52 protein-coding genes (1 of these 52 cut by a window edge) are annotated in these 56,014 nt (G+C 68.9%); 28 read left to right on the top strand and 24 right to left on the bottom strand.

Features of this window, described 5'->3' with window-relative positions:
* The 16 genes from QTI68_RS31665 to QTI68_RS31590 form a co-directional block, all read right to left on the bottom strand.
* On the bottom strand, window positions 1–2,690 hold the 5' portion of the coding sequence (locus QTI68_RS31665) for a putative baseplate assembly protein (RefSeq protein WP_286527262.1). It extends 97 nt beyond the left edge of the window; the window shows 2,690 of its 2,787 coding nt (coding positions 1–2,690); it begins with the start codon at window positions 2,688–2,690; its stop codon lies off the left edge, out of view.
* Window positions 2,687–5,155: a putative baseplate assembly protein gene (locus QTI68_RS31660; RefSeq protein ID WP_286527259.1), complete on the bottom strand. Its 2,469-nt coding sequence runs from the start codon at window positions 5,153–5,155 to the stop codon at window positions 2,687–2,689. The genes QTI68_RS31665 and QTI68_RS31660 overlap by 4 nt, the downstream gene beginning before the upstream one ends.
* 299 nt (window positions 5,156–5,454) lie before the next feature.
* Window positions 5,455–5,814, bottom strand: coding sequence for a GPW/gp25 family protein (locus QTI68_RS31655; protein WP_286527258.1), 360 nt, complete (start codon window positions 5,812–5,814; stop codon window positions 5,455–5,457).
* On the bottom strand, window positions 5,814–6,134 hold the full coding sequence (locus tag QTI68_RS31650; protein WP_286527256.1) for a hypothetical protein: 321 nt from the start codon (window positions 6,132–6,134) through the stop codon (window positions 5,814–5,816). Before QTI68_RS31650 ends, QTI68_RS31655 begins: the two co-directional genes overlap by 1 nt.
* Window positions 6,134–6,631 carry a phage baseplate assembly protein V gene (locus tag QTI68_RS31645; RefSeq protein WP_286527253.1) on the bottom strand — a complete coding sequence of 166 codons (498 nt, stop codon included), beginning with the start codon at window positions 6,629–6,631 and terminating at the stop codon, window positions 6,134–6,136. The genes QTI68_RS31650 and QTI68_RS31645 overlap by 1 nt, the downstream gene beginning before the upstream one ends.
* Window positions 6,628–7,764: a hypothetical protein gene (locus tag QTI68_RS31640; protein ID WP_286527252.1), complete on the bottom strand. Its 1,137-nt coding sequence runs from the start codon at window positions 7,762–7,764 to the stop codon at window positions 6,628–6,630. Before QTI68_RS31640 ends, QTI68_RS31645 begins: the two co-directional genes overlap by 4 nt.
* 3 nt (window positions 7,765–7,767) lie before the next feature.
* Window positions 7,768–8,055 (bottom strand): LysM peptidoglycan-binding domain-containing protein, encoded by a 288-nt coding sequence (locus QTI68_RS31635; protein ID WP_286527250.1) that lies wholly within the window; start codon window positions 8,053–8,055, stop codon window positions 7,768–7,770.
* Between the two features lie 3 nt (window positions 8,056–8,058).
* Window positions 8,059–8,730: a hypothetical protein gene (locus tag QTI68_RS31630; RefSeq protein WP_286527248.1), complete on the bottom strand. Its 672-nt coding sequence runs from the start codon at window positions 8,728–8,730 to the stop codon at window positions 8,059–8,061.
* Entirely contained in the window at window positions 8,727–8,963 is a 237-nt protein-coding gene (locus QTI68_RS31625; protein ID WP_286527246.1) for a hypothetical protein, read from the bottom strand. The genes QTI68_RS31630 and QTI68_RS31625 overlap by 4 nt, the downstream gene beginning before the upstream one ends.
* A complete protein-coding gene (locus QTI68_RS31620; RefSeq protein ID WP_286527244.1) occupies window positions 8,960–10,951 on the bottom strand; it encodes an ATP-binding protein in 1,992 nt (663 codons plus the stop codon). Before QTI68_RS31620 ends, QTI68_RS31625 begins: the two co-directional genes overlap by 4 nt.
* On the bottom strand, window positions 10,948–12,165 hold the full coding sequence (locus tag QTI68_RS31615; RefSeq protein ID WP_286527242.1) for a Pvc16 family protein: 1,218 nt from the start codon (window positions 12,163–12,165) through the stop codon (window positions 10,948–10,950). The genes QTI68_RS31620 and QTI68_RS31615 overlap by 4 nt, the downstream gene beginning before the upstream one ends.
* Entirely contained in the window at window positions 12,162–12,509 is a 348-nt protein-coding gene (locus tag QTI68_RS31610) for a hypothetical protein (protein ID WP_286527240.1), read from the bottom strand. The genes QTI68_RS31615 and QTI68_RS31610 overlap by 4 nt, the downstream gene beginning before the upstream one ends.
* Before the next feature lie 476 nt (window positions 12,510–12,985).
* The gene (locus QTI68_RS31605) at window positions 12,986–13,726 is read right to left on the bottom strand and encodes a T4 family baseplate hub assembly chaperone (protein WP_286527238.1); all 741 of its coding nucleotides are present in this window, start codon (window positions 13,724–13,726) and stop codon (window positions 12,986–12,988) included.
* A 26-nt stretch (window positions 13,727–13,752) separates the two neighbouring features.
* Entirely contained in the window at window positions 13,753–14,271 is a 519-nt protein-coding gene (locus tag QTI68_RS31600) for a phage tail protein (RefSeq protein WP_286527235.1), read from the bottom strand.
* A 10-nt stretch (window positions 14,272–14,281) separates the two neighbouring features.
* Window positions 14,282–15,835, bottom strand: coding sequence for a DUF2586 family protein (locus QTI68_RS31595; protein ID WP_286527234.1), 1,554 nt, complete (start codon window positions 15,833–15,835; stop codon window positions 14,282–14,284).
* Window positions 15,836–16,005: 170 nt separating this feature from the next.
* On the bottom strand, window positions 16,006–17,454 hold the full coding sequence (locus QTI68_RS31590) for an eCIS core domain-containing protein (RefSeq protein ID WP_286527232.1): 1,449 nt from the start codon (window positions 17,452–17,454) through the stop codon (window positions 16,006–16,008).
* 71 nt (window positions 17,455–17,525) lie between these two features.
* On the opposite strand from QTI68_RS31590, the gene QTI68_RS31585 reads away from it, so the two are divergent.
* Entirely contained in the window at window positions 17,526–19,412 is a 1,887-nt protein-coding gene (locus QTI68_RS31585) for an eCIS core domain-containing protein (RefSeq protein ID WP_286527230.1), read from the top strand.
* On the opposite strand, the gene QTI68_RS31580 is transcribed toward QTI68_RS31585, so the two are convergent.
* The 3 genes from QTI68_RS31580 to QTI68_RS31570 form a co-directional block, all read right to left on the bottom strand.
* Window positions 19,413–20,012 (bottom strand): DNA-3-methyladenine glycosylase, encoded by a 600-nt coding sequence (locus QTI68_RS31580; RefSeq protein WP_286527228.1) that lies wholly within the window; start codon window positions 20,010–20,012, stop codon window positions 19,413–19,415. It lies immediately after the preceding gene.
* Between the two features lie 24 nt (window positions 20,013–20,036).
* On the bottom strand, window positions 20,037–20,327 hold the full coding sequence (locus QTI68_RS31575) for a DUF1330 domain-containing protein (protein WP_286527226.1): 291 nt from the start codon (window positions 20,325–20,327) through the stop codon (window positions 20,037–20,039).
* A gap of 62 nt (window positions 20,328–20,389) precedes the next feature.
* The gene (locus tag QTI68_RS31570; RefSeq protein WP_286527224.1) at window positions 20,390–21,115 is read right to left on the bottom strand and encodes an IclR family transcriptional regulator; all 726 of its coding nucleotides are present in this window, start codon (window positions 21,113–21,115) and stop codon (window positions 20,390–20,392) included.
* A 245-nt stretch (window positions 21,116–21,360) separates the two neighbouring features.
* Here QTI68_RS31570 and QTI68_RS31565 point away from each other — a divergent pair, with 245 nt between their 5' ends.
* The 5 genes from QTI68_RS31565 (at window position 21,361) to QTI68_RS31545 (ending at window position 27,073) form a co-directional block, all read left to right on the top strand.
* On the top strand, window positions 21,361–22,920 hold the full coding sequence (locus QTI68_RS31565; protein ID WP_286527222.1) for an acetate--CoA ligase: 1,560 nt from the start codon (window positions 21,361–21,363) through the stop codon (window positions 22,918–22,920).
* A gap of 38 nt (window positions 22,921–22,958) precedes the next feature.
* The gene (locus QTI68_RS31560) at window positions 22,959–24,098 is read left to right on the top strand and encodes an FAS1-like dehydratase domain-containing protein (protein ID WP_286527219.1); all 1,140 of its coding nucleotides are present in this window, start codon (window positions 22,959–22,961) and stop codon (window positions 24,096–24,098) included.
* A gap of 78 nt (window positions 24,099–24,176) precedes the next feature.
* Window positions 24,177–25,337: a CaiB/BaiF CoA transferase family protein gene (locus QTI68_RS31555; RefSeq protein WP_286527218.1), complete on the top strand. Its 1,161-nt coding sequence runs from the start codon at window positions 24,177–24,179 to the stop codon at window positions 25,335–25,337.
* A gap of 42 nt (window positions 25,338–25,379) precedes the next feature.
* Window positions 25,380–26,342 (top strand): Bug family tripartite tricarboxylate transporter substrate binding protein, encoded by a 963-nt coding sequence (locus QTI68_RS31550; RefSeq protein WP_286527215.1) that lies wholly within the window; start codon window positions 25,380–25,382, stop codon window positions 26,340–26,342.
* Window positions 26,343–26,401: 59 nt separating this feature from the next.
* Window positions 26,402–27,073, top strand: coding sequence for a TetR/AcrR family transcriptional regulator (locus QTI68_RS31545; RefSeq protein WP_286527212.1), 672 nt, complete (start codon window positions 26,402–26,404; stop codon window positions 27,071–27,073).
* Between the two features lie 11 nt (window positions 27,074–27,084).
* On the opposite strand, the gene QTI68_RS31540 is transcribed toward QTI68_RS31545, so the two are convergent.
* The gene (locus tag QTI68_RS31540; RefSeq protein WP_286527211.1) at window positions 27,085–27,666 is read right to left on the bottom strand and encodes a nuclear transport factor 2 family protein; all 582 of its coding nucleotides are present in this window, start codon (window positions 27,664–27,666) and stop codon (window positions 27,085–27,087) included.
* An 83-nt stretch (window positions 27,667–27,749) separates the two neighbouring features.
* Between QTI68_RS31540 and QTI68_RS31535 the strand changes: the two genes are divergently transcribed.
* The 17 genes from QTI68_RS31535 (at window position 27,750) to QTI68_RS31455 (ending at window position 47,480) form a co-directional block, all read left to right on the top strand.
* The gene (locus QTI68_RS31535; protein WP_286527210.1) at window positions 27,750–28,508 is read left to right on the top strand and encodes an SDR family NAD(P)-dependent oxidoreductase; all 759 of its coding nucleotides are present in this window, start codon (window positions 27,750–27,752) and stop codon (window positions 28,506–28,508) included.
* A gap of 15 nt (window positions 28,509–28,523) precedes the next feature.
* Window positions 28,524–30,644: an acetate--CoA ligase family protein gene (locus tag QTI68_RS31530; RefSeq protein WP_286527208.1), complete on the top strand. Its 2,121-nt coding sequence runs from the start codon at window positions 28,524–28,526 to the stop codon at window positions 30,642–30,644.
* Window positions 30,644–31,417: an enoyl-CoA hydratase/isomerase family protein gene (locus QTI68_RS31525; protein ID WP_286527207.1), complete on the top strand. Its 774-nt coding sequence runs from the start codon at window positions 30,644–30,646 to the stop codon at window positions 31,415–31,417. The genes QTI68_RS31530 and QTI68_RS31525 overlap by 1 nt, the downstream gene beginning before the upstream one ends.
* A gap of 42 nt (window positions 31,418–31,459) precedes the next feature.
* The gene (locus tag QTI68_RS31520) at window positions 31,460–32,146 is read left to right on the top strand and encodes a TetR/AcrR family transcriptional regulator (protein ID WP_286527206.1); all 687 of its coding nucleotides are present in this window, start codon (window positions 31,460–31,462) and stop codon (window positions 32,144–32,146) included.
* A 12-nt stretch (window positions 32,147–32,158) separates the two neighbouring features.
* The gene (locus QTI68_RS31515) at window positions 32,159–33,184 is read left to right on the top strand and encodes a tripartite tricarboxylate transporter substrate binding protein (protein ID WP_286527204.1); all 1,026 of its coding nucleotides are present in this window, start codon (window positions 32,159–32,161) and stop codon (window positions 33,182–33,184) included.
* Window positions 33,185–33,188: 4 nt separating this feature from the next.
* Complete coding sequence (locus tag QTI68_RS31510) at window positions 33,189–33,953, top strand: SDR family NAD(P)-dependent oxidoreductase (RefSeq protein ID WP_286527203.1); 765 nt, start codon at window positions 33,189–33,191, stop codon at window positions 33,951–33,953.
* A 24-nt stretch (window positions 33,954–33,977) separates the two neighbouring features.
* Window positions 33,978–35,639, top strand: a complete 1,662-nt coding sequence (locus QTI68_RS31505) for a 3-(methylthio)propionyl-CoA ligase (protein ID WP_286527202.1) — start codon at window positions 33,978–33,980, stop codon at window positions 35,637–35,639.
* A 38-nt stretch (window positions 35,640–35,677) separates the two neighbouring features.
* Window positions 35,678–37,999: an acyl-CoA dehydrogenase family protein gene (locus QTI68_RS31500; RefSeq protein ID WP_286527200.1), complete on the top strand. Its 2,322-nt coding sequence runs from the start codon at window positions 35,678–35,680 to the stop codon at window positions 37,997–37,999.
* Window positions 38,000–38,041: 42 nt separating this feature from the next.
* Window positions 38,042–39,274 (top strand): ABC transporter substrate-binding protein, encoded by a 1,233-nt coding sequence (locus tag QTI68_RS31495; protein ID WP_286527198.1) that lies wholly within the window; start codon window positions 38,042–38,044, stop codon window positions 39,272–39,274.
* A gap of 19 nt (window positions 39,275–39,293) precedes the next feature.
* Window positions 39,294–40,175, top strand: coding sequence for an SMP-30/gluconolactonase/LRE family protein (locus tag QTI68_RS31490; protein WP_286527196.1), 882 nt, complete (start codon window positions 39,294–39,296; stop codon window positions 40,173–40,175).
* Window positions 40,172–40,942, top strand: coding sequence for an ABC transporter ATP-binding protein (locus QTI68_RS31485; RefSeq protein WP_286527194.1), 771 nt, complete (start codon window positions 40,172–40,174; stop codon window positions 40,940–40,942). Before QTI68_RS31490 ends, QTI68_RS31485 begins: the two co-directional genes overlap by 4 nt.
* Entirely contained in the window at window positions 40,935–41,648 is a 714-nt protein-coding gene (locus QTI68_RS31480; RefSeq protein ID WP_286527192.1) for an ABC transporter ATP-binding protein, read from the top strand. The genes QTI68_RS31485 and QTI68_RS31480 overlap by 8 nt, the downstream gene beginning before the upstream one ends.
* Before the next feature lie 29 nt (window positions 41,649–41,677).
* Window positions 41,678–42,562, top strand: a complete 885-nt coding sequence (locus QTI68_RS31475; RefSeq protein ID WP_286527190.1) for a branched-chain amino acid ABC transporter permease — start codon at window positions 41,678–41,680, stop codon at window positions 42,560–42,562.
* A gap of 20 nt (window positions 42,563–42,582) precedes the next feature.
* On the top strand, window positions 42,583–43,596 hold the full coding sequence (locus QTI68_RS31470) for a branched-chain amino acid ABC transporter permease (RefSeq protein ID WP_286527187.1): 1,014 nt from the start codon (window positions 42,583–42,585) through the stop codon (window positions 43,594–43,596).
* Window positions 43,589–44,359 carry an SDR family NAD(P)-dependent oxidoreductase gene (locus QTI68_RS31465; RefSeq protein ID WP_286527184.1) on the top strand — a complete coding sequence of 257 codons (771 nt, stop codon included), beginning with the start codon at window positions 43,589–43,591 and terminating at the stop codon, window positions 44,357–44,359. The genes QTI68_RS31470 and QTI68_RS31465 overlap by 8 nt, the downstream gene beginning before the upstream one ends.
* An 81-nt stretch (window positions 44,360–44,440) precedes the next feature.
* Entirely contained in the window at window positions 44,441–46,150 is a 1,710-nt protein-coding gene (locus QTI68_RS31460; protein WP_286527182.1) for a flavin-containing monooxygenase, read from the top strand.
* A gap of 103 nt (window positions 46,151–46,253) precedes the next feature.
* Window positions 46,254–47,480, top strand: coding sequence for an acyl-CoA dehydrogenase family protein (locus QTI68_RS31455; RefSeq protein WP_286527179.1), 1,227 nt, complete (start codon window positions 46,254–46,256; stop codon window positions 47,478–47,480).
* Between the two features lie 17 nt (window positions 47,481–47,497).
* On the opposite strand, the gene QTI68_RS31450 is transcribed toward QTI68_RS31455, so the two are convergent.
* Together QTI68_RS31450 and QTI68_RS31445 are read right to left on the bottom strand one after the other, a co-directional pair.
* Window positions 47,498–48,553, bottom strand: a complete 1,056-nt coding sequence (locus QTI68_RS31450) for an alpha/beta hydrolase family protein (protein ID WP_286527178.1) — start codon at window positions 48,551–48,553, stop codon at window positions 47,498–47,500.
* A gap of 113 nt (window positions 48,554–48,666) precedes the next feature.
* Window positions 48,667–49,578, bottom strand: coding sequence for a LysR family transcriptional regulator (locus QTI68_RS31445; RefSeq protein ID WP_286527176.1), 912 nt, complete (start codon window positions 49,576–49,578; stop codon window positions 48,667–48,669).
* Window positions 49,579–49,726: 148 nt separating this feature from the next.
* On the opposite strand from QTI68_RS31445, the gene QTI68_RS31440 reads away from it, so the two are divergent.
* Together QTI68_RS31440 and QTI68_RS31435 are read left to right on the top strand one after the other, a co-directional pair.
* Window positions 49,727–50,272, top strand: a complete 546-nt coding sequence (locus QTI68_RS31440; RefSeq protein WP_286527173.1) for a cupin domain-containing protein — start codon at window positions 49,727–49,729, stop codon at window positions 50,270–50,272.
* Entirely contained in the window at window positions 50,269–51,687 is a 1,419-nt protein-coding gene (locus QTI68_RS31435) for an MFS transporter (protein ID WP_286527171.1), read from the top strand. Before QTI68_RS31440 ends, QTI68_RS31435 begins: the two co-directional genes overlap by 4 nt.
* Here QTI68_RS31435 and QTI68_RS31430 read toward each other — a convergent pair.
* A complete protein-coding gene (locus tag QTI68_RS31430) occupies window positions 51,659–52,750 on the bottom strand; it encodes an adenylate/guanylate cyclase domain-containing protein (RefSeq protein ID WP_286527169.1) in 1,092 nt (363 codons plus the stop codon). The genes QTI68_RS31435 and QTI68_RS31430 overlap by 29 nt on opposite strands.
* Window positions 52,751–52,876: 126 nt before the next feature.
* Here QTI68_RS31430 and QTI68_RS31425 point away from each other — a divergent pair, with 126 nt between their 5' ends.
* Together QTI68_RS31425 and rbp are read left to right on the top strand one after the other, a co-directional pair.
* Window positions 52,877–53,713: an alpha/beta fold hydrolase gene (locus QTI68_RS31425; RefSeq protein ID WP_286527167.1), complete on the top strand. Its 837-nt coding sequence runs from the start codon at window positions 52,877–52,879 to the stop codon at window positions 53,711–53,713.
* A 360-nt stretch (window positions 53,714–54,073) separates the two neighbouring features.
* Window positions 54,074–54,424, top strand: a complete 351-nt coding sequence (gene rbp / locus QTI68_RS31420) for an RNA-binding regulator (RefSeq protein ID WP_286527165.1) — start codon at window positions 54,074–54,076, stop codon at window positions 54,422–54,424.
* A gap of 70 nt (window positions 54,425–54,494) precedes the next feature.
* Here rbp and QTI68_RS31415 read toward each other — a convergent pair whose 3' ends face one another.
* The gene (locus QTI68_RS31415) at window positions 54,495–55,421 is read right to left on the bottom strand and encodes a carbohydrate kinase family protein (RefSeq protein ID WP_286527164.1); all 927 of its coding nucleotides are present in this window, start codon (window positions 55,419–55,421) and stop codon (window positions 54,495–54,497) included.
* Window positions 55,422–55,582: 161 nt separating this feature from the next.
* On the opposite strand from QTI68_RS31415, the gene QTI68_RS31410 reads away from it, so the two are divergent.
* The coding region (locus QTI68_RS31410) for a substrate-binding domain-containing protein (RefSeq protein ID WP_286527162.1) at window positions 55,583–56,014 on the top strand (432 nt) is incomplete at its 3' end.

Here is a 56,014-nt window from a genome sequence, read left to right as displayed (position 1 = left end):
TGGGGCAGCGCCGCATCGATCTGCGCGTTCTCGCGCAGCACGGCCAGGCGCGCCGCCGGCACGAAGAGGGCCGTGTCGGTGCGCCGCAGCGCGCTCACCTGCACCGCCACCACGCCCGGCACGCCCTGCAGCAGGGCGATGACCTCGCTGCGCGCCACCGCCTGGCCGAAGCCGCGGCGCGCGAAGGAGAACGCATCGCGCGCCGCCTGCTGCGCGGCGGCCAGCACGGCGTCCATGTCGCGGGCCGGATCGATCATCAGGTTGGCGCTGAAGGTGAAGGCGCCGCGCCTGTAGCTGCTGAGCCTGACCGGCACGTTCGGCTCGGCCGCATCGCCGATCGCCGAGAGCAGGTGACCGAAGACCGCGCCTCCCGATTCCACGTCGGCGCCGTCGATGCCGGCGACCGTGAGGAAGACGCCGCGGGTCTGGCCGAACCAGGTCCAGGTGGCGAGCGCCTTGGCGATGCCGCCGAAGGCGCGGGCGAAGTCCTCGTAGTCCTGCAGCGAGACGATGCGCCCGAGCGTGCTCAGGCCGAGCGCGGCGTTGGCGCGGATGTCGTCCGCGGTCTCGGCGTCGGTGCCGCCGGTGGCGGGCGTGGGATTGGTGACGCCCTGCACGCCGAGCGGGCGCGTCTGCAGCAGCGTAAGCTGGCCGGCGCCGACATTGCCGACCGCGCCGATGCCCTTGCGGTAGCTGGCCACGATGTTCTCGGTGCCGGTCGGAGGCCGCGCGCCGTGGCTGCCGTCGCCGAAGCCGACGACAGTGCTGCCGTCGTCGTCGAGGCGGGCGACATAGACGCGGTCGCGGGGCCCGCTGCCGAAGAAGTCGTGGACCTCGCGCCACTGCACGCCGTTCACGCGCAGTGCCAGCGTCGATGCCACACCGCTGGGCGTTGCCGCGCTGACATGGGTGAGCGGCGACTGCCGCAAGGTGAAGCGCTGCGACGGCACGGCGGCATTGCCGCTGCCGAGCACCTCGCTCACCGCGCTGCCGTGCGTGGCGGCCGCCACGTTGCCGTTGATCGTGACGGTCTTGCGCACATAGGCCTGGGTCAGCGCGCTGACCAGGGTCAGGCTGGTGCCGCCGTCGGCGCCGATGGCGTGCGCCACCGCCTGGATCTGCACCATCTCGCTCGCCAGGTTGCCGGGCGAATCGGCGAGCTCGCCGCTGACGATCAGCCGCTGGCCGGCATGGAGGCCGTCGACCCAGGTGTCGAGGTCGATCTGGCTGTCGGCGGGCAGCGGGTCCTCGTTCGGCAGGCGGGCCAGGGGCAGGGCCTCGCTCTCGGCCTGCAGGGTGGCGCCGCGGTAGCTGCTGAAGGTCGGGTAGGCGATCGACACCGGCCCGCTGTCGCTCTGGCCGACCACCGACAGCCGGAGTTGGGTCACCTTGCCGGTCATCGTGTATTTCGCGATGCCGTGCTCGGCCACGCCGTCGACGTTGGCGACCACCCAGTGGTCGCCCTGGGCGTCGCTCCATCTCAGCGCGGCGAAGCTGGGGGCCGCATCGCCGCCCGGCGCGATGCGCGGATAGCTGGCGTCGAGCAGCGGGTCGAGCACGTCGGCGGGCGGCACCCAGTCGCCGCCCGTCACGTACTCGTCCGAATACTGGCCCGAGATGGCGGCCGGCAGGCTGCGCGGGTCGGGTGCGTTGTAGCCGAAGAGCGAAGCTTTGGTGCGCAGCGCATAGATGCTCGGTGCGACCGGCGGCGACCAGGCCGCGAGGGTCCGGAACAAGTGCCTGAGCTTGAGCCCGAAGCGCCAGCCGAAGACCTTCAGGTCGTCGGCGCGCGCGACGAAGGGCACATGGGCCGACAGCGCCTGCTGCGTCACGAAGGACCAGTTGCGCGGCGCGGCGAAGGTGGCCGCGATGTGCAGCGGCACGGTGTCGGTCCGCAGCGATTCGAAGGCGATCCGCGGGCGCCGCGGGCGCGGCGGAGGTGGCGCCGGTGCCGGCACCTGGGCCCCGGAGATCGCCGGGCGCAGCGTCACGCGGGTCTGCTGCTCGGCCGCCATCGGCGTCACGCCGGCCACCGTGCGCAGCACCGGGCGGCTGCCCGCGTCGCTGGGCGCCACGACCACGCTGTCGCCGGGCTTGAGCCCCGTCGACACGCCGCCGAGCAGGACTTCCGTCGTGTCGGCGTCCACCGTCTGGGCCAGGCTGAGGCTGGGGCGGAACGCATTCCATTCGACCCTGGCCGGGACGGCCTCGAGGGTCTCGAAGGTCTGCGGCAGCCCGCCGGGCAGGGGAATGCTCTGCACCCGCGTGCCCGCCGGAATCTCGACTGCCGTCGGCGCCGCGGCGGGCGCCTGCATCAGCGTGAAGGCGAGCCAGGTGTTCGCAGCCACGCCGGGCTGCGGCACATAGCCGACCAGTTCCGCCAGGCCCGCGAGCGATCGCCGCTCGGTGGCGGTGCGCAGGAAGGACTCGTTGGCGATGCGCTCCTGGTAGAAGCTGAGCACGTCGGCGACGCTGGCCCAGGCGTCGATCAGGCCGAGCGTGAAATCGCCGGGGTCGCGCGTGCGCAGCTCGGGCAAGGTGCCCAGGCGCGCCTGCATGCTTTCCTTGAAGAGCGGCTGCGTTCCGACCCGGTAGCCGATCGCCGACAGGCCGGCGCGGTTGGCCACCGGCGCGGGCGTCTGCGGCGAGGTGCCGGCGCAGGCGCCGCAGGCGTCGAGCTCGGTGCTCATTTACCGCCCCTCACCGCGAAGCTGAACACGCCTCGCTCCGGAAAGTCCGGGTTGTTGTCCAGCCGGGCCACCTCGAGCCGCCCGATCGGCAGCACGCCGGCGTCCAGTGCCGCGCGGCCCGGCTCGCCGCGCCGCTGGAAGGTCGTGATCTGCACCGATTCGACGCCATCGATGGCCATCGCCGCCGCATAGAGCGGACTCGAATACACGTCCTGCCCGATGCGGAAGTTGTCGGGGTGGAAGAGCCCGAGCCGTCCGTCCGGCCGCACCCGGCTGTTGAAGACTTCCGACAGGGCCTGCGCGACCTCGGCGCGGAAGTAGTCCGCGCGCACGCGGACCTCCATCGCGATGTCGAGCGGCACGGCGATCGGGGCCTCGATCTCCAGGTCGTGGCCGGCCATGCGCAGGCTGTCGAGCGACTGCGCGAGCCGCGCCTGCGACGCCGCGTCCAGTGCGCCGCCGCCGAAGGGGTCGACGGTGACGAAGACGCTGCGCCAGCTGCCGGTCCAGCGCATCGTGGCGGCCGCGCTCTGCACGCCAGGCAGTTGCGCGGCCAGGCGGGCGTAGTCGTCGGTCGTGACCGCGCGCTGCTGCGTGCGCAGCGCATACGGCGCCTTGGCCCGCACGGAGGCGATGCTCTCCGGCTCGCTGCCGCCGCCCGCCGGCAGCGGCTGGCGAACGCCGACGATGGCCGGGTCGTCGGTCACGATGCGCACCAGCGTGCCGGCGCCGACATTGCCGGCGCTGCCGGTGCCGACGCGGTAGCTCGCGCTGAACGTCGTGCCGGACGCGGGACGGCGGCCGTGGGTGCCGTCGCCGAAGCGAAGCCACGCCACGCCCGCGTCGTCGGGCTCGACGACGAAGTGCGGATCGTCCGCATGGCTGCCGAGCAGGTCCTGCTGCGCGAACCAGTCGACCGACAGTCCTTCGAGCTGGCCGGCGAGCTGGATCGCGGGCGCGGCGCCCGCGGCATCGGGCTGCTGAAGCGCCGTGGCCGAGGCGGCGAGATCGGTGGGATCGAAGGGCACGGCCCAGGTGAGCGGCGACCGCGCCAGCCGCGGCCTGAAGCGCGGCGGTACCGGCTCGCGACGGGCGGCGCTGCACATCGCGCCGAGCGCCGCCGGCGCGCGGAACAAGGTCGGCGCGGGCACCTCGCCGATGGCCTCGGCCGCCGCGAGGCGCTGCCCGTGGTCGGCCATCACGATGTTGCCGCGGGCGACGCTGATGTCGCTCACGTCGCTCTCCGTATTGTTCTTCGCGATGCGGGCCGAGAGGCACAGCGGAAAAGTCAGCGCGTCGTCGGCGGCCCATGCGATCTGCGTGACCGGCTGCTTGTACAGCGGGTCCTGCAGCGGCTGGCCCTTGGCATCGTCGACCGAGACGCTGACGAGCCGCACCGCCTGGCGGTGGGTCGGATCCGCGTCCGCAGCCAGGCCGGTCTCGGGCCCGAGCACTTCCTCGACCACCAGCACGTTGCCCGGCTTCAGGTTCGGGAAGCGGCCGCGCAGGGTCGCCTGCGTCGCGCCCCGGGGCAGCGCGCAGCGCCGGTCGCCCCAGGTGTGGAAGCCGATCTGCTGATGGGCCTGGAACAGCGTCGCCGCATGGGTCGTCTCGAACACGACCGGAAGACCCGCCAGCGCGGCGGCGTAGCCGGCCCTGGCGACCACCGGCGCAGCGCCGGCCTTGCCGCCGAGGACCGGCGTGTGCGCCGGCAGCGCCACGTTGTCGGCCTGCACCTGCACCTGCACCCAGGTGCGGGCGCTGCAGCCTTCCTGCATGAAGTAGTCGACCAGCCGGGCATGGCGGCGCACCGAGGTCCGCAGCCGCGCCGTGCCCAGGTAGGCCTCGGTCGCCACGGCGTCCTGCTGGTAGCTCAGGTAGTCGCCGACGTAGGCGAGCATCTCGACCAGCGCGACGCCGAGGTCCGCCACGTGGCTTTCCTGCCAGCCGGGCACTTGTGTGGCGAGGCGGTCGAGCATGAGCTGGCGGAAGCCCGCGTAGTCCTTCGCCAGGTAGTTGAGCTCCGGCACCGCGGCCTCGGCGGGCGCGCAGGCAGTCGACGACTGGCAATCGAAGGGCGATGGGCAATCCACCTTGAACGAGAACTGCGCCGACGCCAGCACCGGGTCCATGCCCGTCATCGGCAGGCCGCTGCCGTCCGGTTGCACGAGCTGCAGCGTGTAGGTCGAGAAGTCGCCGGGCTGGTCGACGTGCAGCACCAGCACGTTGTTGTCGTAGCTGGGCGGCTGGTCGACCACGATGCCGGTGAAGCGCTCGCCGCCGCTGATGCGCACGTTGGCCGCCGTGATGCCCGCGGGCGCGGGAGCTCGCAGGAAGTGCACGCGCAGGCCCTGCTGGAACTGCGCGCCCACGTCCACGACCTCGACGAAGTCGATGCCGTTGAGCGTGGTCGAGTTCGCGACGTCGATGCGTCGTTGGGCGTCGCAGCAGAGAGTCTGGTCCATGTCAGCGGTCCACTGCTTTCGGGGCGCGTGCCGAGGGCGTCGGGTAGCCCCCTCCGCTCATGTCCTCCGCCTTCGGCTCCTCCTTTATTTCGCTGCGGGGGCTGCCCGACGCCCTCGGCACGGGTAGCAGGAGGTGGTTCCAGCCAATGAACGACTGCCGTGAAAGCTCACGCCGATGGTGTGCTCTGCGCAGCGAAATAAAGGAGGAGCCCGAAGGGCGGGGGACATTCGCGGAGCAGAGCACACCGTCGGCGTGAGCTCGCCCCCTCGTTCCCGGAATTAAAAAACCAAGACGCATGCTATCCACCCCCCCGAGTGAACTCGGCAGACATGCGCTGCTGCGTCGCAAGCACCACATACTGCACCGTCACTGTCACCGTGCTCTCCACGCTCTCCACCTGCACGCCGGTGAACTTGATCAGGTCCCCGAGCCACTGCTGCAGCGCACCCTGCACCAGGAACTGCGTGGCGGTCGCCAGTTCGGGGCTGGTTGGCGAGAAGAGAAGCTGCGCCAGCCCGCAACCGAAGGTCGGCCGGTTCACGCGCTCGCCCGGCGCCGTGAACAGCACCTGCTCGATCAGGTCACGGATATGGTCGTCGCCGGCGGCTTGTGCCGTGCGGCCCTGGGCGTCGAATCCGTAGGGATAGTCGAGCTGCATCACATTCCCTTCGCGCGGACTTGCGAAGGCGCGACCAGCACGCCGGTGCCGTTGGGCACGCACTGGGCCCGGCTGTCGACCAGCAGAACCGGTGCGCCGCCGGCCTTGACGCGGGTCGCGACCGTCGTCCAGGCCGCGCTCACGCACGGGGTCGGCGAACCCGAGATATTGAAGGGGCAGGCCGAGACCATGTAGCCCGCGGCTTGGGTCACCACCGCCTGCTTGTTCAGAGTGACGCGCGGGAAGGGCGCGGTCGCCTTCGCCTGCCCCGCGTGCATGCAGGTCACCACCGAGGTCTGGTCGAGCAGGAAGCCGGGCATCAGATCACCTCCAGCGCACCGTCGTTGATCGACACGCCGGTGGCACCGATCGCGATGCTGAACGCGGCCATGGCGAGCTTGATGCCGTCCGAATCGAGCGTGAGCTTGAGCGGCACCGCGACCGCCGGCGGACTGACCTCCAGGATGAAGCCGCCCACGCCGGGCAGGTCGCTCATCTGGAGACTGATGCAATCGGTCTTGAATACCTTCATCTCGGCCACGGCCGGCATTGCCGGCACCTCGCCCGCGCCCCAGAAGCAGCCGCTCCAGATCGGCTGCTCGGGATTGCCGCCCTCGAACTCGACCCAGATGTTGGCGCCGACCGGCGGCACGGCGAAGAAGCCCACGCCCGAGCCGCCGTAGGGTGCGCAGGGCAGGGCCCACGACAGCGTGCCGTCACCGAGGACCGCGGCGACGCTGACCTGCACCCGCCCGAGCATCATCGGATCGACGTTGTTCTCGACCTTGCCGCGGTACTTGCCGTAGAACGGAGTCATGTTCGCACCACCGGGACAGTCGATCCCCAGCCCTCGCGCGCCAGCGTGAACGACTGCGAATAGTTTTCCTTGCGGATGCGGTGCCTGACATTCTTCACGTACCAGAGCCCGTCGTGCAGGTAGCCCGCCCCGCGCACGCCCACCACGCCGCGCGGCTGCAGGATGTCGCCGTAGCGCAGGGCATCGAGCTCGCCGTTGGCGACCACCAGGTCCATCGAGTCTTCGACGAGCGCCTGCGCGCGTCCATAGGCCTGCATCGCATCGACGCCCGATTCGCGGAACCGGGTCGTGCGCACGTTCGGCTGGTTCACCAGCCAGGCGGGCAGGGCGGCCAGCGGCGGCCGCAAGCTCGCGAACAGCCGCACCGGCAGCGCCTGGTTGGTCAGGCGGTCCTGCACCTTGCCGCTCACCTGGGTCGGCCCGAGGCCGTTGCTGTGGACGCTGAAATCGCGGACGTTGGTGTTCGGCCCCATGTTCACCGTGATCGCGCTCTGTGGCAGGCCGGCGCGAACCGGCGGCCCCCAGTAGGCGGTGTTGGCCATCGGCACCGGGCCGGGCACGATGTAGAACACATAGCCGTGACGCAGCGCCAGGAAGCGCAAGTGTTCGAGGTCGGTGCGCAGCTGCACCGGCACCCGGTCGATCGGCAGCGGCGGATCGATCACCGGCGGCGGGATCAGGTTCGGAATGAGGCCGTACTCGGCATAGCTGCCGATGAGCTTCAGCGCGACCAGCCCGTCGTCGAGGCCGACATGCTCGGCGCTCTTCTCCTCGAGGTCGAGCTTGACGCTCACGTCGTCGCCGGTCAGCGTGACGAACGAGCGCCCGGGCTCGTTGCTGGCGGAGAACTCGCGCTGCGTCACGAAGCCGTCCATCAACACCCGCGGCGTCGCGTTGAAGGTCACGATCACGATGACCCGGTTCCAGGTCTGCAGCAGGGGACTGGCGAGCAGGGCGTAGTCGAGCAGGTCGGCGGGCCCGGACCGCCCAACCTGGAAGCGGATCTGGAAGCCCGATCGATCGTCGCCGGTATGGACCTCCACCTCCTCGAGCGCCTCCATCAGGTCCACGGGCGCCGGCAGCGGCACCGAAGGGCCGATCAGCAGGGTCAGGTGGATGCCGAGGAAGTCCATGGCTCAGAACTGGGGCGATGCGATGCGCAGCACGCGGCCGATCGTCGCGGTGAGTTCGAAGGGATCGAGCGCATCGTTGGCATCGCAGATGCGCCAGTACTGCTCCGGATCGCCGAAGGTGCGCGCCGCGATCAGGTCGAGCCGGTCGCCCTGCGTGACCGTGACACCCATCACCAGCGGCATCGCGCTGCCCGCCGGCAGGAAGCGGCGCCCGAAATAGCTCACGGCGCGCCCGCCGGGGTCCGTGTGGGTCAATACCGGAAGGTTGGCATAGCGGCTGGTCGTGGCCATGGTCTACATCCCCGTGCTGACGCCGCCGCTGAACGACAGCGAACCCGACGCCGACGCATTGCCGACCGTGTTGAGCGTGGCCATCGTCTCCTTGGCCACCTGGTGCGCAAGGAACAGCGCATAGCCTGGATGCGTGATGGGCAGGTCGTTGTAGCTCAGCACCCGAAGGCCCAGCTGCACCCTGGCGCGGGTCGGATTGAGGTTGACGTCGAACGCCTCTTCGGTGATCGAGAAGGTGCTGATGCGAACCGGCAGCACCCGCTGCGGCCCCCAGATGAACAGGGTGAAGGGGGCGGCCGGCGGAATGATCTCGATCGTCCCGACCGCCAGCAGGATCGTGTTGGCGATGACCAGGCTGCTCTTCGGATAGACCAGCATCTCGAGCGCCGAGAGCTGCGGATAGATGCCCGAGCTCACCGCCAGCGGGTTGGCCTGCTCGAGCTGGTCGGTGGCGTCGATCTCGACGTCGAGCGAGATGGTCTCGACCGGTGCGCCCTTCAGGCGCAGCGCCTCGCCACGATCGCCATCGTCCGAGCGCGTGGTCTGCGCCTCGATCTGGCGCGTCATGGTGTCGGGGTTGTACTGGAAGCTGATGATGCTCGCGAGCGGGTTGAACGGATCGATGCCGACGATCGCGCCCTTCACGAGCCGAGGCGAGCCTGGGAAGCCGCTCATGGCCGGCCTCCGCGCGCCGCGGGCGGCAGCGCCTGGTGCACCGCTGCGGCGATGCGCTGTTCGATGCGCTGCCCCACGGCAGGTCCTTGCTGGACGGCCGGCTGGCGTGAAGCCCCGGCTTCGATGCGCTGCGCCAGCGCTTGCGACACCGCCTGCGCCAGCCGCTCGCGATCGACCGCGGCACCGCTGCCCGCGTCGACGACCAGCCGGTCGATGTGCAGCTCGATCTTCATGCGTGTGCTCCCTGTACGGCCGCGGGCCGGAAATCCGCTTCGTGGATCGGCCGCCCGAGCTTGAGGAGCTCGCTGCGCGCGGCCTCGTGGACCAGCGCCATGGTCACGCTGCCGCCGCGGTGGGCGGCGAGGAAGGCGGCGTTCAACGCGATGCTGTGGATGCTCCCGCCGGTGCAGTCGAGCCTTGCGAGCTGCGCCGGGTCGAGCCCTTCGACCGGCGTGTCCGCGGGAAAGGCGCGCTGCCACATCAGCGCGCGCTCGTGCGGCCCGGGGTAGGTGAAGGGAACGACGAAGCGCAGCCGCCGCATGAAGGCCGCGTCGAGCGAGCCCTTCAGGTTGGTCGCCAGGATCGCCAGGCCGCGGAAGGCCTCGATGCGCTGGAGCAGGTAGTTGGTCTCGATGTTCGCGTAGCGGTCGTGGCTGTCGCGCACCTCGCTGCGCTTGCCGAACAACGCGTCGGCCTCGTCGAAGAACAGGATGCCGCCGCCGTCTTCCGCCGCATCGAAGATGCGCTGCAGGTTCTTCTCGGTCTCGCCGATGTACTTGCTGATCACCGCCGAGAGGTCGATGCGGTAGAGGTCGAGCGCGAGCGCGTTGGCGATGACTTCGGCCGCCATCGTCTTGCCGGTCCCGCTCTCGCCGTGGAACAGCGCGCTGAGCCCCAGGCCGCGGCTCATCTTGCGCTCGAAGCCCCAGTCGCCGTAGACCCGGCGGCGCAGGGCGACCTGGGCCACGATCTGGTGCAGCAGCGACAGCGCCTCCGCGGGGAGCACGATGTCGCCCCATTCGGCCTTGGGCCGGATACGCTGCGAGAGCAGGTCCATCTTCGAATGCGCGCATTGGCGGCAGGCGGTCCAGAGCGCCGAGGCGAGGCTGTCATCCCCGCTGTCGCCGTCGTCGCCGGCCGCGCGCCCGGCGCTGCGCGCCATCGACGCGATCTGCGGCAGATTGAAGTTGAACTGGCTCGCCAGCCGCGACGCGAGCGCCTCGCGCGATTCGCCCAGCAGGTCGAGCCAGGCCTGGGTCTGTTCGGTGGCGCTGGGCCTCTCGATCGCCGTCACGAGAAGCCCGTCGCGGCCGCCGGCGCCGAGCGCATGGGCGTCCCGCGTGGCGACGAAGGCCAGCGCGTGCAGCCGGTCGAGCAGCCGCCCCAGCACGGCCGCGCTCGCGTCGGACGACTCGCCGGCGGGCACGTCGTGCGCATCGATGTAGAGCGCCAGCGGCATCAGCAGGCATTCGCGCCGCCAGAGCCGGCACCAGGCCTCGAGATCGGCGCCCTGCGCCGGCAGCGCGGACAGCCCGACGCGTTCGAGGCGCAGCCCCAGCCCGGCCGCGACATGGGCCGCCACCAGCTGTTTGCTGGCGACGTCGATCCCGGTCAGCTGCAGCGCCGGGGCGCTGCCTTCGTCGGCCGACCTGCGCACGAAGGCCAGCAGCGCATCCACCGCCGACTGCTGCGAGGGCGGCAGCGCCTGCAGGTCGTCGGTGTCGATCGGCAGCAGCGAAGGCGCGATGCGCTCGTCGGCGCGATTGAGGCCCTTGATGTAGTCGACGATCCGGTCGTCGGCTCGCAGCGCGCTCATCGTCAGCGGCGTCGCGCCGCTGGCATGTACTTCGACCAGGCGCCAGTAGCGCAGCGGCCGGTCGGGCGAAAGGGCCTCCCATGCGGGGTCGTCGAACAGCACCATCGCGAGCGCGAAGCTCGGCCAGGGCCGGGAGGGTTCGTCGAGCGCCTGCGCGCAGAGCCCGCCGATGCGGGTGTCGAGCGCCGCCGCGACGCACAGCAGCAGCACCTTGCGCTCGAACGCCGACAGGCCCAGCCGCTGCGAGAGCACGGCCAGGGTCGGCACCGCGACGAGCTCGTCCGCGTCGACCGCTGCCGCGGGCCCGCTGCGATCGGCCAACCGCTGCAGCCGATCACGCAGCCATGCGAGCGCCGCGCCGAGCGCCAGCTCGTTGCTCTGCAGGGGTGTGGCGCCGGCGTTCATGTGAGTGTCACCGTCGGGCCCACGTACTGGTGGAGGGTCGGACTGCCGGGCGCTTCATCCGTCACCAGGGCACTGCAGGCACCGTCGACCATGACCCGCGCCAGGTAGCTGCGGGCGACGAAGTTGGCGGGAATCGGAAACGAGAGCGTGCTGCTGGTGTCGGGGTCGCCCGGCGCATGCGGCGCCGACGCGACCTGCTCGTCGTCGAGCAGCAGCACGGCGCGCTGCGTGCGGCCGACCGGCGGCGCCACCGGCAGCTGCAGCACCGCGCCGCGTGCGACGCTGATCGGCGAGGCCGCGGCGATGCTCGGGCTGAGCATGAAGGCGGCGGCGTTGGACTCGAAACCGACGCCCGGATGCACCACCGGCGGCGCGCCCAGCGGCACTTCCTGCACCACCCGCACGGTGTTGACGCCCGCCGGGACACCGGCAGGAAGGGTGAAGGACAGCATGCGATCGGCGATCGTCGACGGCGCCACCCGGAGGCCGGCCACCACGACCTGCGTCGCCGGGGCACCCAGGTTCGCGCCCGCGAGCGTCATGGTCGCACCCGGCACGGCGACCTGCGGCGTGACCTGGTCGATCGACGGCGTGCGCAGCGGCGCGACGACGATGCTCGCGCTGCGCACCGGGGGCGCGATCTTCGCGGGCCGGGCGCTGTCGATCAGTACCACGGAGGCCTCGTAGGCGGCCGACAGGCGGTACTGCGTCTGGTAGGCCATCCAGAGCTTCGACATCTCCTCGAAGCCGAGCGAATGCGGCGTGATGCGCACCCGCTCGACCTGGCCCTGCACGTCGGCCGCGCCCAGGGCGTCGGCGAGGTCGGCCGGCATCAGCAGCGGGTTGTCATGCAGTGCCAGCATCGCGCGGCCGAGGAGCAGCTGCGCGATCAGCTCGTTGTCGTCCTGCCCGAAGGCCGTGAGCATGTAGTGCAGGTTGAGCGCGAGCGGCGGCTCGCCGCCGGCGGGGCCGCCGCGCGGCGGCAGGCCGTTGCTCAGCGCCGGATTGGGCACCGTGCTGTAGAGGTACAGGTTGAGCAGGTTGCCGTTGGCCGAGAAGCTGCGCACCTTGTCGAGCGGCAGCGTCGTCACCTGGACCTGGGTGGTGGGCACGGTGTCGGCCGGCAGGTTGGCGGGCAGGGGAGCCTGCAGGGCCTGGTTGACCAATGCGCGCAGGCCGCGGGTCACGCTGGCGATGGCAAGTGCACTGCTCATCGCCCGGGTCCTCCGGCACGGCGCTGCAGGTAGTCCTGCAGGCTCATGCGCGGCGCGGCGCGCGCCGGCTTCGCCGACGGCCGGCGCGGCGACGCTTCGGACGATCGAACCTCCAGTCGTCCGATCGTCACCTGCACCACCGCGGACGGGTCGGCGGCCGCGGCCGCCGCCTCGCGGCGTTTCGGTGCGGCAGCGGCGGTCGAGGCCGGGGCAGGTGTGCGTGCGTCGATCGAAGGCCGTGCGGCGGCGTCGACCGGCGCTCGCCACGGCGCGATGCGGCTCGCCATGTCGGCGACCGGCGTGCGGGACGGCTCGGCTGCGGCGGGCAGCGCAGGCGAGGGCATGGGCGCTGCGTCCGGCCGCGGCGATGCCGTGCTGGTGGCGGGCACTGCGGTGGCGACCGCACGGACCGACGCCGGCCGTTCGGCCGACGCCGAAGCAGGTCCTTCGCTTGGCGTCGTTCGAACGCCCTGCGATGCAGGCGTCGGAACTTCCTGCGAAGCATGCTGGACCGATGGCGGGTCGGAGATCTCGTGGATGACAGAAGCGCGGCGCCGTTCCTGCGGGCTTGCAGCGACACCTGCACGCGGCGTCCGCATGGACGACGCAAGCGGCTGGCTCTCGTCGCCCTGGTCTTGTGCGACAGGCGCCGGTCGCGTGCGCGCCGGGGGCGCAGGCAAGGCCTCGTCCTCGCTGGCCATGCCAGGCTCCGCCATGGACGCGTTCAGCGGATCCACAGCCTCGAAGCGCGACAAGGGACGCGGCCTGATGAGGGGCCGGGGCGCGACGAGTCGCGCGGCGAGACGGTCGAGGTAGCCCATCACGACAGCACCAGTGCGAGATAGGCGTCGCGCCGGACGCGGCTCATCGACAGGATCTCCGCCTCGCTCCAGCCATAGCGCGAGGCCAGCGCGTCCACTTCGGCGAGCAGGCGCGGCGCGCGGGCCTCGACCTCGGCCCAGCAGAAGGCGGCGAGATCGAGCGGCTCGCCGAAAACCGCATCGCACGCCGGGCAGGCCATCGAGATCATCAGCTCCGCGGCCGGATCGGCGGCTTCCATCCAGGCGGCGGCTTCGTCCAGCAGCGCCGGCGGCAGCGCCTGCGGTGCCATGGCCTCGCCCGTTCGCGTCGTGCAGGCCAGGCAGCGATCCAGCAAGCGGCTGTAGGCATGCCGGACGTCGTGTTCGTCGGCGAGTGCGATGCTGTCCGCCACGGTCGGCAATCTCATCTCGACGCGCAAGTCCCCGGCCTCGACCGTTCGCGTCGGCGCGGCCTCGGCCGGCACGGGCAATCCTGCCGCGAGCGCACGCGCGTCGAGTTCGAACTCGAAGGCCTCGCCGCACTGCGGGCAGTCCGCGACGCAGGCGAGGCGGGCGCCGAAGCAATGCGCGTGCAGGTCCAGCAGCCGGCGTTCCCGCTCGCCGAGGCTCAGCCCGGCCAACCGACCGCTCGCCAGGTCCGGCGCCGCCACTGCGAGCAGCGCGGCCGCGCGGCGCGGCAGCGTCTGGCGCCGCATGGTTTCCCACAGGTGGAGCAGGTCGGAGTCGGCCAGGGTGTCCATGGCAAACGCGCGGTGGAGGGCCAGGGTCAGGCGTTGACGGTCGGCTCGGTCGGTTCGGTGACGGAAGTGTCGCGCGCCCAGCCCTCGTTCTCGAGCTTCAGGTGCTGGATGGCGATCGCATTCGCGTTGGCATCGAGGTCGGGCAGGGCCTGGAACTCGGACACCCAGCAGCGGTACACGTTGTAGGCAATCACCTTCTGGCCTGCTTCGTTGTAGACCTCGATGATGATGTCCTTGCGGAAATCCTTGAGCGAGACTTCCGCGCCGAGGCCGCCGCCGAAGTTCCAGACCTTGCCGGCCCACTTCTCGAACTCGGGGTCGTGCGTCACGCCGCGCTCCAGCGTGATGGCGTCGAACTCGGTGCGCCCCGGCGACTTGTGCGAGGTGCTGGGATCGCCGCCGTCGCGGTGCTTGACCACTTCGGTCGTCTTCTTGAGCATGCCGACCTTGCTCACGCCCGCGACATACCGGCCATCCCACTTGACCCTGAACTTGAAGTTCTTGTAGGGGTCGACGCGAAAGGTGTTGACGGTGAACTGGGCCATGGTCTTCTCCTCAGGCGGCGATCTGGCCGGCCAGTTGCTGCAGGCGGATGACGACGAACTCGGCGGGCTTGAGCGGTGCGAAGCCGACCAGGATGTTGACGATGCCGAGGTTGATGTCGTTCTGCGTCGTCGTCTCGCTGTCGCACTTGACGAAGTACGCGGCCGATGGCGTGTGGCCCTGGAAGGCGCCCTGGCGGAACAGGTTCTGCATGAACGCCCCGACATTGAGCCGGATCTGCGACCACAGCGGTTCGTCGTTGGGCTCGAACACCACCCACTGCGTGCCGCGGTAGAGGCTTTCCTCGATGTAGAGCGCGAGCCGGCGCACCGGCAAGTACTTGTAGTCGTCGGCCAGCAGGTCGGCGCCGCGCATCGTGCGCGAACCCCAGATCACGCGGCCGGAGACCGGGAACGAACGCAGGCAGTTGATGCCGAGCGGATTCAGCACGCCGTTGTCGCCGTCGCTCAGGTTGGCTTGCAGGCCCTGCACGCCGTTGAGCGCTGCGTCCAGTCCGGCGGGCGCCTTCCAGACCCCCCGCGTGCCATCGGTGCGCGCGATGATGCCGGCCACCACGCCGCAGGGCGCGAAGACGTCGGACTGCCCGTTGAGCTGCGGATCGGACTTGATCACGCGCGGGAAGAAGATCGCCGCGTTGCGTGCCGCGTCGCCGGTCAGTCCCAGGCTGGCCACGCCGGTCGACGGATCGGAGGCCTTCGCCGCCGCGGTTTCCTTGACCTGCCCCCAGGCGGCCAGCGGATCGACCAGCAGCACCGCGCGTCGCGTCGCGCAATAGGCCATCGCCGCCTGGTAGACCGCGGCGGCCGTATCGCCGCCACGGGTGTCCGGCGGGATGCACATCAGGTTGAAAAGGTCGGCCTTGTCGAGCGCGAAGATGCCGGTCTTCAGGCTTGCGGAGCCAAGGTAGTCGGCGTTCGCGAGATGGGCGCTGTCGACGCCGCCGGCCAGTGCGACGGTGCCCGGCTGGGGTCGCGTGGCAGGCGCGATCGGATGGCCGGTGTTGTCCAGCGCCACCTTCGCGAGCAGCGAGCTGCTGTCGAGCACGCGGGCCACGAAGCGCGGGCTGGCCGCGCTGGAGGAGACGTTCAGGAACTTCTCCGTGGCACCGCCGGCCTGGGTGATCGTGAGGTTGTAGAGCGTGGTGTCGGTCGGGTCGCGCGTGGCGTCGTCGACGATCGCCTTGAGTGCATTGCCCCAGGTGCCCGGACTCGACGCGACGAGGTCCAGCGCCTCGCCGTTGGCGCCGCCCGTGACCAGCGCCGCCGAGGCGGCGACCGCGCCCGACTGCAACCGCACGATGATGGCCTGGCTGCCGCCGTTCAGGTAGAAGTCCTGGACCGCGTAGCTCAGTGGATAGTCCATCTGCACGCCGCCGAACAGCCGCTCGAAGTCGCCGAAGCTGGTGATCAGCGCGGGCTCGCTCACGGGTCCCTGCGATGTCCTGCCGATGAAAGCGGCGACCGAAGTCGCCACGCCGGTGATGGTGCGCACCCCGCTCGGCACCTCCTCGATATAGACGCCGGGGGACAGCAGTGCGGAAGGCATGGTCGACACTCCTTGTTGCAAATCGACACGACGCGCGGTCCTGGAGGCAGCGCCTCGCGCCAGGCCGACGGATCGATGCCCGAAGGGGAGCCGACATTACCCGCGCGAAACATGAACCGCAATAGACTGTGGGCCATAGGCATAGCGCCATGCCGTCAGAGGCCTGCGCCTCAGGGCGGCACGTTGGCCGGGTCGAGGCTCTTGCGTGCTTCGATGCACTTGTTGCGATCGGCACCGGCCGGGAAAGCCACGGCACAGACGTCTTCGGCCAGCAGCGGATTGTTGTTGTAGGCCATCTTGCTGAAGGCATCGCGCGGACCGGCGGTCTTCTTCATCTGCTGGACGAACAGGCTCAGCCGCATCTCGAGCCGCATGCTCGACCGGCTCGAATGGGTCTCGATGTAGTCGTAGCGGTCGTCGAGTCCCAGCGCATGATGGACCTCGTGCGAGAGCGTCACCGGGCTCGATGCCCAGTTGCCCGAGTTGGGCCATTCGCAGAACTTGACGGTGAACTCGAACACGTCCGGCCCCGACTTGTCGACGAACACGATGTCGACGTAGTAGCCCTTGGTCGTCATCGAGATCGAGCGCTCGATCGCATCCTCGAGGCCCTTGATCTTGGACACCTCGTCCGGGGCGCCGTTGAGCTTGACCTTGATCTTCACGCGGATGTTCTTGGGATCGCTGCGGTCCACCTTGTACTTCTTGCCCTGCTCGCCGGTCCTCTCGACCATGTTGGTGGCCGAGGCGACCGAGAGCTCGTCGACGTCGCTGTAGGCGCCGCCCCAGATCGCCTCGGTCTTGAGGGCCTTGTCGACGACCTCGCGGTTCTGCTTGGCGACGTCCGGCGAGCAGCCGTAGCCCGATCCCGTCGAGGTGCCGACGAAGGGCGTCGCGATCGCCTTCAACAGCTTGAAGAGGTAGTAGAGACGCTGGCCCTTGGCATCCCCGAGCGGCTTGGTCCTGGCCTGCGCGATGATCCAGGTGACGTTGCCCTTGGACACCCCGTCCAGCGCCTTGTATTCGGGCGCAGCCAGGATCTGGGTCTCGAACGCGGTCGCCTCGGTTTTCCATTCGGCCTCGGTCTTGCGCTGCACTCGCGGCGTGGCGTGGCCCTGCTGCAGCGTGTGCACCAGCTCGTGCGCGAGCAGCAGCCGTCCGCCGTGGTGGTCCGGGTCGAACTTGCCGTGCCGAAAGTGGATGTGGTTGCCGATCGTGAAGGCCTGGGCGTTCAGCTGCCGCGCATGCTCGTTGTCCGAGGCATCCGCATGGATGCGCACGGCGGAGAAGTCGGCGCCGAACCGGCGTTCCATGAAGAGGCGAGTGGTCGGGGGCAGGGCACGGCCGCCGCCGGTCGCGCCGAGGCCTTGGGACAGCGATTCGGCGACCGCCTCGCCCGGCTCGGGGGATCGCTGCAGCATCCCTTTCTCCTGCTCTTCCTCGCGTTCGCACCGGGCGCAGGCGCGGCTGATGCGCGATGACGCCCGCGTGAACGACAGCTCGTTGTCGGACGCACCCATGACCTGTTCGGCGATGCGGTCGGCTTCGTGCTCGAGCGGATCATCGACCGCCCCGATCGTGAGTTTGCGCTGAACCATTTCGTGCAGCGGCGCGGCCATCGGCCACGCCGTCCGGCTGGCGGATCTTCGGACCTGCGGCGCATACATGGATCGACCCCTTCCGGAACGAAGTGGCGGACGACGAGAGAACAGCGACCGGCATATTAGCCCCGGGCGCGCCGCCTGGGGATACGCCGAAGGGTGGAGGCGGCACGCGCGCCCCGGCCTTGCGAGGCCAGGAGGATCAGGGCACCATCCTCGCCATGCGTCGTGCAAGCCCCTCGTTCGATCCGCCGCATGCGGCGGCCGCGAGGCCCTTCGGGCCCGTGTGGGGCGCGGCCCCGGCCAGCGTGCACCAGGTGCTGCAGCAAGCCGGCAGCCCGATCGCGCCCGTCCTGCGGCGCGACATGGAAAGGCGCTTCGACGCCGACTTCTCGTCCGTGCGGATCCACGCCGGGCCCGCGGCCGAGCAGTCGGCGAACGAGGTCGACGCGGAGGCCTATACGGTGGGCCGCGACATCGTGCTCGGCACCGGCCGGCGCGCGGACGACGCCGGCGACGGGCGTCGATTGCTGGCCCACGAACTGGCCCACGTCGTCCAGCAACGCGGCGCCTCCGCCGTGCCGATCCGACTCCAGCGCCGGGCGCGCGATCCCGACGAAGCCGTCGCGATCACCAAGGAGGAGACGACGCTCGCGGCGCTGGCGAAGCGGGCCCTGGCCTCGGGCAAGCCGGCCTTCGCCGTGCACGAAGTCGTCTGGCGGCTGATCAACGCCTACGGGCTCGACATGCATTTCGAACTGAATGGCAGCCGCTACGACAAGGGCCGCAAGGGCGTCTTCGTCGACTTCAAGGGCAGCGGACCCAGGACCACCGGAACCATCGTCGCCGGCGACGATGCGCTGCAGCGGGTCGCCAAGGGCGACGCCCCGGCGCTGGCGAAGGAGATCGAGGCTCAGATCGGGCGAGTCGATACGGCGCGCGGCGCCATCGACTATGTCTTCATCATGGGCAAGGACGCCAGGAAGAGCGACAACAAGTTCTATACCGAAGCGAAGAAGTTCTTCAAGGCCGAGTATGCGGGCGCGACGATGGTGGAGGACGTGCGCGACCTCGACGGCATCAACCAGCGCATCAACAGCGGTGGCAAGCCGGTGGCCAACCTGATCATCGTCTCGCACGCGCACCCCGACGGCACCCTGCAGTTCTCACTGGATGCCAAGGATGCGACGCCGGGCAAGGTGGAGTATGCGGAGCTCAAGAAGGCCAACGCGGCCGGCGGCCTCACCCCGCCTCAGCCGGACCTGGTGGGCTTCTGGACCAACGTGCTGATCAGGGGCTGCAACCTCGGGCGCAGCGAGGAGATGCTGGGCGAGGTGCGCACCGCCTTCGGCGGCAGTGCTCGGGTGATCGCGCCGACCCACGGCCAACGCTATGGCGGCGGCACCGAATCGCTGGCCGACCCGTTCTACGAGGAGCCCGGTGCGAGCAAGCTGTCCGACGAGGACGCATTCAAGCGCATGAAGGCCAAGCCCGAATACGCCTTCGTCACCGATTGGGCCGCGATGCGAAAGAAGCTCCGGCGCACCACCGACCAGAGCCAGGAAGTCGCCTACGACGGCGCCTTTCCATCCAAGGGCAAGGAACTGGACCTGCTCAGGTCGCAGGCGAAGCAGATCAACGTGAAGGACTTCACTTTCGGCTCCAGCCGCCGCCTGGGCAAGGACACGGTGTTCACCTTCACGCCGAAGGACGAATTCAAGAACGGTCCGGTCGACATCACGGCTGAAACCCCTCCCAGCGACAGCGAGGCGATCGCGCTGGCGAAGGAGAACATCGCGCGGCCATCAGCCTACACCTTCACTGTCCGAAGGATCCAGTCCGGGCTGAAATTGAAGGTCGTGGTCGATGTCGTGCGGACCGAATGGGAACTGCACCACGCCGAGATCCGCAAGGGCAGCAAGGGCTTCGACCCGAGGCCGGGGTCCAAGCCCTGGTACGGCGACACCGACTATTGATCAGCCCGGTGAACGGAACGGCTTGCTGAGGTAGCGCGAGCCTTTCTCGCCGAAGCGCCAGGGCAGCTCGATGGCCTTCGAGATGCCGATCCGCGGCCCGACCTCGACCGCCAGCGGCGGCCGGTCGCCGGTCCGTGCCAGCAGCGCGAAAGGGGGCGCATCGAGCGCCTTGCCGTTGAAACTGTCGTCGACACCGAGTGCCTGGCCGACCCGCCCCGGACCGGCACACAGCAGTCGCAGGTCGTCGAGGCCGCGCCGTTCGCGCATGCGCGCCAGGCCGTGGGTCGGCTCCAAGGCGCGGATCAGCACCCCGGCGCCGTGTCCTGACTCGCGGCAGACGAAGTTCAGGCACCAGTGGATGCCATAGGAGCGGTAGACGTAGGCGTGGCCCGGGGGGCCGAACAGCGCGACGTTGCGCGGCCGCGGGCCACCGAAGCTGTGGGCCGCCGGCTCGGTGCTGTCGTAGGCCTCGGTCTCGACGATGCGGCCGCCCACGCCATCGACCAGCAAAGTGACGCCGATGAGCCGGCGCGCCACCTCGTGCGACGGGCCGTCGAAGCCGATCGACAGTGCGGCGGGGAGCAGGTCGGCGGCAGTCATCGGCGCCGCGGCATGCGCTCGCGCTCAGACCCCTTCGATGACCCGGAGATCGCGCTCGGCGCCATCGCCCAGGGCGGCCAGCGCGGCCTGGTAGGCGGGGCTGTCGTGGGTGGCCGTGGCCTGCTCGACGCTGTCGAACTCGATCAGCACGGTGCGTTGGGCGAGGCCGGCCTCGTAGACCTTGGCCGGCACGCCGCGTGCCAGAAAGCGCCCGCCGCCGTCGGTGATGGCGGGACCGGCGAGTTTGGCATAGGCCGCCAGTTTGTCTGCGTCCTTGACGGCACGGTACGCGCTGATCCAATAGGCTTTCGGCATGGTGATCTCTCTTGTTGCTGAGCCGGAAATATAGCTTGCGCCCCAAGTCCTCGCCAACGGAGTCACTGTGCCAGGGCGGCGGCTTCGACCTGCATGTCGACGGCGAGGGATCGCAAGGTCGATGCGGTCAACGTGTCCGCCAGGCCCAGCGCGGCCAGCGCGTGACCGATGCGGCGCTGCGAATCGAGGATCGGAACGGCCAGCACGGAAATGCCGTTGATGTAGTTGCCGCGATCGACCGCGAATCCCTTTTGCTCCACCGACTTCACTTCCTTCAGCCAGGTGTCGAACGAAGGAGGGTTCTCCCAGTTCAGTGACTTGAAGCTGCGGCGCAGCTCGCTGTCGCTCAAGCCGGAATAGTGAGCGACCAGTCTCCCGGTCGCGCTGGTGAGGGCGGGCACCCTGCTGCCGACTTCGACGTACAGGCGAAACGGCCCCTTCGATCGCGCCAGGGACAGCACCACGAGGTCGTCGAGGCCCGAGACCTTCATGCCGATGGTGGTGACGTTCCATCGCTCGGCGATCCGGTCGAGCGCGCTTTGAACGCGCACAGGGAACGGATTGTTCTCGACCACGCTGCGCGCGAGGGACAACACGCCGACATCCAGGCTGTACCGCTTGGTTCCCGGTTCGAGCTTGACCATTCCTTCGTCGACCAGAACGCGAAGGATGTGAAGGCAGGTGCTGGTGACCAGATCGAGTCCTTCCGAAATCGTCTTGAGCGTCATCGGCTCGGGGCTTCCCGCCAACAAACGAAGAATGGAAAGCGCGCGCGAGACGGCGGGCACGGGACGAACGCGAGGGCCCTTGGCGGACGGTGATGCGGGTGCTGCGACAGGCATGGAGAAGGGGCGGTTCACTGGGTTGGCGAAGCATACGACGCTTTGACTTGGCCTCCGTCGGCCGGCATCGACACGTCATGAGCAGTGCCCGAAGTCCTTTTCAAATTGTACATAGACAATTAATAGACGCTATTGACAATTAAAACGCAGACGCGCAAAGTCTCTCCATCAAGAGCAAACGAGAGACAGCGATGACGAAACTGACGCAATTCACTTCCTATGCGGATGCGCAATCGCGCTGCAGCAGCGCCGGCCTGTGGGCGCTTTTCGACGGCGACGCCGAGCGCATGAACATCGCGCACGAGTGCATCGATCGTCATGTCGATGGAGACAACGCGGCCGTGGTCCTCGTTCGGGCCGACGGCGAGGACCAGACTCTGAGCTTCCGGCAGATCTCCGAAGCTTCGTCCCGCTTCGCCCACTTCCTCGTCGAGCAGGGAATCCAGCCGGGCGATCGCGTGGCGGTGATGCTCGAGCCGTCGCTGGCGTTCTACGCCGCCATCTTCGGCGCGATGAAGGCGGGCGCCATCGCGGTCCCGCTGTTCACGCTGTTCGGCCCGGACGGCATCCGTCTGCGGGTGCAGGACTGCCAGCCGAAGCTGCTCGTGACGAACCTCGAGAAGGCGGAAGTCGTGGCCGGGTTCGAGGGCCTGCGCGTAACGGTCGCCGACGATGCCCTCATCGCATCGCTCGATCGCTTCCCGTCGCGCTTCGACACCAGCACCCGAGCCGACGATCTCGCCATCTTCCAGTACACCTCAGGCACCACCAGGGAGCTCCCGGATGCCGTCAAGCACACGCACCGGGCGATCGTCACGCTGATGCTCGCGGCGCTCTACGGGACCGGCGTGCGCCCGGGTGACCGCTTCATGTGTCCGTCGTCGCCGGCCTGGGGGCACGGCCTCTGGCACGGAACGCTGGCCCCGCTGGCCATGGGGGTGACGATCGGCGCCTATGCAGGCAGATTCAGCGGCGAGCGGCTGCTGCAGGCCCTGGAGGCGCATCGGTTCAACAACCTGTCGGCGGCGGCGACCCACTACCGGATGATGCGCAACTCGGGTGCCGCGTCGAAGCATCGCTACGTGCTCGACAAGCTGTCGTTCACCGGAGAGCCGATCGACAGCGAGACCGCCGCGTTCATCGAGACCACCTTCGGCCACAAGGCCTGCAGCATGTACGGCACGACCGAGATCGGCGTCTGCCTGGTGTCCTATCCCGGCGCGCCGGACTTCCCCGTCAAGTCGGGATCGCTCGGCAAGCCGATTCCGGGCCTTCGGGTCGAAGTGCACGACATCGACGGCCATCCCTGCGCACCCGGTGTCGTCGGCGAGCTGAAGCTGTGGCGCCGCGGCGAATGGGTCGCCACCAAGGACCTCGGCCGGGTCGACGCCGACGGCTACTTCTGGCATGGCGGGCGGGCCGACGACGTGATCATCTCGGCCGGCTGGACGATCGGTGCGGTGGAGGTCGAGGACGCGATCCTCAAGCACCCCGACGTCAAGGAAGCCGCCGCCATCGGCGTGCCCGACGCGCTGCGCGGACTGGTCGTGAAGGCCTTCGTCGTCTCGGACCGCCCCGCCGGCGAGACATTCATCGAGGAGATCCAGGACGCGGTTCGCACGCGCCTGAGCCAGCACGAGTACCCGCGGCAAGTGGCGTTCGTCGCCGAACTGCCAAAGACCCCCGCCGGAAAGATCCACCGGAAGAAGCTGCGCGAGCAAGAGGCCGCCGCCGCTTCGACCCATTCGTAATCCACCCCCTCAGACCCTTTCAATCAACAGGAGACGGCATGTCCACCACCACCGAAAGAAGCTTCCCGAAGATCACCGACAACGGCCTCGACGAATTGCGCGAGCGCATCGGCCAGAAGATCGGCGCCACCGCCGAGCCGTGGTGCTACGAGGCGACACGCGACAACATCCGGCACTACGCGCACGGCATCGGCGACGACAATCCCCTGTGGTGCGACCCGGACTACGCGGCGAAGACGAAGTACGCCGGCCTCATCGCCCTGCCGAGCTTCCTGTTCTCCACCAGCCGGATCGTTTCCGGCTATGTCGGCGGCCTGCCGGGTGTTCATGCCATGTGGTCGGGCGCCGACTGGGAATGGCACAAGCCGGTCCACCGCAACGACACCATCCGGACCGAGGCCTACCTGAAGGACCTGGTCGAGCACCAGACCCGCTTCGCCGGCCGCGCCGTCCAGCAGACCTACCACGTCGACTTCTTCAACCAGGAAGGCGACAAGGTGGCCGAGGCCGACAGCTGGTGCTTCCGCACCGAGCGCGACCATGCCCGCGAGCAAGGCAGCAAGTACAAGGAGGTGCGGGCCCGGGCGCCGCGCCGCTACACGACCGAGGAAATCCAGGAGGCGTACAAGCTCTACGCCAAGGAAGAAGTGCGCGGCGCCACGCCCCGCTACTGGGAAGACGTGAAGGAAGGGGAGGCGCTGCCGGTGATGTTCAAGGGCCCGATGACCGTGACCGGATTCATCGCCTATGCGCAGGGTTGGGGTGGCCTGTACATCCGCGCCAACAAGCTGGCGTGGAAGCTCATCGACGCCCACCCCGGCGTCGGCATCACCAACCGCTTCGGCATCCCGGACGTGCCGGAACGCGTTCACTGGGAAGAGGACTTCGCGCTCGAGGTCGGTGCCCCCGGCGCCTACGACTACGGTCCGGAGCGCACGTCGTGGCTCACCCATCACCTGACCAACTGGATGGGCGACGACGGCTTCCTGCGTAAGGCGCACTGCAAGATCCGCCGCCACAACCCCGAAGGCGACATGCTGTTCATCAAGGGTTTCGTGAAGCGCAAGTTCATCGAGAACGGGCGCCACCTGGTGGAGATCTCCCAGGAGGCCCACAACCAGGACGACGAGCTGTCGGTGATCGGCTCGGGCGTCGTCGAACTGCCGACGCGCGGTTGAGTCGCCTCGCCCCCTTGCCGGGGGCGAAGGCCAGGTGGCAAACCGGCATCGCCTCGGGCGTTGCCTCTCGGATCAGCTATGCCAAATACTCCAGAGCGAAGTGCCAACGGGCGCGGGGCGCTAGCCGGGCTGCGGGTGATCGACCTGTCCAGGGTGCTGGCCGGGCCCTTGTGCACCCAGATGCTTGCCGACCATGGCGCCGACGTGATCAAGGTCGAGCCGCCGTCGGGCGACGAGACGCGGACGCTCGGGCCGCCGTTCAACGACGACGGCGACGCGGCCTACTTCACGGCGGTCAATCGAGGCAAGCGCGGCATCGCGCTGAACCTCGCAGTCCCGCAGGGCCGGGAGACGCTGATGCGTCTTCTCGAAGGGGCCGACGTGCTGGTCGAGAACTTCGTTCCCGGCACGATGCAACGTTGGGGGCTGGATTTCGAGGACGAGCTGAAGCCGCGTTTTCCCGGTTTGATCTATTGCTCGATTTCCGGCTTCGGCGCGGACGGGCCGCTGGGCGGCCTGCCAGGCTACGACGCGGTGCTGCAAGCCATGTGCGGCCTCATGAGCATCAATGGGGAGCCCTCGTCCGGCCCGACCCGGATGGGCATTCCGATCGTCGATCACCTGACGGGCTATACCGCGCTGACCGGCATCCTGCTCGCCCTGCATCACCGCGACCGGACCGGCCTCGGGCAACGCGTCGAAGCGACGCTGTTCGATTCGGCATTGAGCTTGCTGGTGCCCCATGCGGCCAACTGGATGCACTCGGACCAGGTGCCCGGCCTGCTGGGAAGCGCGCATCCGAACATCGCGCCCTACGACAAGTTTCATTGCCAGGACGGATTGGTTTTTCTCGGCATCGTCAATGACCGGCAGTTCGCCAAGTTCTGCGCCGTGATGGCGCTTCCGGCGCTCGCGAGCGACCCGCGTTTCGCGGTCAATGCCGCGCGCCTCGAACATCGCGACGCGTTGCGGCAGCAGATCGAGGCGGCGCTGTCCGGGTGGAAACGGGAAACCCTGTGCAGCGCCCTGATGCGGGTGGGTGTTCCGGTCGGGCCGGTGCACACGGTGCCCGAAGCGTTCGCGCAGGCCCATGCGTCGCATCGGGGCATGAGCGTGAGCAGCGACGGCTACCGGGGCATCGGTGTCCCGGTGCGCCTGTCGCGAACACCGGGCCGGCCGGGTCGGCCTCCGCCGCGCCTGGACCAGCATGCCCGAGAGCTTCTCGGCGAAGCGCCCTGAACAACGGCAATCGCACCTATAACGAGCAACGGAGACAAAGTCATGAATCGGATCCTCAGCCTCTTGATCGCGCTGGTCGCGCTCTGGACCTCTTCCATCGTCTCGGCGCAAAGCTATCCCACCAAGCCGATCCGCGTCATCGTTCCCTACCAGGCAGGGCAGGGGACGGATGTCGCGACCCGGTACCTGGCCGAGCATCTGGGCCGCGCGCTGGGCCAAGCCCTGGTGATCGAAAACCGCGCGGGCGCCGGAGGCAACATCGGGGCCGCCGAGGTGGCGCGCGCTGCGCCCGACGGCTATACGCTGCTCATGGGAACCAACGGAACCCATGTGCTGAACCAGTTCCTCTATCCGTCGATGCCCTTCGACCCGGAGAAGGACTTCGAGCCGGTGGCGCTGGTCAGCACCTTTCCGATGGTGATCCTGGCCAACCCGAATGCGCCCTACAAGACCATGGCCGACCTGCTGGCGGACGCCAAGGCGCGGCCCGACGTCGTCAACGTCGGCCTGCCCAGCACGACCTCGCGGCTGGTGCTGGAACTGATCCAGAAGCAGAGCGGCATCGTCATGCGCTCCGTCCCCTACAAAGGTTCAGGCACCTCGATGACCGATCTCATGGGCGGACAGGTGCTGGTCGCCATCGATACTGCGAGCGCGGCGCGACCCTTTGTCGCGAGCGGCAAGTTGAAGGCGCTGGCTGTGACTTCGCTCAAGGACTCGGCCCTTCTGCCGGGTACGCCACCGGCGGCCGGCGAGGGGCTGGAGGGCTTCCAGGTGATCGCCTGGAACGGCCTCTATGCGCCCCACGGAACACCCGCCGCCATCATCCAGAAGCTGAATGCGGAAATCGCCAAGATCCTGGCGCTGCCCGAAGCGCGTCAGCGTCTGCTCGAACTCGGCCACGAAGCCGCCGGCGGAACGCCCGACAACCTCGCGCGTTTCGCCCGCACCGAGCGGGACAAGTGGGGGCCACTCGTCAAGAGTGCCGGCATGAAGCTGGAGTAGGCTAGGGTGAACACGCCCAAGGCCATGAAGTATATTCACGGCCATCAAAGAGGGCATGGATGGCAACCGACAGAGCAGCACGGACGAAGGCGGGCGCAAGCGCCACGGTCGAGGACCGCCCGACCCAGCTGATCGAGATCGCATCCCGCCTCTTCGCCACCCATGGCTACGCCGGCACCTCGCTGCGCGACATCGCCGAGCAAGCGCACATCACCAAGGCCGCGCTCTACTATCACTTCCCGAACAAGGAAGCGCTCTACGAGCAGATCGTCGTCGACAACCTCCAGGCGCTCATCGATCGCGTGAGCGACGCGGTCGAGCGGGCCGAAGGCGCGACCGAGCAGGTGCGCGCCTTCATGCTGACCGCGGCGGATGTCTTCGCGGAAGCGCCCGACGCCTGGATCGCCGGGTCCAATGTCTTCTGGTCCAGCATGGGTCCACAAATCCGCGAAGCCGCGGTCGGCCGCCGCGACCGGTTCGAGAAGCTCCTGCGTGCCTGCATCGCCAGAGGCGTGGCCTCGGGCGAGTTTCGCGAACTCGACGCGGCGACGGCGGGGCGCTTGCTGCTGTCGACGCTCAATCAGATGACGCGATGGATCAAGCCCGACGGGCGGCTGAAGCCGCGCCAGGTGATCGAGCAGTATCTCGACATCATCCTGGTCGGGATGAATGCGCCGGGCGCGGCCAAGGGCGCGAAGGCCGCGGGCCGTCGCGCGGCGCCGAAACCCTGAGCCGCGCTTCTTCAGAGATTTCTCGCTGACCCGGGGTCGTCCTGGCTCGTTGGCTGCTGTATTGCAGCCAGCAGCGCATGGACCGGATCGTCGCCCCGCACCCCACCGATCGGCTGCCGCGGACCGAAGCGCTCCGCCTCGGTGCCCTCGGGCGTGCCCAGCGGCCGTACCCAGTCGTACACCACCGTGCGCTGCGCGATGCGCCATTCCTCGCCGCGCTTCTCGAAGCGGTCGAGGTAGCGGCCGGCCAGGAAGACCTCGCGCGCGATGCCTTGCGCGTCGCGGTCGCGCTGCAGGGCCGTGAAGTAGGTCTCCACCGCGGCTTGCATGCCGCGCAGGGTGATCGACAGGTTGGCGACGATGTGTACCGAACGCTCGCCCTGGGTGCGCAACTTCTCCAAAGCCCAGTCGACGAATCCCGTGGCGCTGCCCTGGTAGGGCCCGTGGCGGTCGGTCGCGTCTGGCCAATAGGCACTGCGCAGGGCAGCTTCGTCCTGGCGGTCGATGCCGCGGCAATAGCGAAACATGCACTCGCGGATGGCCTCGCGGTCCATCAGCTCGACCACGCTGGCGTTCATCTCGTTACGGTCCATAGGGTATCTCCTAGTCAAAAACGCTTTATCCACTTACTAACCGGCCGGTAGAATTTTCTGCAAATAGAGCACGGAAGACAAGCATGGCTTTACGCATGGAAGGCAAGGTGGCCCTGGTGACAGGCGGCGCACAAGGCATCGGACGAGCGATCTGCGAGCGATTCGCCGCCGAAGGCGCGATCGTCGCGGTGCTCGACATCAAGGCCGAGAACGCCGAGCGCGCGGCGCAGGCGATCCGCGCGCAAGGCGGGCAGGCCGTGGCCTGTGCCGGCAACGTGGCCGAGCGGGCCACCTTCGAATCGGCGGTCGCCATGCTCGAGCGCAACCACGGCCGGCTCGACGTGCTGGTCAACAACGCCATCTGGGTGCGCTATGGCCCGATCGACGCGATCACGCCCGAGGTGCTCGATCGCATGGTCGCGACCGGCTTCAAGTCGGTGGTCTGGGGCACGCAGGTCGCCGCCGGCCTGATGGCCAAGGGCCGTGGCGGCTCCATCATCAACATTGCCTCGGCGGCCGGCTTCCTCGGCATGCCCAACGGACTGATCTACTGCGGCGTCAAGGCCGGCGTGCTGGGCCTGACCCGGGCCTCTGCGGTCGAACTCGGACCGAAGAAGATCCGCGTCAACGCCATCGCGCCCGGCACCATCATGACCGAGGGCGTGAGCATCAACGTCGACGAAGCCGGCATGGCGAAGCGCATCGCGCGCACGCCCGTGGGCCGCCTCGGCCAGGTCGAGGACATCGCGAACGCCGCGGTGTTCCTGGCGGGCGACGACAGCGGCTTCATGACTGGCGAATCGATGCTGATCGACGGCGGCGTGACGCACGCGTTTCTCTGAACCGACGTCACTCTCATGCATTCGCTCCATCCGCTTTTCTTCCCGTCGTCGGTGGCCATCATCGGCGCGTCGTCCGACCCCGAGCGCATCGGCGGGCGGCCGCTTCGCTTCCTGGTCGAGGCGGGCTTCGCCGGCGCGCTGTACCCGGTCAACCGCAGCGGCGCCGCCGAGATCCAGGGCCTGCCCGCCTTCGCCAGCCTGGCCGACGTGCCCGGCGCGGTGGAGCACGCCATCGTCGCGGTGCCCGTGCCGGGCGTCGAGGCCGCATTGCAGGACTGCGCCCGCAAGGGCGTGAAGGTGGTCCAGGTCTTTACCGCGGGCTTCGCGGAGGCCGATGCGGCGGGCGCCGAATTGCAGGCCCGGCTGGTGCGCATCTGCAAGGAAGCGGGCATGCGCATGGTCGGCCCGAATGCGCTCGGGCTGCTCAATCCTTCGGCCAAGTTCTACGCCACCTTCTCCACCGCGCTGAACGGCCTGCGGCCCAATCCGGGCGTGATCGGCATGGCCACGCAGAGCGGTGCCTTCGGCTCGGCCGCGTACGGCATGGCGACCTTGCGCGGCATCGGGCTCAGCCGCGTGATCGCGACCGGCAACGAGGCCGACGTCGACGTGGCGGAATGCATCGACTACCTGGCCGACGACGCCGACACGCGCGTGATCTGCGCCGCGCTGGAGGCCTGCAAGGACGGTGCCCGGCTGCGCGCGGCGCTGCGCAAGGCGGCCGCCGCCGGCAAGCCGGTGGTCATCATGAAGATCGGCCGGACCGAGGTCGGCGCCGCCGCCGCCGCGACGCACACGGGCTCGCTGGCAGGCAACGACGCGATCTACGACGCCGTGTTCGCCGAATGCGGCGCGCACCGCGCGGCTTCGATCGAGGAGATGCTCGACATCGCGCACCTGTGCGCCGTCACCGGCCAGCTGCCGGCCAACGAGCGCATCGGCATCATGACCGGCTCGGGCGGCATCGGCATCCTGATGGCGGACGACGCGTCCGAGCTCGGCATGGTGCTGCCGCCGCTCACCACCGGCTCGGCCGACGCCCTGCGCGAGCTGCTGCCCTTCGCGGTGCCGGCCAACCCCTACGACACCACCGCGCAGGTCACCGCGGTGCCCGACGGCGTGGCCCGCGTGCTCGATGCGATGCTGTTGCCCGGCTCGCCTTTCGGCACCCTGTTCGCCTACCTGGCACACGTCGGCCTGTCGCCGTCGCGTTTCGCATCGACCGAGCAGCGGATGATCGAGATCCGGGCGGCGCATCCGGACCGGCCGCTGGTGCTGGTGATGCTGTCCGAGCAGGGCGTGACCGAGCGGCTCGAGGCCGCGGGCGTTGCGGTCTTCGCCGATCCATCCCGCGCGGTGCGCGCGGTCGCCGGTGCGGCGCGGATGGCCAGACTGCGGCGCGAGATGCGAAGCGACAGCCCCGCCGCCAGCGGCTCCGAGCCCCTGCCGCAGGCCGCGACCGAGGCCGAAGCCAAGGCGCTGCTCGGCGCGGCCGGCATCCCCGTGCTGCCCGAGCAGACCTGCACCAGCGCCGCGTCGGCCGCGCGCGCCGCGGACGGCATGGGCTACCCGGTGGTCGCGAAGATCGTCTCCGCCGACATTCCGCACAAGACCGAGGTCGGCGGCGTGCTCGTGGGCCTGGCGGACGCCGGCGCGGTGGCTGCCGCCTACGACACGCTGATGGCCCGTGCGGCCGAGCGCGCGCCGCAGGCCCGCATCGATGGCGTCTTGATCGCGCCGATGGTGCGCGGCGGCGTGGAGACCATCATCGGCGTCCACATGGATCCGGTGTTCGGGCCAATGGTCATGTTCGGCCTCGGCGGCACGGCCGTCGAGCTGTTCAAGGACGTGGCCTTCGCCTCCGCGCCGCTCACGCCCGCGCAGGCGATGTCGCTGGTCGACGCGGTGCGTTCGTCGGCCCTGTTGAAGGGCTGGCGCGGCGGCCCGGCCTGCGACACGCGAGCCCTGGCCGATGCGCTCAGCCGGCTGTCGGAATTCGCGCTGCGCCATGCCGACCACCTGGCCGGCATCGACATCAACCCCTTCGTCGTCAAGCCCCAGGGGGGCGTGTGCCTGGATGCCCTGATCTCCATGCGCCAAGCCCCCGTCAACCCCAACCCGAAAGAACACGCATGATGGACCTCAAGACACTCACCCTGACGATCGAGGACGGCATCGCCGTCGTCACGCTGAACCGCCCGCCGGTCAATGCACAGAACGCCGAGATGCGGGCGGAGATCACGGAGGTGTTCGACACGCTCAGCGATATGGACGAGGTCGCCGCCATCGTGCTGACTGGCAGCGGCAAGCTGTTCTCGGCCGGCGCCGACATCCGCGAGCGGCCCAACCTGGCGGCCACGCCGGGTGCCTATGGCCGCCACAACCGGCTGGTGCGCGAGTCCTACTACGCGGTGGTCGAATGTTCCAAGCCCGTGATCGCCGCCATCAACGGCGCCGCGCTCGGCGCCGGCTTCGGCCTGGTGATGGGGTCCGACATCTGGGTCGCCTCGGAGGACGCCTACGTGTCGATGCCCGAGATCAACGTCGGCCTGGCCGGCGGCGTCACCTTCCTGCAGAAGTTCTTCAGCCAGTCGCGCGCGCGCCGCATGTTCTATACGGGCATGCAGGTGTCGGCGCAGGAGCTGTACCGGCTCGGCCTGGTCGAAGCCTGCCTGCCGGCGGCCGAGCTGATGCCCTATGCGATGGGCATTGCGCGCGAGATCGCATCCAAGAGCCCGATCGCGGTGCGGCTGGCCAAGGAAGCCGCGCGCATGACCTTGACGATGCCGCCGCGCGACGCCTACCGCTACGAGCAGGGCAACACGGTGGCGCTGTCGAAGACCGAAGACACCAAGGAAGCGCAGCGCGCCTTCTTCGAGAAGCGCAAGCCGGTCTTCACCGGACGCTGAGCCAGGCGCGTCGTCCGCATTCCACCGTCCGTTCGCATCGCCATGTCCCAACGCCGAACCGCTTCATCGCCAGCCGCCCGCGCGGCGGCGGCCGATGCACCGGACACGCGCGAGAACCAGCTGCTGGCCATCGCGCGCCGCCTGTTCGCGCGCGACGGCTACGAGCGCACCTCGATGCGGGACATCGCGGAAGTCGCAGACATCACCAAGGCCGCGCTCTACTATTACTTCCCCAACAAGGAAGCGCTGTACGAGCGGGTGGTGCTGGAGTCGATGCAGTCCCTGGTGGACGACGTGTCCGCCGCCGTGGCCGCCGCGGACTCGCCGACGGCGCGCATCCGCGCCTTCATGCAATCCTCGGCGGACGTGTTCGACCTGGCGCGCGATCGGTGGATCGCCGGTTCCCGGGCCTTCCGGGAAGGCGGCAGGGGAGGGCAGCACCTGGCCGCGATCGCGCTGCGCGACCGCTACGAGAACCTGTTGCGGCAGTGCATCACGGAGGGCATCGCCAGCGGCGAGGTGCGCGCCATCGATCCCGCCATCGCGGGCCGCTTTCTTCTGTCCGGCCTGAACCAGATGACCAACTGGCACCGGCCCGATGGCCGCCTGGGCGTCACCGAGGTGATGCGGCAGTTCCTGGACATGGCGCTGCACGGCTTGCTCGCCGAAGCGCGTCCGGCGGACACGGCAGCCGCCCGGCCGCGCGCGGCCCGCTCAGCCAAGGTCTGAACCATGAGAACCATGCTTTCCACCTTTTTCGCTTTTCTCACTGACCGGCCGGCAAGTCATTTTTGGAGAAGGGCTGCGGCGACAGCACTGTGGGCAGTCGCCGCGCTGGCCGCGCTGCCGGCGGCTGCGCAGACCCCGCCGTTTCCCGGGGGGCCCGTCACGCTGATCGTGCCCTATGCGGCGGGCGGCCTCACCGACAACCTGGCCCGCGCCCTGGGCCAGCGCCTCGCCGAGCGCTGGGGCCAGCCGGTGATCGTGGACAACCGCGCGGGCGGCGGCACGGTCATCGGCACGGCGGCCGCGGCCCGTGCGCCGGCGGACGGCCGGACCCTGCTGGTGACCAGCTTCGGCTTCACCACCAACCCGTTCATGATGGCCAACCTGCCCTACAAGCAGAGCGCGCTGGAGCCGCTGGCGATGATCGCCGTCGCGCCCGCCATCCTGTTCGTGCATCCCTCGGTACCGGCCGACGACGTGCCGTCGCTGGTGAAGTACATCAGGACCTCGGGCAAGCCCTTCAGCTTCGCTTCGTCGGGCAACGGCTCGAGCCCGCACATCGGTGCCGAACTGTTCGCCTCGCAGATCGGGGTCCCCATCGTCCACGTGCCGTACAAGGGCAACGGCCCGGGCCTGAACGACCTGATCGGCGGCCAGGTGCAGGGCATGTTCGATTCGAAGGCGGCGCTGGCCTTCGTCAAGGCCGGCAAGCTCAAGGCGCTCGGCATCAGTTCGCTGAAGCCGTCGACCCTGGCACCCGATCTCAAGCCGATCGCGCAATCGGGCGTGCCCGAGCTGGCCAACTTCGCGACCGCGAGCTGGTTCGGCGTGCTGGTGCCCGAGGGCACGCCGAAGCCGATCCAGAGCCGGCTCCATGCCGACATCCGGGCGGTGCTCGACACGCCGGACATGCGCGAGGCCATCGACCGCGCGGGCGTCGAGCCGCTGCCCATGACCCAGGCCGAATTCGCCGCCTACCTGAAGTCGGAGGCGGAACGCTGGGGCCCGGTGATCCGGGACAAGAACATCAAGGCGGATTGAGACCATGCAAGCACACGCACCCCTGGCGCTCGCCGACCTGCAGGTCGAGGGCCGCCTCGCCGGCCGGCGCATCCTCGTCACCGGCGCAGCCTCCGGCATCGGCCGCTCGGTGGCGGAACTCTTCCTGCGCGCCGGAGCGCGGGTCGCGGCGCTGGACCGGCAGCGGCCGGAGGGCCTGCCGGGCGAGGCGCTCTGCCTCGAAGCCGACGTGACCGACCCCGACGCCATCGAACGCGCGGTGGCCCAGGCCGCCGAAGCCTTCGGTGGCCTCGACGGTCTGGTCAACGCCGCGGGCATCGCCAACACCGACTGGGCCGACCAGGTGAGCCTGGCGGACTGGAAGCGCGTGCTGGAGGTGAACCTCACCGGCAGCTTCATCGTCTGCCGCGCCTGCCTGCCGCACTTGCGCGAGGCCGGCGCCGGCACCATCGTCAACTTCGCGTCGGGCCAGGGCCTGGCGCCCTTCAAGCAGCGCAGCGCCTACGCGGCCTCGAAGGCCGGCGTGATCTCGCTCACCCGTTCGCTCGCGATGGAATGGGCACCGCAAGTGCGCGTCAACACCGTCTGCCCCGGTGCGGTCGACACGCCCATGGTGCGCGGCGGCTACAGCCCCGAGGAACTGCGCGAGCAGGTCGGCCCGCGCTACGCGCTGGGCCGAATCGGCGAGCCGCACGAGATCGCGCTGGCCGCGCTCTACCTGAGCAGCGCCGAATCCTCCTTCGTCACCGGCATCGTGCTGGCGGTCGACGGCGGGCGCAGCTACCACTGAACCGGATCGGACCAAGGAGACTTCATGAACGGCCTGATGCAACAGCATCCCCTGCTGCTGTCCGGACTCATCGACCATGCCGCGGCCTTCCACGGCGACCGCGAGATCGTCAGCCACATGCCGGACGGCAGCACCCACCGCAGCAACTGGCGCGAGGTGCAGCAGCGCGCGAAGCGCCTGGCCAATGCGCTGGCGCATCTGGGTGTGGGCGCGGGCGACCGGGTCGCCACGCTGGCCTGGAACACGCACCGCCACCTGGAGCTGTACTTTGGCGTTTCGGGCATGCAGGCCATCCTGCACACGGTCAACCCGCGGCTTTTTCCGGAGCAGATCGCCTACATCGTCGACCATGCCGAGGACGGCTATGTCTTCTTCGACCTCAGCTTCGCGGCGACCCTGGCCGAGCTGGCGCCTCAGCTGGGCCGCGTGAAGGGCTTCGTCGCGCTCTGCGAGCGTTCGCAGATGCCGGACGTGAAGCTGCCCAACCTGCTTTGCTACGAGGAACTGCTGGCCGACGCGTCGCCGGATCTCGAATGGCCGGTGTTCGACGAGAACACCGCCTCGTCGCTCTGCTACACCTCGGGCACCACCGGCAACCCGAAGGGCGTGCTGTACAGCCACCGCTCGACGGTGCTGCATTCCTTCACCGCCTGCGCGGCCGACGGCCTGGCCATTTCGGCGCGCGACAGCGTGCTGCTGGTGGTGCCGCTGTTCCATGTCAACGCCTGGGGCGTGCCCTATGCAGGCGCGATGTGCGGCGCCAAGCTGGTGCTGCCCGGCCCCCATCTGTCGGGCGAGAACATCTATCGCCTGCTGCGCGAGGAGCGCTGCAATTTCTCGCTGGGCGTGCCCACCGTATGGCTGGGCCTGTTCGACTACATCGAGCGCAACCGCGCCGCGCTCGACCTGTCGGAGATAGCGCTCGAACGGCTGATCGTCGGCGGCTCGGCGGCGCCGCGCGCCATGATCCAGAAGTTCGAGGAGCTCTTCGGCGCCTACGTGATCCATGCCTGGGGCATGTCCGAGACCAGCCCGCTCGCGACCATCGGCACCTTGCTCGACAAGCACCGCGAGCTGGCGCTCGCGCAGCGCTACGACGTGCAGGCCAAGCAGGGCCGCGCCATCTACGGCGTGCAGATCGAGATCTTCGGCGAGGACGGCCGGCCGCTGCCGCACGACGGCAAGGCCTTCGGCGACCTGAAGGCGCGCGGGCCCTGGGTCGCTTCGGGCTACTACCGCGGCGACGGCGACGCCACCGATGCCGCGGGCTGGTTCCCGACCGGCGACGTCGCCACGCTCGACCCCGACGGCTTCGTGCAGATCACCGACCGCTCCAAGGACGTCATCAAGTCCGGCGGCGAATGGATCTCGTCCATCGACCTCGAGAACGCGGCCGTGGCGCATCCCCACGTGCAGGAGGCCGCCGTGATCGGCGTGGCCCACTCGCGCTGGCAGGAGCGCCCGCTGCTCCTGATCGTGCCCAAGACCGACACGCAGCCGACGCGCGAGGACATCCTGGCCTTCATGTCCGGCAAGGTCGCCAAGTGGTGGATGCCCGACGACGTGGTCTTCGTGGACGCGCTGCCGCATACCGCCACGGGCAAGCTGCAGAAGCTCAAGTTGCGCGAACAGTTCAGATCTCACCAGCTTCCGACGGACGTGGCCGCGAGCGGCCCGGCCGAATGAGGCGCGCGACGTTCGCGCAGCACCAAGGCTCCCAACCCATGACCCATCTCGACGAAACCCAGACGATGCTGCGCGACAGCGTGCAGGCATTCCATGAAAGACACCCGGCCCCGGCGCGCGTGCGGCGCCTGCGCGACCAGGCCATTCCCTTCGACCGCAGCGTCTGGCGCGAGATGACCGAGGCGGGCTGGAGCGGCGTGCTGGTCCCCGAGTCGCTCGGCGGCCACGGCCTGGGCGCGGCGGAGGCGATGCTGATCGCCAGCGAACTGGGGCGCGGCCTGGCGCCGGAGCCCTATGTCGCCTGTGGCTTGATGGTGGTGCAGGCGCTGGTGCCGCTCGCCACCGGCTCGGCGCCCGCCCGTGCGCTGCTCGAACAGGTGCTGGACGGCCGGACGCTGACGGCGCTGGCCTGGCAGGAAGCCGCCGGCGCGCTGGACATCAACGATGTCCGGATGCGCGCCGTCCGCAGCGGCGAGGGCTGGCGGCTGGAAGGCGCGACCAAGTGCTTCGTGCCGCTGGCCGACGCTGCCGACGGCTTCCTCGTCTACGCGCTGGAGGACGGCATCCCGGCGCTGTTCTGGATCACGCAGCCCGCCGCGATCCGCACGACCCGCACCGTCGACGGACTCGACTTCGGCGAAGTGGAGGTCGAGGGCCTCGCGCTTGCGGCCGACGCCCGGCTCGCAAGCGGCCCGGCGGTGCGCGACTCGGTCGCGCAGGCGATCGAGCTGGCCCGGCTGGCCAGCGCCTTCGAACTCGTCGGCGTGGCCGAGCGGGCGCTGGAAGCCACGGTGGCCTATACCTCGCAGCGGGTCCAGTTCGGCAAGCCCATCGCGTCGTTCCAGGCGCTGCAGCACCGCATGGTCGACATGTGGATGCACTGCCAGCTGGCGCGCGCCTCGGCCGAGAACGCATTGCTGGACTGGGCGCGCCCGGCCGACGAGTCCACGCGCATTCAGTCGGTCCGCGCGGCGCGCGCTCGCGCCGGCGCCACGGCGCTGGGGGTCGCGAAGACCGCGATCCAGCTCCACGGCGGCATGGGCATCGCCGATGAAACCGACATCGGCCTGTGCCTGAAGCGGGCGCTGGCGCTGTCGGCCTGGCTCGGCAATCCGCTCTGGCAGCGCGCCCGGTTCCTGGACCAGCTGATGAAGAGCGGCCGCGTGCGCCAGTCCGACAACTCGCCCCTGGTGGTGCCTGAAGGCGTCGACGTGGCCGAGCTGCCCGACGACGAGTTCCGTCGCGTGCTGGCGACCTGGATCGCCGCCAACTACCCGCCCGAGAAGCGCTTCATGAAAAAGCGCGCCTACTACGCCGACATCGCCGACTGGTACCAGGCGCTGTCGAAGAAGGGCTGGCTCGCGCCCGCCTGGCCCAAGACCGCCGGCGGCATGGGCCTGTCGGCGACCAAGCAGGTGATCTACGCCGAGGAGATCGCACGCCACGGCTGCGCGCGCATTCCGGATCACGGCCTCGCCATCGGCAAGCTGCTGCTGATGCACGGCACGCCGGCCCAGATCGATTACCACCTGCCGCGGGTGCTGAGCGGCGAGATCATGTGGTGCCAGGGGTACTCCGAACCGAACGCGGGCTCCGACCTGGCCAGCCTGCGCACGCGGGCCGAGCGCGACGGCGATGTCCTGGTCGTCAACGGCCAGAAGACCTGGACCACCCTGGGTCCGGGGGCCGACTGGATGTTCGCGCTGGTGCGCACCAGCAAGGTCGACGGCGCCAAGCAGCGCGGCATCACCTTCCTGCTGATCGACCTGAAGTCACCCGGCGTGAAGGTGCGGCCCATCGTCAACCTCAAGGGCGAGGGCGAGTTCAGCGAAGTCTTCTTCGACAACGTCCGAGTGCCCATTTCGAACGTCGTGGGCCGCATCGACGACGGCTGGAGCGTTGCCAACTCGTTCCTGCGCGAGGAGCGCATCTTCTTCGGCACGCCGCGCCAGTGCGAATATGCGCTGGCCCAGCTCGACCGGCTGGCCGAGGCGACGAATGCACTCGCCGCGGGCGACTTCCGCGACCGCTATGCGCAGCTGGTGCTCGACGTGCGCGATCTCAAGGCCGCGTTCGAGCTTTTCATGGGGCGGCTGCGCGGCGGCGAAGAGCTCGGTCCCGAAGTGTCCTACCTCAAGGTCTGGGGCACCGAGACCTACCAGCGCATCACGGACGAACTGGTGCAGCTCGCGGGCGACCACGGCGGCCAGGTCGACGACGTGGTCATCGGCGGCATCGCGGCCGACGTGATGAACCAGTACCTGGACTCGCGCATGCCCGCCATCTTCGGTGGCTCGAACGAGATCCAGCGCAACATCCTCGCCAAGCAGATCCTGGCGCTGCCTTCGGGCCGCGCCTGACACCCGGCCAAGCCTTCACCAACGACAGCAGGAGACACAGAAATGAACAACTTTCGGCACTCCATCGCGGCCTTGCGCGCCGTGCTCGCCACGGCCGGGCTGGCCGCGATCGCCGGCCTGGCCCAGGCCCAGATCTCGGACGACGTGGTTCGCATCGGCCTCATGGGCGACCTGAGCGGCCCGTATTCCGGCAACGGCGGACCCGGCTCCGTGCTTGCCGCCAAGATGGCCATCGAGGACTTCGGCGGCAAGGTCAACGGCAAGCCGGTCGAGCTGCTGACCATGGACGACCAGAACAAGCCCGACGTCGGGCTGAACGCCGCGCGCAAGTGGCTGGAGGCCGACAAGGTGGACGCGATCGTCGGCGGCTCGGCCTCGTCGATCGCACTGGGCGTGCAGACCCTGATGAAGGAGAAGCAGAAGCCCTACCTGATCGCGGGCACCGTCACCTCCGACCTCACCGGCAAGGCCTGCTCGCCGATGGCCTTCCAGTTCCTGGTCGACACCTATTCGCTGCCCAAGGCCGGCGTGCAGACGCTGATCGACAAGGGCATCAAGACCTTCTTCTTCGTGACCGTGGACTACGCCTTCGGCGCGGCGTTGCAGACCGAGGCCACGCGCTTCATCGAACAGGCCGGCGGCAAGGTGGTGGGCTCGGTCAAGCATCCGCTGGGCACCACCGACTTCTCCTCGTACCTGCTGCAGGCGCAGTCGAGCGGCGCCAAGGCGATCGTGATCCTGAACGCGGGGCTCGACCTGTCGAACTCCCTCAAGCAGGCGGCCGAGTTCCGCATCACCAAGGGTGGCCAGAGCGTGAGCGTGTTCGGCATGACGATCAACAGCGTCGCCGCGATGGGCCTGGAGACCGCGCAGGGCCTGAACATCACCGTGCCCTTCTACTGGGACCGGGACGAAGCCTCGCGGGCCTGGAGCAAGCGCTTCATGGAACGCAACAATGGCGTGGTGCCGACCTACATCATGGCCGGCGTCTACAGCGCCGTGACCCACTACCTGAAGGGCGTGCAGGCGGCGGGCAGCGACGCCGGCCCGGCGGTGGTCGAGAAGATGAAGGCCACGCCGGTGAACGACTTCATGTCCAAGGACGTGAAGATCCGCGAGGACGGCCAGGTGATGCGCCCGGTCTATCCGGTCGAGGTGAAGAGCCCCGCGCAGTCCAAGGGCAAGAACGACTTCTACACGGTGGGCGCCGCGATCCCGGCCGAGAAGGTGTTCCGTCCGCTGTCCGAAGGCGGCTGCGATTTCGTCAAGAAGTGAGCACGAGCGGGGGGGCCACATGAGCGTACGACAAGAGATCATCGGCGACACGCGCGACCGGCTGGGCGAGTGCCCGCTGTGGGATGCGCGCGACCAGTCGCTGTACTGGGTCGATTCCAAGGCCAGGCTGGTGCGACGCATGTCGCAAGGCCGGTACAGCGAGTGGCGCACGCCGAGCGACGTCGGATCGATCGCGCTCACGTGCAGCGGCCGGCTGGTGCTGGCGCTCGAGGACGGCTTCCACCTGATGGACCTGTCGACGGGCGGCGTGCGGCGGCTGGCGGAGGTACGGCACAAAGGCCCGGCCATGCGCATGAACGACGGCCGCACCGACCGCCAGGGCCGCTTCGTCGCCGGCTCGATGGTGATGGGCCGGCACGACACCGATAGTGGCTACTACCGGCTGGAGACCGACGGCAGCGTGACGCCGCTGTTCGACGGCATCGCGCTGGCCAATGCCACCTGCTTCAGTCCCGACGGCCGCCGGCTCTATCACGCCGACAGCCTGAGCGGCAATGTCAGCGTGGTCGACTACGACCCGGACACCGGGGCGGTCGGACCGCGCCGCACGCTCTTCAGCACCCAGGCGCACGGGTCGGCGCCCGACGGCGCCACGGTGGATGCCGAGGGCTGCCTGTGGATTGCGCTGGTGCAGTGCGGCAAGCTCGGCCGCTTCCAGCCCGACGGCCAGCTGCTGACGCTGCTCGACGTGCCGACGCCGTTCCCGACCTGCCCCTGCTTCGGCGGGCCGGACCTGGATGTGCTGTATCTCACCAGCATCCGCAACACCGGCAACCTGCTGCGCAGCGACCATCCGGATGCGGGCGCGCTGTTCGCCTTCCACGGACTGGGCGTGCGCGGCCTGCCGGAGGTGCTGTTCGACGACCGGAGCCTGGCGTGACGAACCCGGCACACGCGACCGACTGCATCCTTCGCACCGAAGGGCTCAGCAAGGAGTTCCTCGGCTTCCATGCCGTGAAGAACGTGTCGCTGAACATCCGGCGCCACAGCATCCATGCCCTGATCGGGCCCAATGGCGCCGGCAAGACCACCTGCTTCAACCTGCTGACCACCTTCATCCCGGCCAGCGCCGGACGCATCTACTACAACGGGCGCGACATCACGAAGAGCGACCCGGCCAGCGTGGCGATCGGCGGCATGGTGCGTTCCTTCCAGATCTCGGCGGTTTTCGGACAGATGAGCGTGCTGGACAACGTGCGCGTGGCGCTGCAGCGCAAGGCCGGCGGCACCTTCGCCTTCTGGCGCAGTGCGCGAGTGCTGGAGCGCCATACCGGGCGCGCGCGCGAACTGCTGGCCGCGGTCAACCTCGAGCCCTACGCGGACCTTTGCGCCGCCGACCTGTCGTATGGTCGGAAGCGCGCGCTGGAGCTGGCCACCACCTTGGCGCTGGAGCCCGAGCTGATCCTGCTCGACGAGCCGATCGCCGGCCTCGGCCACGAGGACATCGGGCCGGTGACGCGCTTGATCGCGCAGGTGGCCCGGGACCGCACGGTGCTGATGGTGGAACACAACATGAAAGTCGTGGCCGAGCTGTGCGACCGCATCACCGTGCTGCAGGCCGGCGAGGTGCTGGCAGAAGGCAGCTACGACGAAGTCTCGAACGACGCGCGTGTGCGCGAAGCCTACGTGGGAGGCGCCCATGCCTGAACAGAACGTGCCCTGCCTGGAGGTACGCGGCCTCACCGGCTTCTACGGCGAGACGCAGGCGCTGCACGGCATCGACTTCGTGGTGCAGCCGGGGGAGGCCGTGTGCTTGCTCGGGCGCAACGGCGCCGGCAAGACCACCACGCTGCGCGCGGTGGTGGGCCTGCTCGCGAAGCGCCGGGGCCACATCGCGATCGACGGCCGCCCCACCCAGGGCATGGCACCCGAGGACATCGCCCGCCTGGGCGTTGCCTACTGTCCCGAGGAGCGCGGCATCTTCGCCAGCCTGGACGTGGAGGAGAACCTGCTGCTGCCCCCGGTGCTGATGCCCGGCGGCATGACGATCGACGAGATCTACACGCTGTTCCCCAACCTCAAGCTGCGCCGCAAGAGCCCCGGCACGCGGCTCTCGGGCGGCGAGCAGCAGATGCTGGCGATCGCCCGCATCCTGCGCACCGGCGCCAAGCTGCTGCTGCTGGACGAACCCACCGAAGGCCTGGCGCCGGTGATCATCGAGAAGATCGGCGAGGCCATCGGCATCCTGCGCCAGCGCGGCTTCACGATCCTGATGGTGGAGCAGAACTTCCGATTCGCCTCGGGTGTCGGCGACCGCTTCTACGTGATCGAGGAGGGCAGGGTCGCCGAGCACTTCGACCGCCAGACCCTGGCCACCGACCACGCGCGCATCGAGGCGCTGCTGGGCGTCTGACGCGAACCAAGAAAACAAAGAGACATCCTATGCCGGACACCTTGTTTGGATTCCCACTGGCCGCCGTCGCCGGCCAGGTGCTGGTGGGCATGATCAACGGCTCGCTCTATGCGTTGATGAGCCTGGGCCTGGCGATCATCTTCGGGCTGCTGCGGGTGGTGAACTTCGCCCACGGCGCGCAGTACATGCTCGGCGCCTTCGTCGCCTGGGGATTGCTGGAGTACCTGGGCCTGAACTACTGGTGGGCGCTCGTGCTGGCGCCGCTGGTGGTCGGGCTGAGCGGCGTCGCGCTCGAGCGCACCCTGCTGCGCCGGCTCTATCACATCGACCATGTCTATGCGCTGCTGCTGACCTTCGGCTTCGCGCTGATCCTGGAGGGCGTGTTCCGCTACAAGTTCGGCGCCACCGGCCAGCCCTATCCGAACCCGATCGCGGGCGGGCTGGACACGCCGATGGCCTTCTTCCCCTGGTATCGGCTGTGGGTGATCGCCGCCTCGATGGGGATGTGCATCCTGACCTGGTTCGTGATCGAGCGGACCAAGCTCGGCTCCTACCTGCGCGCCGCCACCGAGAACCCGAACCTGGTGCGGACCTTCGGCGTGCGCGTGCCGCGCATGCTGATGCTCACCTACGGCCTGGGCGTGGCGCTGGCTGGCTTCAGCGGCGTGATGGCGGCACCGATCTACCAGGTCAACCCGCTGATGGGCTCCCAGCTGATCATCGTGGTCTTCGCGGTGGTCGTGATCGGCGGCATGGGCTCGATCGTGGGCGCGATCGTGGCCGGCTTCGGCCTGGGCGTGCTCGAAGGCATCACCAAGCTGGTGTACCCGGACGGCGCGGGGATGGTGGTGTTCGTGGTCATGCTGATCGTGCTGGCCGTGCGTCCGCAGGGCCTGTTCGGCAGCCTGCGCTGAAACCGCTCGAAGGAGACAACATGACCGCTACCCCCACATTCTTCGAGCGCCACCGCACGGTCCTGCTGGCCGCCGGCGCGCTGGCGCTGCTCGCCGCGCCGTTCGTGGCCTACCCCATCTTCCTGATGAAGCTGATGTGCTTCGCGCTGCTCGCGGCCTCGCTGAACCTGATGGTCGGCTACGTCGGGCTGCTGTCCTTCGGGCATGCCATGTTCTTCGGCTCGGCCGGCTACGCGACGGCGCATGCCGTCAAGGTCTGGGGCTTCGACCCGGCGCTGGGCGTGCTCTTCGGCGCGGCCGTGGCGGCGGCGATCGGCGCCACCACCGGCGTGCTGGCGATCCGGCGCGCGGGCATCGCCTTCTCGATGATCACCCTGGCCTGCGCCCAACTGGTCTATTTCATCGCGCTGCGCTCGCCCTTCACGGGCGGCGAGGACGGCATCCAGAACGTGCCGCGCGGCAAGCTGCTCGGCCTGCTGAGCCTGCAGGACAACCTCACGCTCTACTACGTGGTCATGGTCGCGGTGGTGGCCGCCTTCTGGCTGATCTGGCGCGTCGTCCATTCGCCTTTCGGCCAGGTGCTGACCGCCATCCGCGACAACGAGCCGCGCGCCATCTCGCTGGGCTACCGGGTCAACCGCTACAAGCTGCTGGCCTTCACGCTCTCGGCCGCGCTGGCCGGACTGGCCGGCGGAATGAAGAGCATCGTGTTCCAGATCGCCACGCTCACCGACGTGAGCTGGGTCACCTCGGGCGAAGCCCTGCTGATGGGCATCGTCGGCGGCCTGCAGACCATGCTCGGCCCGGTGGTGGGCGCGATGGTGGTCGTGACCATGGCCAACCAGCTGTCGGCCTTCGCCGAGGCGGTGATGATCGTCCAGGGCACCGTCTTCGTGCTGGTGGTCATGCTGTTCCGCCGGGGTATCGTGGGCGAGGTCAATGCCTTCCTGGCCCGCCGCGCGAGACTCGGCCAGGCCCCCGAGGCGGCCGCAGTGCCGCCCCGGACCTCGCGTGCCGGAGCTGTCCATGACTGAGCGTCCCGACCCCCTTTTGTTGCAGGGCCGGCTCGCCCTCGTGACCGGCGCTGCCGGCGGCATCGGCCGCGCCATCGCCATGCGCTATGCGCGCGCCGGGGCCCGCGTGGTGCTGGCCGACCTGCGCGCCGAGGATTGCGAAGCCGCCGTGCGCGAGATCGCCGAGGCCGGCGGCAGCGCCCGGGCCTTCGCGCTGGATATCACCGACGTGCCGGCCTGCGACGAGCTGGCCGAACGGGTCGGCCGCGAGATCGGCATGCTGGACGTGCTGGTCAACAACGCCGGCATCCTGCTGCGCGAAGGCATCGACGCGCCGGACGCGCATCGCAAGATCCGCCGCGTGTTCGATGTCAACGTGATGGGCGGCTTCAACCTGCTGCATGCCTTCCTGCCGGCGCTGCGTCAGACGCGAGGCTGCGTCATCAACATCGCCTCGGGCGCGGCCTTCATCGCGCAGGCCGGCTGCATCGGCTACTCGGGCTCCAAGGGCGCGGTGAAGATGCTGACCCAGTCGATGGCCGTCGACCTCGCGCCGGACGGCATCCGCGTGAATGCGATCGCACCCGGCGTGATCGAGACGGCCATGACCGATGCCACCCGCGCCGATCCGCAGCGGCTGCAGGGCTTCCTGCGCCGCACGCCGCTGGGCCGCGTCGGCCGGCCCGAAGAGATCGCCGAGCCGGCGCTGTTCCTGGCGTCGTCGATGGCCAGCTACATCACGGGCGTCACCCTGCCGGTGGACGGCGGGGTGCTGGCCGCATGACCGGCCGGAACGCCGCCTGACCCCGCGAACCCGCCCTGGTGCGGCCCCAATTTGTTGACCAGAACCCCCATGGAGATGCGCATGAACGCCGACACCTCGAAGAACCTCAACACCGCCCTCGCTCAGAACGGCCCCGGCACCCGACGCGTCGACGTCCTGGTGGTCGGCGGCGGCTTCGGAGGCATGTACGCCGTCCACCGCTTTCGCGAGATGGGCCTCCGCCTGCAGGCCTTCGAGGCCGGGGGCGACCTGGGCGGGGTCTGGTACTGGAACCGCTATCCGGGCGCGCGAGTCGACCTGCCCAGCATCGACTACAGCTATTCGTTCTCGCCCGAGATCGAGCAGGAATGGACCTGGTCGGAGCAGTTCGCGGCCCAGCCCGAGCTGCTGCGCTACATCGACTTCGTCGCCAACAAGCTCAGCCTGCGCCCGCACTTCCAGTTCGACACACGGGTCAACCGGGCCAGCTGGGACGCGGCCCGCTCGCTGTGGGTGCTCAAGACCGACCGCGGCGAGACCTGGGAGGCGCCGTACTGCGTCATGGCGACCGGCCCGCTGTCGGTCCCGAAGGAGCCGGACATCCTCGGCGTGAAACGCTTCAAGGGCCGCCTGCTGCATGCGGCCAGGTGGCCGCACGAACCCGTCAGCTACGAAGGCCAGCGCGTCGGTGTCATCGGTACCGGGTCGACCGGCATCCAGATCGTGCAGGAGATCGGCCCGCAGGCCGGCGAGCTCTTCGTCTTCCAGCGCACGCCGAGCTTCACCATGCCGATGCGCAATGTCGAACTCGACGCCGAGTACGTGGCCGAGGTCAAGCGGCACTACCCGGGGATCCGAGAGGCGGCACGCAACAGCGCCGTCGGCGGCACGCGGCCCCAGTCGACGCGGGCCTTCTTCAGCGTCACGCGGGCGCAGCGCCAGGCCTTGCTGGAAGACGCCTGGAAGCAGGGCGGCCTGGCCATGCTCGGCACCTTCTCGGACCTGATGCTCAACGAGGAAGCGAACGAGCAGGTGGCGGAGTTCGTGCGCAACCGGATCCCCGAGATCGTCAAGGACCCGGTGGTCGCCGAGCAGCTCAAGCCCAAGGGCTATCCGATCTTCGCCCGCCGGCCTTGCCTGGACTCCAGCTACTACGAGACCTACAACCTGCCGAGCGTGCACCTGAAGGATTGCCTCGCCGATCCGATTGTCGAGGTCACCGAGAAGGGCGTGCGCACCGAGTCGGGCGAGGTGGAGCTCGACATGCTGATCCTCGCCACCGGCTACGACGGACTCACCGGCGCCATGATGGCCTTCGAAGTGACCGGGCGCGACGGCCGGACGGTCAACGACAAGTGGAAGGAGGGCGCGCGCTCGTACCTGGGGCTGATGATGGAAGGATTCCCGAACCTCTTCATGACCACCGGCCCCAACGGTCCGGCGGCGCTCGCCAACATCATCCGCATCAGCGAGCACGACGTGGACTGGATCGCCGGGGCCATCACGCACATGCACAAGAACGGCCTGAAGACCATCGAGCCCACCCCCCAGGCCGAAGAGGACTGGATGGGCGTGGTGCGCAACCTGGCCAGGCGCTCGCTGATCAACAAGGCCAAGACCTGGTGGGTGGGCGCCAACGTGAAGGACAAGCCGCAGGGGCTGACGCTGTTCACCGGCGGCTTCCATGCCTACCGCCAATACACGGCGGCGGCCGTGCAGGACGGCTACGCCAGCTTCAGCTTCGGGCCGGCGAAGGCCTGGGCGGAGCCTGAACCGCGATTCGCAGCCGCGGACCCGGTGGCCGGGGTCTAGCCACCGCGTCACAAGGGAGACGGCATCCTGGCTGCGGCCGCGTTCTAATCGCGGACACCGGGCGCCACGAACGGACGCCACCCTCCAGAACGAAGGACACACCATGTTTGCCGAACCCTCCCCCAAGACGCAAGACCTGCTGCAGCGCCTGCGGCAATTCTTCGACCAGCACATCTATCCCAACGAAGCGCGCTATCACGAGGAGATGGATGCGTTTCGTCGCCAGGGCAATGCCTGGCAGGTCTCGCCGCTGATCGAGGAGCTCAAGCCGCTGGCCCGCGCCGCCGGCCTCTGGAACATGTTCCTGCCGCACGAGCACCGCGGCGTGCCGGGCATCTCGAACCTCGACTACGCACCGCTGTGCGAGGTGATGGGACGTGTCTCGTGGTCGGGCGAGGTGTTCAACTGCTCGGCGCCCGATACCGGCAACATGGAAACCATCGAACGCTACGGCACCGAGGCGCAGAAGGACCAGTGGCTCGAGCCGCTGCTCGCCGGCGAGATCCGGTCGGGCTTCCTGATGACCGAGCCGGCCGTGGCCTCCTCGGACGCCACCAACATCCAGTGCACCATCACGCGGGAAGGCGACGAATACGTCATCAACGGCCGCAAGTGGTTCTCTTCCGGCGCGGGCAGCCCGCGCTGCAAGATCTTCATCGTGATGGGCAAGACCGACACCGAGGCGCCGCGCCATGCGCAGCAGTCGATGGTGCTGGTGCCGCGCGACACGCCCGGCGTGAGCGTGCTGCGGCACCTCTCGGTGTTCGGCTACGACGATGCACCGCACGGCCACATGGAAGTCCTGCTGGAGAACGTGCGCGTGCCGGTCGGCAACATCCTGCTGGGCGAGGGCCGCGGCTTCGAGATCGCCCAGGGCCGCCTGGGCCCGGGACGCATCCACCATTGCATGCGCTCGATCGGCGCCGCCGAGCGCGCACTGGAACTGATGTGCGACCGGCTTCGTTCGCGCATCGCCTTCGGAAAGCCTTTGGCCGAGCAATCGGTCTGGCACGAGCGCATCGCCGAGTCGCGCTGCCTGATCGACCAGGCGCGCCTGCTGACGCTGAACGCGGCCTACAAGATGGACACGGTCGGCAACAAGGAAGCGCGTGCCGAGATCGCCATGATCAAGGTGGTGGCCCCCAACATGTCGTGCAAGGTTGTCGACTGGGCGATCCAGGCGCATGGCGCGGCCGGCGTCAGCCAGGACTTCTGGCTGGCCGAGGCCTATGCGCACCAGCGCACCGTGCGCATCGTCGACGGACCCGATGAGGTGCACCGCAATGCCATCGCCAAGCTTGAACTGGCGAAGCGGCCTGTAGCGGCGTAGGGGCCGACAGACCCATTTCAACGGGCGCGCGTTCCTTCATCCCCGCCCGAGTTCAGGATCCTGTCGAAGTAGGCCGGGATCTCGGTGCCCAACCGTTGCAGGAACGCGGGCCGATCGAAGCCCGGCGGATCGGCCGCGATGTCGCCGTCGGGCGTCGGGATGGGCATGCCGGGGATGTCCATGAAGGCCGAGTGCCAGGCACCGGGAACGCGGCGGAGTTCGATCCCGGACAGGTTCCGGGCGATCCACTCGGCATGGAAGCGCGGGACGAGATAGCGGTCCTGTTCGGCTTCGTAGACCAGGGTCGGGACCTTGATCGAGGCCAGCGATCGCGCTGAAATGACAGCACCCAGCGGGGCCAGCGCGACGATGGCGCGAATCCGGCCGTCCGACAGCGTCGGCACCCCCTGATCCGCCTGCCCGGTGCGGATCGCTGCCGGGTCTCCGGTGCGAGCCAGGCTGCAAAGAATCGGATCGTCCGCACGCTCGTTCGCGCAATGGGTGGCGAGGCGTTGCAGCTCGGGCTGTGCCCCGGCGAGCGCCAGCACCGTGTAGCCCCCCGCCGAGTGTCCGACGGCGCCGATGCGCGGCCCCTTGGCGTCGCGCGCGATCCGGTCCTTCCAGGCGGGGTCCTGCAGCAGGGCGTCGATCACGCGCGAGGCCTGTTGCGGTCGCGCGGTGAAGTAGCGGGCCGGACCGTTCGCGAGCAACGAGCCGTCCTGCCAGTTGTCGCCGGGATGGCGCAGCGCGGCGACCAGGTAGCCATCGCGTGCCAGCGCTTCAGCCAGGCTGGCGTGGGCCAGTTCCGAGCCGCCGTGTCCGTGGCTCAGGACGATCAAGCCCTTCACCTGCGCCTCAGGCGCACCGCCCAGGGCGGCATGGACCGTGAACGGGCCCATCGCGACGGTTCGTTCGGGCGCCTGCGTGGGGTAGAACAAGGCGACGGGGATGGGCCCGGGGTCCGCGGGAAGGCCGGGAACGCTGAGGGTTCGGAATCCTGCCTGGCTGGCCAGGGCGTTGATCGACAGGAACAGGCCGAGGGCCAGCAGGAGGCCACGTTGTCTGGTGCGCATGAGCGGGGTCCTTGAAGGAAGTGGCAGGGGTTGCCGGGTGGTCGGGGTCGCCATCGTCATGGCGCGACCTCCGCCGCGCCATCGCCATGCGACGGAGCGCCCGGAACCCGGCGTCAGGCGCAGTCGGGGGGCGTGAACGCGCCGCAGACGTCCCGGACGCAACGGCGCAGCCAGCGGTGCGCCAGGTCGCCATCCAGCCTCGGGTGCCAGAGCAACGACACGGTGATCTCCGGCGCGGGCATCGGCAGGCCAAAGCTGTGCATGCCGGCGCGCAGGCCTTCGGTGTGGCGTTCAGGAACACTGGCGATCAGGTCGGAGGCCCGAGCCAGTGCCAGCGCGGTCGCGAACCCGCCGACGACTGTCCCGACCTCGCGCTCCAGGCCGAGCGGCTTCAGGGCTTCGTCGATCGGCCCTTTGTCGGCGCCGCGCCGCGACACGACCACGTGCCTTCCGGCCGCGTACCGGGCTGCCGTCATGTCGCCTCGACACAGCGGATGCCCGGTGCGCACGACGCCAACGAATCGGTCCCGGAACAGGGCCTGCACGCGGACTTCCGGGCCGGTGGTGCTACCGATGACCCCCGTCTCGAGGTCAACCGTGCCGTCGCGCAGGGATGCGCTCTCCTTGTCCGCCTTCTGCATGAAACGCAGCCGCACGCCGGGCGCTTCACGCCCGGCGCGCTCGAGCAGACCGGGTCCGAAGGTCTCGACGAAGCCTTCGCTGGTGCGCAGCGTGAACGTCCGGACCAGCGCCCGGAGGTCGAGCGCCGCGGCAGGCCGCAGGACCGCCTCGGCCTCCTGGACGAGCTGGTTGACGCGCTCGCGCAGTTCCAGCGCGCGAGGGGTGGCCACCAGGCCCCTCCCGGCGCGGACCAGCAGCGGGTCGCCGGTGGTTTCCCGCAATCGCGCGAGGGCCCGACTCATCGCCGAAGGGCTCAGGCGCAAACGTCGCGCAGCGCCCGCGACGCTGCCTTCGGCCAGCAGGACGTCGAGGGTGACGAGCAGGTTCAGATCAGGCGTCGACATGTCCCGAAGCTAGCACGTTCGGGCTGACATGGCGTCTGGTGCACGTATATGTTGCAACTGCTGCGCCTTCCGCAATTCATGCTGGCGTCCTATCGTTCGAGCACTGCTTGACGAGGGTCGTCCAAGCGCAACTGAAAGGGAAGAAGTCATGGCCAGCAACACGCTCGAAGCATCGATCCAGGGAATCAAGTCGGTCTGGGGCCCGCTGAGCGAGCAGGTGGTCGCCGGGTGCAAGCGCCACTTGGCCGACCTTCTCCGGGCACCGGCCACGGAAGACTGGCTCGCAGCCTTGCACGGCGAAGCGCCGGCGAACAAGGAGCTCTATCGCGATCCGACCCACGGCTTCGTGCTCCTGGCGCATTCCGAATACGCCGGGCTCTACAGACCACCCCATGACCACGGCCGGGGCTGGGTCATCTACGCGATCCAGCAAGGCGAGATCGAGATGAGAACCTATGCGCGGGTGGTGAACCGCGACGGCACTGTCGGGCTCGAGATGCGGGACTCGACCCTGATGCGGCCGGGCCAGGTCCAGGTGTATCTGCCGGGGGACATCCATGACACGCGGTGCATGAAAGGGCCGGCGCTCCTGTACCGGTTTACCGAGCGCGACCTCAAGAAGGAAGACAAGGACGAACATCGGGTGACGCGCTATGTCGAGAAGGACGGCGTCTGGACTTTCGGCACGCCATGATCGAAGTCTCGACCGCGCAAGGTTCGCGGGCTGCCGCCGTGGCGGCGGTGCTGGCGGCGATGGTGCTCGTGGTGCTCGATGCGGGCATCGTCAACGTCGCGCTGCCGACGATCGGACGATCGCTGCAGGTCGCGCCGGGGATGTCGGTATGGGTCGTCACGGCCTACCAGGCGGCGTTGATGATGGGCCTGCTGCCTTGCGCGGCGTTGGGCGAGAGCCTGGGCCATCGCCGGGTGCTCGGGCTTGGCGTTGCGGTGTTCACGGTCGCTTCCGCGTTGTGCGCGCTGTCGCCTTCGCTGCCGTGGCTCGTCGCGGCCCGTTTTGTCCAAGGGCTCGGCGGCGTGGCGGTCATGGCGCTGGGCGTCGCGCTGTTGCGCTCCGTGGTGCCACCGCGGCGACTCGGCGCCGCCATCGGCTGGAACGCGCTCGCGGTCGCGCTGTCCTCCGCGGCAGGTCCGACGATCGGCGCGCTGATCCTGTCGAACATGAGCTGGCCGTGGCTGTTCGCCTTGAACCTGCCGCTGGGCGGCCTGGTTCTGATCGCCACGCGTGCATTGCCGGCGCTCGACGGGACGGCGCGCCGCCTCGACCTGGTCAGCGTGGCGCTGAACGCGGGGGCCCTGGCCTCGCTGGTCATTGGCGCCGAGCTGCTGATCGAGGCGCCGGCCTTGGCGGCCGTGCTCCTCGCCGCAGCGGCTTTCGGTCTGGCGGCGCTGGTCCGGCGGGAGATGCCGAAGGCCGCGCCCCTGATCCCGCTGGACCTGCTCCGCTCGGCGTCGCTGCGCCTCTCGGTGATCGCCTCGATGTGCTGCTTCGCGGGCACGACAGCGGGCTTGATGGCGCTTCCTTTCTACCTGCAGCACAGCCTGGGGCAGGGCGCGCTGGCGACAGGGATCTTCATGACGCCCTGGCCCCTGGCCGTGGCGGTCGCGGCGCCCCTTGCAGGACGTCTCGCCGACCGCGTGCCGACGGCGTGGCTTTGCGCCGCGGGCGCCACGCTGCTCGCGATGGGGCTCGCGGCGGCCTCGCTGTGGCCCCTGGAGGGGCGGCCGCAGCCGCTGATCCTGATCACCATGGCGTGCGGACTGGGCTTCGGGCTTTTCCAGGTGCCGAACAACCGCAACATCTTCCTGTCCGCGCCCGACGATCGGAGCGGGGCTGCCGGAGGCCTTCAGGGGACCGCCAGGCTGGCGGGTCAAACCGCAGGGGGGATCGTCATGAGCCTGCTGTTCACCGCCGCATCCGCCGACGCTGCCCCCAGGATCGGGCTTGGAATCGGTGCCGTGCTGGCCTTGGCGGCAGGCATCGCGAGCATGGTGCGGGCGAGACCGGCAGGGCAACGACCGGACACGTCGGCGGCATGGGCGCCGCTGGAAAACAGCCTGCTCAAAGTGCGCGCTTCAAGACGCTCTTGACCGACTCTTCGACGCAGAACGCATGAATGGGCTCGACCCGTCCGCGCAGTGCCAGCGCCCCAAGGTCGTGGGTACGGATCTCGGGCGGTGGCCCCAGGGAGGCCAGCGCTTCCGCCGAGGCGATGAACAAGCATCCGACTTCGCGGGTCGCCTGCTCGAGGCGCCCGGTCGTGTTCATGACGTCGCCATGGTAGACAATCGCACGGCGCACCTGGCCGACCTCGCCGGCGATGACCTCGCCCAGGTGCAGCGCCGCACGCAGTTCCGGCCGCACGCCGAAGCGCTGGACAAACCGGTTCGCGTCGGCGGCCATCGCCGCGCGCATCGCGAAGAAGCAGCGCAGCGCCCGCGCATCGACGACGCCGTCCGCCTCGACCCAGGTGATCACGATCTCGTCACCGACATACTGGTAGATTTCGCCTCGCCACAGCTCGATCGGTTCGGCGACCGCTGAAAACACCGCGGCCAGGAAGCGATGTGCCTGCAGGGCCCCGAGCCGCTCGGCCATGGCGGTCGAGCCCACCACGTCGACGAAGAGGAAGAAGCGTCGCTCGGGGAAGGGCTGTCGATACTTGCCTGTCAGCAGGGCCATGAAGGTGCGGTAGCCGACGAGGCCTGCGGCCTGAAACATCATCACCATGACGGCAACCGGCACCAGCGAGAGAAAAGCCGCGATCAGGCCGGTGCGGACGTCGTAGGCGGTGACGACGCCCAACAATCGCTGCCCTGGTTGGCCAGCGATCACCGCCCAGGCGATCGCGCCGTAGACAAGCGTCTTCAGGATGAACACCGCGGCGAAGGGCAGTGCGTCGAGCCAGCGCATCGAAGCGCGTGGCAGCAGGAACATCTCGATGCCGGCGATCGACGAAGCCGTGAGCACGGCACTGATGACGCCGATCGGCACGGAGACCAGCAGGGAAGCGAGCAGCGAGCGAGCGTCCGGGGCGGCCATCGCGCCCGCGTAGACGGCACCGACGCCCGCGCCGATGGCTGCGGCCATGCGCTCGACCCGCATGAAGCGCCGAAGTCGTTCGCGCGTGACGGCTGAAAGCTTGGCGGTCATCTGGCTTCGAGTCTAAGGGCGCCGCGCGCGCGACTGGTGCGAGACTTGCGTGGAGGATCCGTTCAAAATATCGTGTGACCCCGGTCACACCCGAACCCAACAGCTTTTCAGAAAGGCCTTCAGCCCATGAGCACGATCAAGACCAAGGACGGCGTCGAGATTTTCTACAAGGATTGGGGTCCCAAGGACGGCCAGCCGATCATGTTCCATCATGGTTGGCCGCTTTCCAGCGACGACTGGGACACGCAGATGCTGTTCTTCGTGCAGCGCGGCTACCGGGTGATCGCGCACGACCGCCGCGGGCACGGTCGGTCGTCGCAGGTCAGCGATGGCCATGACATGGACCACTACGCCGCTGATGCCTTCGCGGTGGTCGAGGCGCTCGACCTGACCAAGGTCTTCCACGTGGGCCACTCGACCGGCGGCGGCGAGGTCGCCCGCTACGTCGCGAAGCACGGCGAGCCCAGTGGCCGTGCCGCCAAGGCCGTGCTCGTGAGCGCGGTGCCGCCCCTGATGCTCAAGACCGCGGGCAATCCGGAAGGCCTGCCGATCGAGGTCTTCGACGGCTTTCGCAAAGGGGTGGCAGACAACCGGGCACAGCTCTTCCTCGACGTCGCGGCGGGTCCGTTCTACGGCTTCAACCGGGAAGGGGCCAAGGTCTACCAGGGGGTGATCCAGAACTGGTGGCGCCAGGGAATGATGGGCAGCGCCAAGGCGCACTACGAAGGCATCAAGGCCTTTTCGGAGACCGACCAGACGGCGGACCTGCAGGCGATCACGGTGCCGACGCTCGTCATGCATGGCGACGACGACCAGATCGTGCCGATCGCGGATGCGGCGCTGAAGTCGGTCAAGCTGCTGAAGAACGGCACGCTCAAGGTGTACAAGGGCTTGCCGCACGGCATGCTCACCACCCACGCGGACGTCATCAACCCGGATCTGCTGGCGTTCTTCACGAGCTGAGCGGCCGGCGTTCGATAACCCGCCTGGCCCGCCTCAGGCCAGGAAGCCGCTCGCCAGCGCCGCGACAAGTCACCGTTCAGAATACAGACAATCGATCAAATATCGATTGTTGATATAATCGATTTATTGCGGGCCCCATCGTTTGAACGGTGGGTTTTCGCAGTGCCGGCTCGGAGCAAACGTCCATCCCATGCAGGCCGTTTGGCGACTTCGTCGCCCGGTGGGTCTGTAGAGCTGCAGCCAACCGACTTCCTGGTTGGCTCACGACCCGTTTCAGATGCTGCGGACTCCCGATCCGCTCACCCGTGCTCCCACCGGCGCGACCTTTGTTGCGCACCTTCATTCAGAAAGGCTCTTTTCATGAGCGTCAAAATCTACGTTGGCAACCTGCCTTATTCCGTGACCGATTCCAGCCTGGAAAGCAACTTTGCCGAGTTTGGCAGCGTCGCTTCGGCCAGGGTCATGATGGACCGTGAGACCGGCCGCTCCAAGGGCTTCGGTTTTGTGGAGATGGCTTCTGCCGAAGCGGCGCAAGCCGCCATCACGGGGCTGAACGGCATGTCCGTCGATGGACGCTCGATCGTCGTGAACCTGGCGCGGCCGCGCGAAGAGGGTGGCGGCTCGGGTGGCTACAGCGCGGCTGGCTACAACACGGGCAAACGCTCGGACGTTGGCTATGGCAACGGTGGGTACGGCGGCGGTCGTTACTGAGCGCTGCCTTTTCCCTCTGAAGACCGGCTTTCCTGAGCCGGTCTTTTTTCTTGTCCGGCCATCGGCAGCCTCAGGGCAGCTCGGATCGCCTGGGCATATCGGCCCCGCGGCGCGAACAGGTGATGGCAGCGGCCTGGGCTGCGAAGCGCAACAGCGCCTCCAATTGGCTGTCGGCCAGTGTCGTCAGCACCGCGGGCGCAAGCGCATCGTGCTCGTCCAGCCATGTCAGCAGGGCAGCCTGGAAAGTGTCGCCGGCGCCGACCGTGTCAATGACCTTCACCGGCTTGGACGGCGCCTTGGCATGTGCATTGGCCGTCCACGCGCTGGAGCCCGCGCCCCCGCGCGTGACGACCACCAGGGCCGCGCCCCGCTTCAGCCATCGCGGCGCCACCTGCTCGGGTGATTCGCCCGGGTAGAGCAGGGCGAGGTCTTCCTCGCTCACCTTGACCAGGTGGGCCAGCGCGACCATGTCCTCGACCACCTGGCGCCAGCGGGCAATGTCGGGTTCGACGTTGAGGCGGACGTTCGGGTCGTAGGCGATCAGGCAGCGTGCACGGGCGGCACCCGCCAGCGCGCGCAGCGTGCTGCCGACCGGCTCCACCACAAGCGCGTAGGAGCCGAGCTGCAGCACGCGTGTCTGCGCCGGCAGCGCGGGGAGCATGCCGGGCGTGAGCTGCCGGTCGGCCGCGCCGTTGCCGTGGAAGTCGTAGCGAGGCACGCCCGTGACGTCGATGCTGACGACGCTGAGCGTGCTCGGAGCGTCGCTGCGCAAGACCAGCGAGGTGTCGACGCCCTCGGCCACCAGCGACGCCAGCAGGCGCTCGCCGATGGCGTCGGTCGACACCGTGGAAAGGAAGGCCGCCGGCCGTGCCAGCCGCGCCAGGCCCTGCGCCACATTGAGGGGCGAGCCGCCGATGCGGGCGTCGAGCCGCAGGCCGGTGGGCGTGGACTCGCCCATGTAGACGTCCATCAGAGCTTCACCGCAGACCACGAACATGTTGATGTCTCCTTCGGGTTAACACTAAATAAATCAACTTGATTTAATAACTCAAAGCGAACTATAGTTGCATCGCCCCCCGACGCAAAGCCCCATGAAAAGGGCCCGGATTTACTTCAAGCCCCGCAGGCGGTCCGCCCGCAATCCCAGGAGACAACCCGATGCTCAAGCTCACCCTCGCCGCCGCCGTGACCGCTGCCGCGCTGGCCGCCCAGTTCCCCGCCCAGGCCGCCGAGCCCGTGATCGGCCTGATCACCAAGACCGAGACCAACCCCTTCTTCGTCAAGATGAAGGAAGGCGCCACGGCCGAGGCCAAGACCAAGGGCGCCAAGCTGCTCTCGGGCGCCGGCAAGACCGACGGCGACAACGCCGGCCAGGTGGCGGCGATGGAGAACATGATCGCCGCCGGTGCCAAGACCATCCTGATCACGCCCAGCGACGCCAAGGCGATCATCCCGGCCATCAAGAAGGCGCAAGAGAAGGGCGTGATGGTGATCGCGCTCGACAGCCCGACCGACCCGCAAAGCGCCACCGACGCCCTGTTCGCCACCGACAACTACCAGGCCGGCGTGCTGATCGGCCAATACGCCAAG

Origin of the sequence: Variovorax sp. J31P207 (genome assembly GCF_030316965.1) — a bacterium.
GTDB classification, from domain to species: Bacteria; Pseudomonadota; Gammaproteobacteria; order Burkholderiales; family Burkholderiaceae_C; genus Variovorax; species Variovorax ginsengisoli_B.
The sequence above is the reverse complement of the archived record's forward strand: the minus strand, read 5'-3'. Positions and strand labels throughout refer to the sequence as shown.

Excerpts from the sequence above, each read along its gene's own strand:
- QTI68_RS31490 (WP_286527196.1), top strand. The coding sequence starts at position 39,294 with ATGAGCGTACGACAAGAGATCATCGGCGACACGCGCGACCGGCTGGGC.
- QTI68_RS31600 (WP_286527235.1), bottom strand. The coding sequence starts at position 14,271 with ATGGCCCAGTTCACCGTCAACACCTTTCGCGTCGACCCCTACAAGAAC.
- QTI68_RS31635 (WP_286527250.1), bottom strand. The coding sequence starts at position 8,055 with ATGGCCACGACCAGCCGCTATGCCAACCTTCCGGTATTGACCCACACG.
- QTI68_RS31610 (WP_286527240.1), bottom strand. The coding sequence starts at position 12,509 with ATGCCCTCGCCTGCGCTGCCCGCCGCAGCCGAGCCGTCCCGCACGCCG.
- QTI68_RS31580 (WP_286527228.1), bottom strand. The coding sequence starts at position 20,012 with ATGACTGCCGCCGACCTGCTCCCCGCCGCACTGTCGATCGGCTTCGAC.
- QTI68_RS31495 (WP_286527198.1), top strand. The coding sequence starts at position 38,042 with ATGAACAACTTTCGGCACTCCATCGCGGCCTTGCGCGCCGTGCTCGCC.
- QTI68_RS31560 (WP_286527219.1), top strand. The coding sequence starts at position 22,959 with ATGTCCACCACCACCGAAAGAAGCTTCCCGAAGATCACCGACAACGGC.
- QTI68_RS31550 (WP_286527215.1), top strand. The coding sequence starts at position 25,380 with ATGAATCGGATCCTCAGCCTCTTGATCGCGCTGGTCGCGCTCTGGACC.
- QTI68_RS31545 (WP_286527212.1), top strand. The coding sequence starts at position 26,402 with ATGGCAACCGACAGAGCAGCACGGACGAAGGCGGGCGCAAGCGCCACG.
- QTI68_RS31605 (WP_286527238.1), bottom strand. The coding sequence starts at position 13,726 with ATGGACACCCTGGCCGACTCCGACCTGCTCCACCTGTGGGAAACCATG.
- QTI68_RS31505 (WP_286527202.1), top strand. The coding sequence starts at position 33,978 with ATGAACGGCCTGATGCAACAGCATCCCCTGCTGCTGTCCGGACTCATC.
- QTI68_RS31450 (WP_286527178.1), bottom strand. The coding sequence starts at position 48,553 with ATGCGCACCAGACAACGTGGCCTCCTGCTGGCCCTCGGCCTGTTCCTG.
- QTI68_RS31520 (WP_286527206.1), top strand. The coding sequence starts at position 31,460 with ATGTCCCAACGCCGAACCGCTTCATCGCCAGCCGCCCGCGCGGCGGCG.
- QTI68_RS31510 (WP_286527203.1), top strand. The coding sequence starts at position 33,189 with ATGCAAGCACACGCACCCCTGGCGCTCGCCGACCTGCAGGTCGAGGGC.
- QTI68_RS31625 (WP_286527246.1), bottom strand. The coding sequence starts at position 8,963 with ATGAAGATCGAGCTGCACATCGACCGGCTGGTCGTCGACGCGGGCAGC.
- QTI68_RS31575 (WP_286527226.1), bottom strand. The coding sequence starts at position 20,327 with ATGCCGAAAGCCTATTGGATCAGCGCGTACCGTGCCGTCAAGGACGCA.
- QTI68_RS31540 (WP_286527211.1), bottom strand. The coding sequence starts at position 27,666 with ATGGACCGTAACGAGATGAACGCCAGCGTGGTCGAGCTGATGGACCGC.
- QTI68_RS31515 (WP_286527204.1), top strand. The coding sequence starts at position 32,159 with ATGCTTTCCACCTTTTTCGCTTTTCTCACTGACCGGCCGGCAAGTCAT.
- QTI68_RS31650 (WP_286527256.1), bottom strand. The coding sequence starts at position 6,134 with ATGCCCGGCTTCCTGCTCGACCAGACCTCGGTGGTGACCTGCATGCAC.
- QTI68_RS31430 (WP_286527169.1), bottom strand. The coding sequence starts at position 52,750 with ATGACCGCCAAGCTTTCAGCCGTCACGCGCGAACGACTTCGGCGCTTC.
- QTI68_RS31660 (WP_286527259.1), bottom strand. The coding sequence starts at position 5,155 with ATGGACCAGACTCTCTGCTGCGACGCCCAACGACGCATCGACGTCGCG.
- QTI68_RS31435 (WP_286527171.1), top strand. The coding sequence starts at position 50,269 with ATGATCGAAGTCTCGACCGCGCAAGGTTCGCGGGCTGCCGCCGTGGCG.
- QTI68_RS31460 (WP_286527182.1), top strand. The coding sequence starts at position 44,441 with ATGAACGCCGACACCTCGAAGAACCTCAACACCGCCCTCGCTCAGAAC.
- QTI68_RS31565 (WP_286527222.1), top strand. The coding sequence starts at position 21,361 with ATGACGAAACTGACGCAATTCACTTCCTATGCGGATGCGCAATCGCGC.
- QTI68_RS31475 (WP_286527190.1), top strand. The coding sequence starts at position 41,678 with ATGCCGGACACCTTGTTTGGATTCCCACTGGCCGCCGTCGCCGGCCAG.
- QTI68_RS31630 (WP_286527248.1), bottom strand. The coding sequence starts at position 8,730 with ATGAGCGGCTTCCCAGGCTCGCCTCGGCTCGTGAAGGGCGCGATCGTC.
- QTI68_RS31445 (WP_286527176.1), bottom strand. The coding sequence starts at position 49,578 with ATGTCGACGCCTGATCTGAACCTGCTCGTCACCCTCGACGTCCTGCTG.
- QTI68_RS31640 (WP_286527252.1), bottom strand. The coding sequence starts at position 7,764 with ATGGACTTCCTCGGCATCCACCTGACCCTGCTGATCGGCCCTTCGGTG.
- QTI68_RS31425 (WP_286527167.1), top strand. The coding sequence starts at position 52,877 with ATGAGCACGATCAAGACCAAGGACGGCGTCGAGATTTTCTACAAGGAT.
- QTI68_RS31555 (WP_286527218.1), top strand. The coding sequence starts at position 24,177 with ATGCCAAATACTCCAGAGCGAAGTGCCAACGGGCGCGGGGCGCTAGCC.
- QTI68_RS31415 (WP_286527164.1), bottom strand. The coding sequence starts at position 55,421 with ATGTTCGTGGTCTGCGGTGAAGCTCTGATGGACGTCTACATGGGCGAG.
- QTI68_RS31645 (WP_286527253.1), bottom strand. The coding sequence starts at position 6,631 with ATGACTCCGTTCTACGGCAAGTACCGCGGCAAGGTCGAGAACAACGTC.
- QTI68_RS31465 (WP_286527184.1), top strand. The coding sequence starts at position 43,589 with ATGACTGAGCGTCCCGACCCCCTTTTGTTGCAGGGCCGGCTCGCCCTC.
- QTI68_RS31480 (WP_286527192.1), top strand. The coding sequence starts at position 40,935 with ATGCCTGAACAGAACGTGCCCTGCCTGGAGGTACGCGGCCTCACCGGC.
- QTI68_RS31620 (WP_286527244.1), bottom strand. The coding sequence starts at position 10,951 with ATGAACGCCGGCGCCACACCCCTGCAGAGCAACGAGCTGGCGCTCGGC.
- QTI68_RS31535 (WP_286527210.1), top strand. The coding sequence starts at position 27,750 with ATGGCTTTACGCATGGAAGGCAAGGTGGCCCTGGTGACAGGCGGCGCA.
- QTI68_RS31615 (WP_286527242.1), bottom strand. The coding sequence starts at position 12,165 with ATGAGCAGTGCACTTGCCATCGCCAGCGTGACCCGCGGCCTGCGCGCA.
- QTI68_RS31500 (WP_286527200.1), top strand. The coding sequence starts at position 35,678 with ATGACCCATCTCGACGAAACCCAGACGATGCTGCGCGACAGCGTGCAG.
- QTI68_RS31455 (WP_286527179.1), top strand. The coding sequence starts at position 46,254 with ATGTTTGCCGAACCCTCCCCCAAGACGCAAGACCTGCTGCAGCGCCTG.
- QTI68_RS31470 (WP_286527187.1), top strand. The coding sequence starts at position 42,583 with ATGACCGCTACCCCCACATTCTTCGAGCGCCACCGCACGGTCCTGCTG.
- QTI68_RS31530 (WP_286527208.1), top strand. The coding sequence starts at position 28,524 with ATGCATTCGCTCCATCCGCTTTTCTTCCCGTCGTCGGTGGCCATCATC.
- QTI68_RS31595 (WP_286527234.1), bottom strand. The coding sequence starts at position 15,835 with ATGCCTTCCGCACTGCTGTCCCCCGGCGTCTATATCGAGGAGGTGCCG.
- rbp (WP_286527165.1), top strand. The coding sequence starts at position 54,074 with ATGAGCGTCAAAATCTACGTTGGCAACCTGCCTTATTCCGTGACCGAT.
- QTI68_RS31655 (WP_286527258.1), bottom strand. The coding sequence starts at position 5,814 with ATGCAGCTCGACTATCCCTACGGATTCGACGCCCAGGGCCGCACGGCA.
- QTI68_RS31525 (WP_286527207.1), top strand. The coding sequence starts at position 30,644 with ATGGACCTCAAGACACTCACCCTGACGATCGAGGACGGCATCGCCGTC.
- QTI68_RS31590 (WP_286527232.1), bottom strand. The coding sequence starts at position 17,454 with ATGGCCGCGCCGCTGCACGAAATGGTTCAGCGCAAACTCACGATCGGG.
- QTI68_RS31440 (WP_286527173.1), top strand. The coding sequence starts at position 49,727 with ATGGCCAGCAACACGCTCGAAGCATCGATCCAGGGAATCAAGTCGGTC.